Here is a 43,323-nt window from a genome sequence, read left to right as displayed (position 1 = left end):
GAGTTCTCAAGGAACGGACGCTTCCTTCGGACCGCCTTCCAGCGGGCCCTCCGGGCGCTTCGTTCTTTCGTGTTTCAAGCTTATCAGATGTTTTCTGCTCCGTTTTCCGGAGTTTCATTCATCCGATTCGGCTTTTGCCTTTCGGCGCTCCCGGACTCTATCAGAGTCTCTCGGTCCGTTTTCCCGGCCGTTCTCGAATTTGCTTTCGCATTCGAGGACTTCCTTGGGGCTCGTCCCGTGGGGCAACCCGGAGAACATTACGCACCGGGTCGCCCCACGTCAAACCAGCCTCAGCAGGGCCGGGCGAGGCCCTGGAGCGGGGCTCAGACCTCGACGACGACCGGCAGGATCATCGGCCGGCGGCGGTAGTTGTCCGCGACCCACTTGCCGATGGTCCGACGGACGAGCTGCTGCACCTGGCGGGGCTCCAGCACGCCGTCGCTCGCCGAGCGGTCCAGGGCTTCCTGGAGCTTGGCGACGACCGGCACGAAGGCGTTGTCGTCGATACCGGAGCCGCGGGCCTGGATGGTCGGGGCACCGACCATCTTGCCGTTGGTCGAGTCGACCGCGACGAAGACCGAGATGAAGCCCTCCTCGCCCAGGATCTTGCGGTCCTTGAGCGAGGCCTCGGTGATGTCGCCGACCGAGGCGCCGTCCACGTAGACGTAGCCGGCCCGCACCTTGCCGACGATCCGGGCGACGCCCTTCTCCAGGTCGACGCAGACGCCGTCCTCGGCGATGACCACGCGGTTGCGCGGCACGCCGGTGGCGACGCCCAGTTCGGCGGCGGCCCGCAGGTGGCGCCACTCGCCGTGGACCGGCATCAGGTTGCGCGGCTTGCAGATGTTGAAGAAGTACAGCAGCTCGCCGGCCGAGGCGTGGCCGGAGACGTGCACCTTGGCGTTGCCCTTGTGCACGACCTTGGCGCCCCAGCGGGTCAGGCCGTTGATCACGCGGTAGACGGCGTTCTCGTTGCCCGGGATGAGCGAGGACGCCAGGACGACGGTGTCGCCCTCGACGATGCGGATCTGGTGGTCGCGGTTGGCCATCCGGGACAGCGCCGCCATCGGCTCGCCCTGCGAGCCGGTGCAGATGAGCACGACCTCCTTGTCCGGCAGGTCGTCGAGCTGCTTGACGTCGACGACCATGTTGCCGGGGACCTTCAGGTACCCGAGGTCACGGGCGATGCCCATGTTGCGGACCATCGAGCGGCCGACGAAGGCGACCTTGCGCTTGTACTCGTGCGCGGCGTCCAGCACCTGCTGGATGCGGTGCACGTGGCTGGCGAAGGAGGCGACGATGATGCGCTTGTCGGCGTTCGCGAAGACGTTGCGCAGCGCCGCCGAGATGTCCCGCTCGTGCGGGATGAAGCCGGGGACCTCGGCGTTGGTGGAGTCCACCAGCAGCAGGTCCATGCCCTCCTCGGCCAGCTTGGCGAAGGTCGGCAGGTCGGTGAGGCGGCCGTCCAGCGGCAGCTGGTCCATCTTGAAGTCACCGGTGGCCACGACCATGCCGGCGGGGGTGCGGACGGCCACGGCGAGGGCGTCCGGGATGGAGTGGTTGACCGCGATGAACTCGCAGTCGAAGGGGCCGATGCGCTCGCGCTCGCCCTCCTTCACCTCCAGGACGTACGGCCGGATGCGGTGCTCGGCGAGCTTGGCCTCGATCAGGGCGAGGGTCAGCTTGGAGCCGATCAGCGGGATGTCCGGGTTCTCCCGTAGGAGGAAGGGGACGGCGCCGATGTGGTCCTCGTGCCCGTGGGTGAGGACGATGCCGTCGACCTTGTCGAGGCGGTCCCGGATGTAGCTGAAGTCCGGGAGGATCAGGTCCACGCCGGGCTGCTCGTCCTCGGGGAAGAGGACGCCGCAGTCGATGATCAGGATGCGGTCGCCGTACTCGAGGACCGTCATGTTGCGGCCGATCTCGCCGAGGCCGCCGAGCGGGGTGATGCGGAGGGCGCCCTCCTTCAGGGCCGGGGGTGCGCCGAGTTCGGGGTGCGGGTGGCTCAAAAGACTCTCCTCACGACGCACGCCATATGCCTGGGGTCCTCCCCCTGGAGACATATGGCGTGTGTACTCAGTGTCGTTTTCCTACTGGGTCTGTGCTCTCGCGCCTTCGGTCCGGTCCAGCGGCGGACCCGGTCGGGTCCGGCGAGCCGGGGGCGCGCACGTCTGTGTCTGCTACAGGTGTACCCCGCCGGAGGCGAGATCCTGCTTCAATCGGTCGATCTCCTCGGGCGTCGCCCCGACCAGGGGCAGCCGCAGCGGCCCGGCCGGCAGGCCCTGGAGGTCCAGCGCGGCCTTGGTGAGGATCACGCCCTGGGTGCGGAACATACCGGTGAACACCGGCAGCAGGCTCTGGTGGACGGCGGTGGCCTTGGCCACATCGCCGGCCAGGAAGGCCTCGATCATCGCCTTCAGCTCACCGGCCACCACGTGCCCGACGACGCTGACCACGCCGACGGCCCCTACGGACAGCAGCGGCAGGTTGAGGATGTCGTCGCCGGAGTACCAGGCGAGGTCGGAGCGGGCGATCGCCCAGGCCGCCGCGCCGAGGTCGCCCTTGGCGTCCTTGTTGGCGACGATCCGCGGGTGCTCGCCGAGGCGGACCAGGGTCTCGTGGCTCAGCGCGACCCCACTGCGGCCCGGGATGTCGTAGGCCATGACCGGCAGGCCGGTGGCGTCGGCGACCTGCGTGAAGTGCCGGTACAGGCCCTCCTGCGGGGGCTTGTTGTAGTACGGGGTGACGACCAGCAGGCCGTGCGCCCCGGCCGCCTCCGCCTGGCGGGCCAGTTCGACGCTGTGGTGGGTGTCGTTGGTGCCGACCCCGGCCACCACGTGGGCACGGTCCCCGACCGCCTCCACCACGGCGCGGACGAGCTGGGCCTTCTCGGCGTCGCTGGTGGTCGGGGACTCACCGGTGGTGCCGTTGACGACGAGGCCGTCGTTCCCGGAGTCGACGAGGTGCGTGGCGAGGCGCTGGGCGCCGTCGAGGTCGAGCGCGCCGTCGGCGGTGAACGGGGTGACCATCGCGGTCAGCACCCGGCCGAACGGCGTCTGGGGGGTGGAGGTCGGAGCCATGGTCCAAAGCTACTCGTAGGCGGTGGGGCGGTACCCATGCCGGTCCAGGGTTCGGACAGGTGTGCAGGCCAGGGCGGGGAAGTGGGATCCCGGTGCTGCCCGCTCGGGGGTTCGGGCGGCACCGGGATCCGTGGTCACGAATGTAGGGAGCGGCTAGAAAAGCCGCAATCCAGACATGCCCGACACACTGCCCATATGCCTGTCGTCCCAGGTCAGGGGGCGACCCGGCCGTGCTTCTCGAAGGCCGCATGGGTGAGCGGCATGAGCCGCGCCCACTGCTCCTCCATCTGCTCCGCGACCATCTCGATCTCGCGCTGCGGGAACGACGGCACCGCCGAGTTCTCCCGCCGGGTGCGCAGCGAGAGGAAGTGCATCAGCGAGCGCGCGTTGCAGGTCGCGTACATCGAGGAGAACAGGCCGACCGGCAGCACCGCCCGGGCCACCTCGCGGGCCACGCCGGCCGCCAGCATCTCCTGGTAGCGGGCGTAGGACTCGCGGTACGCGGCCTCCATCGCCCCGGTGGTGGTCTCGTGCTGCTCCGCGGTGCCCTCGTGGAACTCGTACTTGCCCGGGCGGCCCTGCTGGACCAGCTTGCGGTCGGCGCCCGGCACGTAGAAGACCGGCTCCAGCTCGCGGTAGCGGCCGGACTCCTCGTTGTAGGACCAGCCGCTGCGGTGCCGGTGGAACTCGCGGAACACGAAGATCGGCGCGCTGATGAAGAAGGTCATCGAGTTGTGCTCGAACGGCGTACCGTGCCGGTCGCGCATCAGGAAGTTGATCAGGCCCTTGGACTTCTCCGGGTCCTCCTGGAGCGCCTCCAGGGACTGCTCCCCCGCGGTCGACACCCGGGCCGACCAGATCACGTCCGAGTCGGCGGCGGCGCTGCGGACCAGCTCCACCGTCACGTCGCTGCGGAAGCTGGGGGCCGTCGGTTCGTCGCTCACGCGTTACTCCTTGCGGGTTCGGTGCTGTGCAGCTTGATGGCGTGCTGCATGGTCTTGCGGGCGCGCGGGGTGTCGCCGGCGTCGGCGTAGGCCACGGCGAGGCGGAACCAGACCCGCCAGTCGCCCGGCTCGGCCTCCGCCTCGGCCTGGCGGCGGCTGAACACCGCGTCGGCCGAGGCCCGGTCGATCCGTCCGCCGCCGGTGCGCTTGAGCTCGTCCACCGGCAGGCCGCCCTCGGCCTCCAGCTCACGGGCGAGCTGCTCGCTGGCCCGGCCGAAGCGGACGGTCTGGCGCAGGAACCAGACGCCGATCAGCGGGATCACGAAGGCGCAGAGGCCGATGCCGATGCCGAGCGGCTTTCCGGTGGCGACCAGTTGGACGCCCTCCCCCACGCAGAGGAGGGCGACCAGCAGCAGCACGCCGGACAGGACGAAGAAACCGGTACGGGAGGTCATGTCGCGCTCCTGGAATTCGACACAGTCACAGGTCCAGGAAGTGTTCGAGGCCGAAGGTCAGCCCCGGCGTCTCGACGACCTTGCGCACGCCCAGCAGGATGCCCGGCATGAAGCTGCTGTGGTGCAGCGAGTCGTGCCGGATGGTGAGCGTCTCGCCCGTGTCGCCGAACATCACCTGCTGGTGGGCGAGCAGCCCGCGCAGCCGTACGGCATGTACCGGCACCCCGTCCACGTCGGCGCCGCGCGCGCCGGGCAGGCTGTGGGTGGTCGGGTCCTGCTGCTTCGGACGGCCGGCCTCGGCGCGGGCCGCCGCGATCAGCTGGGCGGTGCGGGTGGCGGTGCCGCTGGGGGCGTCGGCCTTGCGGTCGTGGTGCAGTTCGACCACCTCGACCGACTCGAAGTAGCGGGCGGCGATCTGGGAGAACTTCATGCCGAGGATCGCGCCGATGGAGAAGTTGGGCGCGATCAGCAGGCCGAGATCGGGGGCCTGCGCCAACCAGCCCTCGACGGTGGCCAGTCGGTCGTCGGTCCAGCCGGTGGTGCCGGTGACCACGTGGATGCCGTGGTGCAGGCAGTAGTCGAGGTTGCCCAACACCGAGTCCGGGTGGGTCAGTTCGACGACGACCTGGGCCCTGGCCGCGGTCAGCTCCTCCAGCTTCGAGCCGCGGCCGAGGGCGGCCACCAGCTCCATGTCCGGCGCGGCCTCGACGGCCTTGACGGCCTCGGAGCCGATCCGTCCCTTGGCGCCGATCACGGCGACACGCAGCGTCATAGCGAAGTTCCTCTCACACCAGCCAGTCTCAGACCAGCAGATCGGCGAGCTTGGCGGCCCGCTTGTCGTTGACCGGACCGATCAGCGCCAGCGACGGCCGGTACGCGCCCAGCACATCACGGGCGACCGCGTGGACGTCCTCCAGGGTCACCGCGGCGATCCGCTCCAGCATGTCGTCCACCGACAGGTGGTGGCCGTAGCTGAGTTCGGCCTTGCCGATCCGGTTCATCAGCGAGCCGGTGTCCTCCATGCCGAGCACGGTGGATCCGGAGATCTGGCCGATCGCGCGCTGCAGCTCCTCCTCGGTGATGCCGTCGGCGACCACCTTGGCCAGCTCCTCGCGGCAGATCCGCAGCACCTCCTCGACCCGCTTGGGCTGGCAGCCGGCGTAGATGCCGAACAGGCCGCTGTCCGCGTAGGAGGAGGAGTACGAGTAGACGGAGTACGCCAGGCCGCGCTTCTCCCGGACCTCCTGGAACAACCGGGAGCTCATCCCGCCGCCCAGGGCCGCGTTGAGCACGCCCATCGCCCAGCGGCGCTCGTCGTGCCGGGGCACGCCGGGCACGCCCAGCACCAGGTGGGCCTGCTCGGTTGAGCGGTTGAGCACCTCGACCCTGCCGGCCGTGCGCAGCGCCTTGACGCCGCGGCGGGCCTCGGCGGGCACCGCGGTGGAGCGGGCCAGGACCGGCGCGAAGGCCTCCTGGACCTGCTTGACGACCTTGCGGTGGTCGAGGTTGCCGGCCGCGGCGACGACCAGGTTCTCCGGGCGGTAGCGGCGGTGGTAGAAGCCCGCGATCTGGTCCCGGGTGAGGGACTTGATGGTCTCCTGGGTGCCGAGGATCGGGCGGCCGAGCGGGCCGCTGCCGTAGATCACCTTGGCGAACAGGTCGTGGACGACGTCGCCCGGGTCGTCCTCGGCCATCGCCATCTCCTCGAGGATGACGCCGCGTTCGGCGTCGACGTCCTCGGGGCGGATCAGCGAGCCGGTGAGCATGTCGCAGACCACGTCGATGGCCAGCGGCAGGTCGGTGTCCAGGACCCGGGCGTAGTAGCAGGTGTTCTCCTTCGCGGTGAAGGCGTTCATCTCGCCGCCGACCGCGTCCAGGGCCGCCGAGATGTCCAGCGCGCTGCGCCGCTCGGTGCCCTTGAAGAGCAGGTGCTCCAGGTAGTGGGTCGCGCCGTTGAGCTGCGGGGTCTCGTCCCGCGAGCCGACGCCGACCCAGATGCCGAAGGTCGCGGAGCGCACCGTCGGCAGGGTCTCGGTGACGACCCGCAGGCCGCCGGGCAGGACGGAGCGGCGCACCGTGCCGGCGCCGTCGACGCCCTTGAGCAGGGTCCGGGTCGAGCCGGGACGCTGCTTTACCGCCGGGGCCTGGGCCACGGTGGGTACCTCCAGAGGAAACGCACGTGGAATGGCACGTACGGACGAAAGCGTGGACAACAGGGTGCGGCCCGCACGCCGGGAGGCGTACGGGCCGCAAGGGTCAGCTAGCGGCGCTTCACTCGGAAGCGGCCTCGCCGGCTTCCTCGCCCTCGACGACCGGGATCAGGGAGAGCTTGCCGCGCGGGTCGATCTCGGCGATCTCGACCTGCACCTTGGCGCCGACGCCGAGGACGTCCTCGACGTTCTCGACGCGCTTGCCGCCGGCCAGCTTGCGGATCTGCGAGATGTGCAGCAGGCCGTCCTTGCCCGGCATGAGCGACACGAACGCGCCGAACGTCGTGGTCTTGACCACGGTGCCCAGGTAGCGCTCGCCGACCTCCGGCATGGTCGGGTTGGCGATCTGGTTGATCGTGGTGCGGGCGGCCTCGGCGGCCGGGCCGTCGGAGGCACCGATGTAGATGGTGCCGTCGTCCTCGATCGTGATCTCGGCGCCGGTGTCCTCCTGGATCTGGTTGATCATCTTGCCCTTGGGGCCGATGACCTCACCGATCTTGTCCACCGGGATCTTGATGGTGATGATGCGCGGGGCGTACTGCGACATCTCGTCCGGAGTGTCGATCGCCTCGTTCATCACGTCCAGGATGTGCAGACGCGCGTCCTTGGCCTGCTTCAGCGCGGCGGCCAGCACGGAGGCCGGGATGCCGTTCAGCTTGGTGTCGAGCTGCAGCGCGGTGATGAAGTTGCGGGTACCGGCGACCTTGAAGTCCATGTCGCCGTACGCGTCCTCGGCACCGAGGATGTCGGTCAGCGCGACGTAGTGGGTCTCGCCGTCGATCTCCTGGGAGATCAGGCCCATGGCGATACCGGCGACGGCGGCCTTCAGCGGCACACCGGCGTTCAGCAGCGACATGGTCGAGGCGCAGACCGAGCCCATCGAGGTGGAGCCGTTGGAGCTCAGCGCCTCGGAGACCTGGCGGATCGCGTAGGGGAACTCCTCGCGGGTCGGCAGGACCGGGAGGATGGCGCGCTCGGCCAGGGCGCCGTGGCCGATCTCGCGGCGCTTGGGCGAGCCCACGCGGCCGGTCTCGCCGACCGAGTACGGCGGGAAGTTGTAGTTGTGCATGTAGCGGCGACGCGTCTCCGGGGAGAGCGTGTCGAGCTGCTGCTCCATGCGGAGCATGTTCAGCGTGGTGACGCCCAGGATCTGGGTCTCGCCGCGCTCGAACAGGGCCGAGCCGTGGACGCGCGGGATGGCCTCGACCTCGGCGGCCAGGGTGCGGATGTCGGTGACACCGCGGCCGTCGATGCGGACCTTGTCCTTGATGACGCGCTCGCGGACGATCTTCTTGGTCAGCGCGTTGTAGGCGGCGCTGATCTCCTTCTCGCGACCCTCGAACTCGGGGAGCAGCTTCTCGGCGGCGACCGCCTTGACGCGGTCCAGCTCGGCGTTGCGCTCCTGCTTGCCCGGGATGGTGAGGGCCTTGGCCAGCTCGTCCTTGACGGCGGCGGTCAGCGCGGCCAGGACGTCGTCCTGGTAGTCCAGGAAGACCGGGAACTCGGCGGTCGGCTTGGCGGCCTGGGCGGCCAGCTGCGCCTGCGCGGCGCACAGCACCTTGATGAACGGCTTGGCGGCGTCGAGGCCGGAGGCCACGACCTCCTCGGTCGGCGCCTCGGCGCCGCCCTCGACCAGCTTGATGGTCTTGTCGGTGGCCTCGGCCTCGACCATCATGATCGCGACGTCGCCGTCCGGCAGGACGCGACCGGCGACGACCATGTCGAAGACGGCCGACTCCAGCTCGCTGTGGGTCGGGAAGGCGACCCACTGGCCCTTGATCAGCGCGACGCGGACGCCGCCGATCGGGCCGGAGAACGGCAGGCCCGCCAGCTGGGTGGAGGCGGAGGCGGCGTTGATCGCGACCACGTCGTACAGGTGGTCGGGGTTGAGCGCCATGATCGTGCAGACGACCTGGACCTCGTTGCGCAGGCCCTTGACGAAGGACGGGCGCAGCGGGCGGTCGATCAGGCGGCAGGTGAGGATCGCGTCCTCGGAGGGCCGGCCCTCACGACGGAAGAACGAACCGGGGATGCGCCCGGCGGCGTACATCCGCTCCTCGACGTCCACGGTCAGCGGGAAGAAGTCGAAGTGCTCCTTCGGCTGCTTGGACGCGCTGGTGGCCGACAGCACCATGGTGTCGTCGTCCAGGTAGGCCACGGCGGAGCCGGCGGCCTGACGGGCCAGACGGCCGGTCTCGAAGCGGATGGTACGGGTGCCGAAGGAACCGTTGTCGATGACGGCCTCGGCGTAGAACACGTTCTCTTCCACCTGGAAGATCTCCTCTTTCGTACGTTCTCCGGGAGAGCGTCCCCGCGCACTGCCTGGGGGGTGGCCCTGGGGCCCTCCTGCCAGGGAGGGCGACAGTCGGGCCGGTCTTCGATCGAAGCCTCCGGGGTGCCCCGCTCGGCTGCGGGGGTTCCGGGGGCCACTACCGAGGACCGGCGCCTCACGGCTGCCGGGCCGGGACGGGCGGTCCGCGTCTGGACGCTCTCTCGGATGCGGGCGGCTTCCGTTTGAAGCCTTCGTCCCGCGGGGGTTCGGGCCTGCTGCCCGGGTGGCGCGCTCGGCGCCATCACCCGGCATGCCCACAACCCTACGGTGCAATCCTCGGCCACCTGGGGAGGTGCGCGCGAGTTGTTATGTCAGGGTGCCGCGGTCGAACCGCCGCGGCATACGCGCGAGGGGCGGCTCCCCGGTGTGGGGAGCCGCCCCATGCGGCGGTCTTAGCGGGCGCCGCCGGCGGCACCGCGACGGATGCCCAGGCGGTCGACGAGCGTACGGAAGCGCTCGATGTCCTTCTTGGCCAGGTACTGCAGGAGGCGGCGACGCTGGCCGACCAGGATCAGCAGGCCACGACGCGAGTGGTGGTCGTGCTTGTGGAACTTGAGGTGCTCGGTCAGGTCCGAGATACGACGGGAGAGCATGGCCACCTGGACCTCGGGGGAACCGGTGTCGCCCTCCTTCTGGCCGAACTCGGCGAAAATCTGCTTCTTGACGTCAGAGGCGAGAGCCACTGCAACTCCTTCAAGGTCTACCGAGCGGTCCTGGTCGACAGCACAGGACTCTGCGCGAACTCGGTGTCGTGAGCGCCGTCCGCGGTCGACGGCCCACGAGGGGGTGGACACACGGCTGCGCTCGAAGGCCAAGGGTACCAGTGCTGCCCACCCGGCCGGTCGGCGGGCGGGTGGGGCGGCGACGGGCGGGTGGCGGCGGTCAGCCGGTGGCGCCGCGGACCAGCCGGTAGACGTTGAGCACGGCGAGCGCCAGCGGGACCAGCGAGATCAGCGTGAGGCTGTCCACCAGGTCCAGGATGCGGCCCCAGAACGGGGAGACGCCGAGCCGGGGCACCACCAGGGCGATCGCGGTGAGCAGCGCGGCCCCGAAGGCGATGGAGGCGGTCAGCCAGATGGTGCGCAGGTCGAGCTCGGTGCTGGAGCCGGCCGCGCGCAGGATGAACTGCGGGGTGTGCAGGGACAGCCCGACGATCAGCAGGCACAGGCCGAGCAGGCCGGCGACGGTGAGGCTGAGGACCTGCGCGGTGTAGCGGAACAGCCGGGCGCGCAGCATGGTGGCGATGCCCAGGGCGAGCGCGAGCAGCTCCGGGAAGGTCCGGTCGGTGAAGGAGAGGACGGCGCAGGCGCCGACCACCACCGCGGCGCAGCCGCCGACCAGGCCGACCAGCACCTCGTGGCCGCGGCGGGCCTGGTGGGCGATCCGCTCGTACTGGACGGCCTCGGCGCGCTCGGCCTCCTCGTCGTAGTCGCGGCTGCGGGTACGGGTCTGGCCGGGGGCGCTGAAGCCGACCGGCAGCCGGGCGAAGCGGGCGGAGAGGCTGGGCAGGAAGCCGATCGCGGCGACGGCGGCGACGCCGGTGACGGCGGCGATGTTGCCGGCCGGGGTGCCGGGCATCAGCACGGCGGCGAAGGTGGCGAGCGCGCCGGCGGTGGCGACGAAGGCGGCGGCGACGAACACCGCGTCCTTCTCCGGCAGCAGTCCGGCGAGCAGCACGGCGATCACCAGGACGGTGACGCAGCCGGTGAGGAACTGGAGCCGGCCGGGGCCGTCCCACGGGTGGGCGACGGCGATCAGTCCGCTGCCGGCGATCATGGCGTGCGGCAGGGCGCCGAGGCCGAGCGCGACGGCGGCGTGGGCGTCCTGGTAGACCCGGGCGCGCACCCCGGCGAGCGCGGTGAGCACCACGGCGGCGACGCCGGCCAGCACGCCGGGCAGGCTGTGCATGTCGTGGCGCAGGTCGGAGAACCAGAGCGCGAAGCCGAGCAGGGTGAGCAGCACCCCGGCGCCGATCAGGCCGAAGCCGCGCATGAGGTCGACGGTCCAGAACCGGCGGTCGGCCTCGACGGCGCTGGCGATGGCGTCGGCGACGTCGTCGTAGACGGCCGGCGGCAGGGACTCGGCGAAGGGGCGCAGCGCCAGCAGGTCGCCGTCGCGAACGTGCTGGGCGGCCAGCGACAGGCTGCTGTCGAGCACGGTGCCGTCGCGGCGGACCAGGTGGAAGCCGGTGGGGGTGCCGTCGGGCTGGCTCTGGTTGGCCAGCCGCAGCACCTCGGGGTAGACGTCGGCGAGGGCGACGTCCTCGGGCAGGGCGACGTCGATCCGGCGGTCCGGGGCGACGACGGTGACCCGGCAGTAGCCGGTGGCCGCTGTGGCGCTCACGACGGCACCTCGATCCTTCGACGCACTTGACGCTCCCCCTGGGTGGACGGTGCCGCGGCACGGTGGCGCGCGGTGTGGCTGTGGAACGGGCCCGGCCGGGCCGCGAGTTGGCGCGGCGTTACCCTACCCGCTCGGTTCGTGCCCGGTGCCGCGGCGGGGTGCGGCCCCGCCGTCGCGGGGGCGACCGTTAGGATCGGCGCCTGCGCGAGGTGGTACGGGGGCTGCGCTGTGTGGGGCGTCCTCAGTCACGGGAACCCCGTACCGGGCCGAGCGCAGTCGCGTGAGGGCTGATGCCGAAGTGATCGATCGACGCCGCGGGGTGGGTGACGCATGGGTGTGATCATGGTCAAGCGACCGGCCAGGGCCTACCCGCCGACGGTGCCGGAGGAGCCGGTGGAGCTGGTCAGTCCGCCCGAGCTGCCCCGGCAGGGCGGCGAGGACTGGCTGATGAGCATCCTGCCGATGCTCGGCATGGGCGGTTCGGCGGTGTTCTTCTTCTCGCCGGGTGCGGCCGCCCCGATGAAGATCATGGGCGGTCTGATGATCGTCTCGACGGTCGGCATGGTGCTGGCCCAGATCATGCGGGCCCGCCGGGGCGGTTCGACCGCGATGGCGGACGAGCGGCGCGACTACCTCAAGTACCTCCAGCAGACCCGCCGCCAGGTGCGCCGCACGGCGGAGAGCCAGCGCGGCGCGCTGCTGTTCCTGAACCCGGCGCCGGACCAGCTGTGGTCGATCGTCGAGGACGGCCGCCGGCTGTGGGAGCGGCGGACGGCGGACGGCGACTTCGCGCAGATCCGGGTGGGCCTCGGGCCGGTGCAGCTGTCCACCCCGCTGGTGGCGCCGCAGACCGCGCCGATGGACGAGCTGGAGCCGCTGTCGGCGGCCGCGATGCACTCCTTCCTGAAGGCGCACGGCACCCTCCAGGACCTGCCGCTGGCGGTCTCGCTGCGGGCCTTCTACCACATCACGGTGTGCGGGGACCCGGACTCGGTGTACGGGAACGTGCGCGCGATGATCGCCCAACTGACCACCCTGCACTCGCCGGACGACCTGCTGATCGCGGTCGCCGCGGCGCCCGGCGCGGCCGAGGAGTGGGACTGGACCAAGTGGCTCCCGCACAACCAGCACCGCAAGGAGAGCGACGGCGCGGGCTCGCGCCGGCTGAGCGCCGCCGACCTGGGCGAGCTGGAGTACCTGCTGCAGGACGAGCTGTCCGGCCGCCAGCGCTTCGTCCGGGACGCGGCGCCCGCCGCGGACCAGCCGCACCTGGTGGTGATCATGGACGGCGCCGGGGTGCCGCACGACTCGGTGCTGGCGGGCCCGGAGGGCGTGCAGGGGGTGACCGTCATCGAGGTCGTCCCCGGTGAGGTGGACGAGCCGAGCGGGCACCTGATGGTGACGGTCAACCCGCAGGAGCTGGTGCTGCGTTCGGCCTCCGGGGCGACGTACAGCGGCAAGCCGGACCTGCTCTCGCTGTGGCAGTCCGAGGCGCTGGCGCGGCAGTTGGCCCCGTACCGGGCCTCGGCCGGCGGGGACGACGAGCCGCTGCTGTCCAACCTGGACTTCACCGACATGATGAACTCGGGCGACCCTGGCTCCTTCGACGTGGCCCGCAGCTGGCGCCCGCGCGCCCAGCACGAGCGGATGCGGGTGCCGATCGGCGTCGGCGCGGGCGGCGAGCACGTCTACCTGGACATCAAGGAGGCCGCGCTGGAGGGCATGGGCCCGCACGGCCTGTGCGTGGGCGCGACCGGCTCCGGCAAGTCGGAGCTGCTGCGCACGCTGGTGCTGGCGCTGGCGATGACCCACTCCTCGGAGACGCTCAACTTCGTGCTCGCCGACTTCAAGGGCGGCGCGACCTTCCTGGGCATGGCCGACATGCCGCACACCTCCGCGGTGATCACCAACCTGGAGGGCGAGCTCACCCTGGTCGACCGCATGCGCGACGCGATCGAGGGCGAGCTGCACCGCCGCCAGGAACTGCTGCACCGCTCCGGCAACTACGCCAACATCCACGAGTACGAGCGGGCCCGGGCGGCCGGCGCGGCGCTGGACCCGCTGCCCTCGCTGGTGCTGATCATCGACGAGTTCTCCGAACTCCTCACCGCCAAGCCCGACTTCATCGAGATGTTCATCCAGATCGGCCGGATCGGCCGCTCCCTGGGCGTGCACCTGCTGCTGGCCTCGCAGCGCCTGGAGGAGGGCAAGCTGCGCGGACTGGACACCTACCTGTCGTACCGGATCGGTCTGCGCACCTTCTCGGCGGCCGAGTCCCGGGCGGCGATCGGCGTACCGGACGCGTACCACCTGCCGCCGGTCCCGGGCGTCGGCTACCTGAAGTTCGGCGAGGACGTGATGGACCGGTTCAAGGCCGCGTACGTCTCGGGCCCGTACCGGGCGCCCGGGCAGCAGCGGTCCACCGGCGGGCAGCGGGTGAACGCCCGGCCGGTGCGGTTCACCTCGGCCTTCGTGGACCTGCCGCCGGCCCCGGTGGAGGAGGAGGCACCGCAGGTCCAGGAGCAGGACGACGCGCTGGTGGACACCGTGCTGGACGTCTTCGTCCAGCGGATGTCCGGCCAGGGCCCGGCCGCCCACCAGGTGTGGCTGCCGCCGCTGGACGAGGCGCCGAGCCTGGACCACCTGCTGCCGCCGCTGCAGGTCGTCCCGGAGCGCGGGCTGACCGCGCCGGGCTACCCGGGCGGCCGGCTGCGGGCGCCGATCGGCATCGTGGACAAGCCGCGCGAGCAGAAGACCGACATCCTGGAGGTCGACTTCTCCGGGGCGGCCGGCCACGGCCTGGTCGTCGGCGGCCCGCGCTCCGGCAAGTCGACCGTGCTGCGCAGCATGACGGCCGCCTTCGGCCTCACCCACACCCCGCGCGAGGTGCAGTTCTACCTGCTGGACTTCGGCGCCGGCAGCTTCCAGTCGCTGCTCGGGCTGCCGCACGTCGGCGGGGTGGCCGGCCGGCTGGACGTGGACAAGGTCCGCCGGATGGTCTCCGAGGTGCACGCGGTGCTGAACCGGCGCGAGGAGCTGTTCCGGGCCACCGGGATCGACACCATCGCGACCTACCGGGCCCGCCGGGCGGCCGGGCAGCTGCCCGACGAGGCCTTCGGCGACGTCTTCCTGATGATCGACGGCTGGAACACCTTCAAGCAGGAGTTCGAGGGGCTGGAGCCGGTGATCGGCGACATCGCCCAGCGCGGCCTCGGCTACGGCGTCCACCTGGTGATCTCGGCGACCCGGTACGCGGAGGTGCGCCCCGCACTGAAGGACCTGCTGCAGAACCGCATCGAGCTCAAGCTCGGCGACTCGATGGAGTCCGAGGTCGACCGCCGGGTGGCGCAGAACGTCCCGCCGTCGGCCGGTCGCGGCATCACCGCGGAGCGGCTGCACTTCCTGGGCGGCCTGCCGCGACTGGACGGCTCCTCCTCGGTGGAGGACCTCCAGGACGGCGTGGCCGGGCTGGTCGGCGCGGTCGACGGGGCCTGGACCGGCCCGCGCGCCCCGCAGGTGCGGATGCTGCCGGCCGTCCTGGACGGGAACTCGCTGCCGAAGGGCTTCGAGCACCCGGAGCGCGGCGTGTGCTTCGGCGTGGACGAGGCCGAACTGGCCCCGGTGTTCGTCAACTTCGAGACGGACCCGCTGTTCATCGTGTTCGGCGACACCGAGTCCGGCAAGTCCGCGATGCTGCGGATGCTGATCAAGCAGATCACCGAGCGGTACACGCCGGACCAGGCGGGCATCGTGGTCGGCGACTACCGGCGCGCGCTGCTGGGCACCGTCCCGTCGGAGTACCTGGTGGAGTACGCGGCCGCGCAGCCGGCCATGGCGTCCATCGTGGAGATGCTGCGCGGGGCCTGCGCCCGCCGCCTGCCCGGCCCGGACGTGACCGCCGAACAGCTGCGCAACCGCAGCTGGTACACCGGCAAGGACATGTTCGTGATCGTCGACGACTACGAGCTGGTCGCCACCGGCTCGGGCAACCCGCTGGCGCCGCTGGCCGAGTTCCTGCCGTTCGCCCGGGACATCGGCCTGCGGGTGATCGTGGCCCGCAGCGCGGGCGGCGCCGGGCGTTCGCTGTACGAGCCGGTGATGCAGCGGATGCGCGAGCTGGGCGGGCAGGGCGTCATCCTGTCCGGCAACCGGGACGAGGGCGCGCTGCTGGGGACGGTCAAGCCGCAGCCGCTGCCGCCGGGCCGCGGGGTGTACGTGTCGCGCCGGGTGACCCACGGGCAGATGGTCCAGACGGGCTGGCTGCCGGCGCAGTGACCGGGGCAGGAAAACAGGCCGTCCGCTACGGACGGTGAACGAAGGGGTCGGACTCAGCGGAGTCCGACCCCTTCGGTGTCCCAGGTGCTGAAACGTTACCTAGATCTTTCCGGGCCGGGGCTGCGGTTCCCGTACCCACCTGGGCAGTTGCCGGACGGTGGAGAGGCACCTGGCGTGTCACCGTACGACCGAGCTATCGCCTTTGAATGGTGGTGCTCCACCCGCAGTTCACCTTTAATTCATGCCCGATGGAGCCAAAGTAACAAGTCGGACAAACGATGCCATGACCCTCAGTGATCATCGGATCGCATGTTTATGCCTTCCACCGCAACGGATTCCGAAGCAGTTCCGGCGTTGACGCAATCAATACGCCCAAGGTTCCATGGCGGCCCGGGAGCGACCGGACAAGACCCGAGCAACCAGCCAGCGGAGGCGATACCGCTCCCGTCCCAGGACCGAACAGAGCCGATCGGAATCCACATGACCGACACGCTTCGCCCGCCACAGAACGTAGCCGCCACGGCGGACGGCGCGGCCGCACCCCAGCAGCTCAAGCGCTCGATCGGCGTCGTGGGCGGGACCCTGCTCACGCTGTCCTGCGTCACCCCCGCGTCGACGCTCTTCGTGATCGTGCCGGGACTGTTCTCCACCATCGGCAGCGCCACCGCCCTGGCCATCGGCATCGGCTCCGTGCTCTGCGTCGCCGTCGCGTTCTGTTACTCCGAGCTCGGCACCCTGATCCCCAGCGCCGGCGGCGAGTACGCGATGGTCGGCACCCTGGCCGGCCGGCTCGCGGGCTGGCTGGTCTTCATCCAGTCGCTGATCGTGGTGATGATCGTCCCCTCGGTCATCGCCCTCGGCACCGCCGACTACCTGGCGCCCGTCATGCACGTCGACAAGCCGATCGCCGGCGCCGCCGTGATGCTCGCCGCCACCCTGGCCGGCCTGCTCGACCTGCGCGCCAACGCCTGGATCACCGGCATCTTCCTGGTCCTGGAGGTCATCGCGGCCGGCGTCGTCTCGGTGCTCGGCTTCGCCCACACCAACGCCGCCCACCCCAGCCTGCTGCACGGCCTGGTCTCCACCCACAGCGGCGCCGCCGCCCCCGTCGGCATCGGCGCCATCGTCGGCGCCCTCGGCATCGCGCTGTTCGCCACCCAGGGCTTCTCCACCGCGGTCTACCTCTCCGAGGAACTGGAGAACCCCCGCCGCACCGTCTCCCGCACCGTGCTGTGGACCCTCGGCCTCTCCAGCGCCATCATCCTGATCCCGGTCGCCGCCATCACCATGGGCGCCCCCGACCTGCAGACCCTGACCTCCGGCGACATCCCCGGCATGGTCACCGCCTGGAGCAACTCCGCCGTCGGCACCTTCATCAGCCTCTGCATCGCGCTGGCCATCATCAACGCCGGCATCGTCATGGTCATCCAGAACTCCCGGGTGCTGTTCGCCTCCGCCCGCGACAAGGCCTGGCCCGAGCCCGTCAACAAGGCCTTCGGCACCCTCGGCCGCTTCGGCTCCCCGTGGGTCGCCACCCTCGCGGTCGGCGTGCCCGGCGCCGCGCTCTGCTTCGTCAAGGGCGAGCTGCTCAGCAACATCACCGGCGTCGCCGTCACCGCGATGTACCTGCTCGTCGCCGTCGCCTCGCTGCTCTCCCGCCGCGGCCACCACAAGCACGCCGCCGCCTGGCGGATGCCGCTGTGGCCCGTCCTCCCGGCGCTGCTGATCGTCGTCCTGGTCTACGTGATGACCAAGCTGGCCGCCGAACCCCTGCTGTGGACCGGCGGCATCACCGCCGCCGCCACCCTCTACTGGCTGTTCTACCTGCGCCCCCGACAGGACACCCACTGGGTGATCAGCCTCCCCGAGGACCAGCGGGACTGATCCTCCCCGGATCCCCCGATCCCCCACCCCTCCCCCACGCGGCGGTGCCCCGGACCTCCCCCGAGGTCCGGGGCACCGCCGCGTCCGCAGGCCCTACTTCTTCAGCTTCCAGACCGGGGCCGCGGCGATCGCCTGCATCTGGTCATCGGTCAGCACCGGGGTCTTGCGGGTCGCCGGGCTCACCTGGGTGCCGCTGTTGAACGAGCTGATCACCACCCGCAGGCCGTCCGGGTGCAGGGTGTCGACGGTCCACATGCCCACACCCGGCTTGTCGCTCCCCTTGCTGACGGCCACCTTGGTGCCGTCCGGCAGCGTCCTGGCGTTGCCGAACAGCTCCTCCTTCGTCCGGTCGCTGCGGCTCCAGTCCTGCACGTTGAGCTGCACCATGGACTTGCCCCTGCCGTCGTCGAGCACGAAGTTGGCGTAGCCGGAGCCGTCGCCGCCGGGCTCCGTCTCGGTCAGCCCGCTCGGCAGCAGCCCGGCGACGATCCGCAGGATCTCCTGGGCGGTGTACTCCTTGGAGGTGTCGCGGACCGGGACCGGTCGCGGCTCCGGGATCGCGGCGACGACCGCGTCCCAGGACTTGTCGGTGACGATCGCCGTGAGCTGCTCCGGCGACAGCGGCGGGGCCGGCCGGCTGTCCGGCGAGCCCTTCTCGGCCGCGGAGTTCCACTCGGACAGCTGGATCAGACGGCCGTCCTGGCCGATCAGCCTGGCGTTCCACCACTTGGTGGTGGCCCGCCTGTCGGGGTACTCGTAGCCCTGGAGGACGGTCACCGAACCGCCGCCCGGCAGGCCGGTGCTGGTGCAGGCGTCGTACGGGACGGTCTTCCTGTCCGGGCAGGCGTTCTGCGTCCGACCCGGGTCGTTCGACGCCGTGCGGCTGAACGAGATGCCCATCGCGGCCTTGCCGTGGCCGTCGTCGAACACCAGGGTGGCACCGGCGCCGCCGGGCATGCCCGGCGTCGACTCGGTGCCGGTGCCCTTGGCGGAGGTGACCTGGCCCTTGGGCAGCAGCGCCTGGAAGGCGGCCAGCACCTCGTCGCCGCTGACCGCCTCGGGGGTGGGCGTCCCGGTCGAAGCCGGGGTCAGGGCGGCACTCGCGCTCCCGGAGGCGGACCCCGACGCGGCCCCGGACGCGGCCCCCGTGGAGGCGGCCGTCACCGTGCCCGTGCCGGACGGGGAGCCGGACCCGGTCAGGTACACCGCGCCGGTGCCCACCAAGGCCAGCGCCGCGGCGCCGCCCACCACCGCGGCGGTCGAACGGCGGCGCCAGCGGCGGCGGCCGCGCTGGTACCCGCCCGCCACCAGCCCGGCCTGGTCGGCCTGCCCGGGGCGGAAACCCTCACCGGTACGGGTGAGGGCGTAGAGAAGATCGTCTTCGAACTTGTCCGGCTCGGACATGGCGGATCACCGTCTCCTTGCGTCGCGGAAGTGCCAGGGAAAGGGGTGGTGGGCGGGGCGTTCCGGCACGCGGAACGTCTCGGTGGAACGTTTCAGCGGGCCCCGAGTTCGGCCAGCGAGTCGCCGAGCAGGCCGCGCAGCCGGGCCAGCGCCCGGGTGGTCCTGGTGCGGACCGCGCCGGAGGAGAGCCGCAGCACCTCGGCGGTCTGCTCGACGCTGCGGTCCTCCCAGTAGCGCAGCACCAGCACGGCCCGGTCCCCGGCCGACATCTGGCCGAGCGCGTCGAGCAGGGTCAGCCGCAGCGTGCTGTCCGCGTCGTGCCCCGGTGCCTCCGGCAGGGCCTCGGTCGGGCGCTCGCCGCTGGAACGGCGGCGCTGCTGGGCGATGTAGGTGCGCACCATCACGGTGTGGGTGTAGGCCGCCGGGTTCTCGATCCGGTGCCGGCCGCCGGTGAAGGCGCTGCGCCGCCAGAGCACGTACATCCGGCTGAGGGCCTCCTGCACGAGGTCCTCGGCGTAGTGGGTGTCGCCGCTGGTGAGCAGGCAGGCCGAGCGGTACAGGTGCCCGGTACGGCTGGAGACGAGTTCCAGGAACTCGGCGTCCTTGGCCTCCCGGCCTCCCCCGATCCACCCCATGTACCCGCCGCTCCCCCGCGTCCGTGTGCCCCGTCGACACTTGATGGATGCGGTGAGCCGCCGCCGGTGTTACAGGTGTCCCGCGGGTTTTTCCCGGACGCCGCGCGGACGCCGCACGGGCACCCGGCCGATCGGGTCAGTCGGGTCAGTCGGGTCGGTCGGCGGACTTGCGGCGCTGGTCGCGCAGGACGACGCCGCCGCCGATCAGCAGGGCGACCAGCAGCGCGCCGACGCCGACCACGTAGGTGGCGGTGCGGCCGTCGCGGTCCGCCTGGGTCTCGCCGAGGCCGACCGGGGCCGGGACGATCGGAGCGGCGGCCAGCTGCACCGGGGCGTCCGGGGCGGCCTCGGACGGCGGGTTCTGCGGCGCCTTGGTGACGGCCTTGACCGGGTCCACCACTCCCCAGCCGATGAACCGGTTCGGGCCGGGCTCGGTGCGCTGGGCGGTCTGCTCGATCCAGGCCCGCACCTGGGCCGGCGTCCAGTCCGGGTGCGCGCCGACCAGCAGTGCGGCCAGCCCGGAGACGTACGGGGCGGCGAAGCTCGTGCCGTTGTCCACGCACTGGCCGCCGCCGGGCACCGTGGAGAGCATGTTGACGCCCGGCGCGGCGACCTTCACGAAGGAGCCGTACTGGGAGAACGGCGCGCGCTCGTTGTTGCGGTCGGAGGCGCCGACGGACAACACCGTCGGGAAGGCGCCCGGGTAGGTGTCACCCTCCAGGCCGTCGTTGCCGCTGGAGGCGACCACCACGATCTTGTTCTGTTCGGCGAGGTCGATCGCGGCCTTCAGCTCCTGGTAGCCGCCGAAGTGGGCGTCACCGGCGCCGCGCACATCCTGGGAGATGTTGATGACCCCGACGTTGACCTTGTCCTTGGTCTTGTGTTCGACGACCGTCTGGATGGCCTTCGCCAGGGTGGTGACGTCGCCGTTGCCCTCGCTGTCGTTCTGCCGGATCGCGAAGATCCTGGCGTCGGGGGCCAGTCCGACGAAGCCGGTCCGGTCGCTGCGGCCCGCGGCGATGATGCCGGCCACCTTGGTGCCGTGGCCGACCGTGTCGTCCCGGGAGGTGCCGTCGGCCATCTTGTTGTTCTGCTTGTCGAACAGCAGGCTGGGGCCCACGTCCACCTTGCCGGCCAGCTGCGGGTTGCGGTCGTCAACCCCGGTGTCGATGACGGCGACCGTCACGTTCGCGCCGGTGGTCCTCCCGCCCTGCCAGAGCTCGTCGAGCAGTATCCGCTGCAGCGACCACGGCACGGTCGGCACGTCGGGCGCGGGCTTGGGGCAGTCACCGGCGGCGGCCAGCCCGGGCCCGCCGTCCGCGTGGGCGGGAGCGGCCAGCGGGCCGCCCAGCACCGTGAGCGCGGCCAGCGCCGCGACCGTCCTGCGGAACCCGCGTCCGGACACCCTGCCACCCCTCATGTTCGCCACCCCGTGCCGCGCCGCGCCGCGCGCCGAAGGGCGGGCGCCCGGGATCCGGGCACCCGCCCCTGTCGTCACCGCCGTTCCCGGTCCGGGAACGGCCGGTCGACCACTAGCCCCAGAGACCGGCGTTCTTCTTCTCGGTCGCGTGGTAGCTCTGCGCGGCGCTCTCCAGCGAGCTGGAGATCGTGGCGCAGGTGTCCTTCAGGTTCTGCGCGGCGCCGTCCCACTTGGCCTGCTGGGCGTTGTAGCCCTGCTGGGCCTGGCCCTGCCACCCGTGGGAGATCTTGGTGACCTCCTTCTTGAGCTCGGACAGCATGTGGTCGATCTTGTTGGCCGAGTTCTGGACGTCCTGGGACGCCTGGTGCAGGGTCTGGAAGTTGACGAGGATGTGGTCGGTCACAATGTCTCCCTTGACGAGGATGCGGAGCACCCGGCGCTCAGCCGCGGGCGCCCCGTCGAACGGACGGTCGGAACAGAGTGCTGATCAGCTCTCCGATGCTCAGCCCTGCGGGCCGAACAGCGCCTTCTGCTCCTCTTCCGCGCTCGCGTAGTGCTTGGTGGTCAGCTCGATGGCGTGCTTGATCGCGGTCAGCGATTCCTTCAGCTGCTTGACGTCATCGTTGACCTGCGTCTGCAGGGACTTGTAGGCGTCCGCCGCCTGTCCCTTCCAGCCACTGGTGATGTTGTCGACCGTCGTCTGGAGAGCGCTGCGCTCCGCCTCGATCTGGCCAATCGCCGTCTCGATCTTCCCGGCGAAGTCCATCATCTCCTGCGCGGTCACCGTGAACTGGCCGTCACTCATGCTCCACCATCCCCCATGAGACAAACATTGTGTGTACGGAGGGCCCCGGGCCCCGCCGCCGCCATCACCCGTGTGATGTCCAGCAGCACTGTAGTCGGCACACGCAACTCGCCCAACATCGAGTGTCGAGTAGTTACCAGACCATGACACTGGGGCCAATTCCGTTGCGCGGCTTGGCCGATCAGGCGTTCTGCGGCTGCGCGGCGCTCTTCGCGGTCAGCGGCGGGCCGGCCGGGACCAGGTTCGACCACTCCCTGGGCACCGGCAGCGGCTGGACGTTCTGGTAGCCCAACCGCGCCTGGTTGCCGCCGGGTTGCTCGTCCGGGGTCGGGGTCGGCTGGCCGCCGGCACCGGGGTTCGGGGCGCCCGGCGCCGGGGTCGCCGTCTTGGCCGCACCGCTCGCCGTCGGCGACGGGGTGGGGCCGCGGCCGCCGTCGCTGTTGGCCGGGACGGAGTAGCGCAGGCCGGTCTCGGTGATCAGGAAGTCGGTGCCGGAGGCGTCGGCCGCACCGGGGTTGGCACCGGCGGCGGCAGCCGCTGCGGCCGCCGCGGCCGCGTTGGCGCCGGGGGCCGCGTTGTCCACCGCCCGGTAGAACAGGCCGTGGCCGGGCGTCACGAACGCCGCGCCCGCGCCGTTGTTGTACGCCGCCGGGTAGGACGTCCCCGCCCAGACGCTGCGCTTGGGCGTGCGGCCGTCCTCGGCCATGCCGTCGAAGGTGCTGCACACCACCTGGCGGGGGTCCTGGCGCTCCGTCCAGTTGTTCACCGGCGCACCGGTCTTCAGCGGCCAGTCGTCCGGCGTCTTCGGCAGCCGCACATCGGTGTTGAACCTGGACTGGTCGTCCGGGGTCATGTCGTCGCTGCGCGGCCGCTTGTCCTGGTCGTACTTGTAGAGCACCTGGTAGGCCGGGTTCTGCCGGATCAGCTCCGCCTGGAACGGGGTGATCAGGAAGAGGCTGTCCTTGCCGACCACGTAGTTGCGGTCCTGGTAGTGCACCAGTCGGCCGATCCGGCGGTCCGCCGCGTTGCCCAGGTTCACCGAGGAGTTGGCGCCCTGGCTGTCGGCCATGTCCTTGACGTCGGGGAAGACGATCGCGCTGGCGGTCACCAGGGTGTCCAGCCACTCCCGCTTCACCCGCTGCGGCACCGCGTTGGGGCCGAAGACCGCGGTGACCAGCGCCTTGCGCTCCTTGTCGTCGGCCTGCGGCCCGATCGGGTGCTTGCGGCCCTGCGCGTCGACCAGGAACACCGCCGCGGCGCCCGCGCCCCCCTGGCCCGGCCCCGAGGTGGTCGAGACCTGCTGGTCGTCGGCCTGCTGCACCAGCATCAGCTGGTCCGGGCCGAGCATCCGGTCCTTGGCGGACAGCGCCGCCGCGTCCGCCCCGGCCGCCACGAACACCGCCTGGTTGACCGTCTCCTGCTTGTCGTCCGAGCCCGGACGGTCGCAGACCGCCCACTTCATCGGCTGGCTCGCGTTGTCCTTGCCCGGCAGCTTGTCCGGGGCGTACGGGATCCCGATGGTCGGACCGTGGTTGGGGTAGCGGTCCAGCACCCCGTCGTCCACCACCACGACCTTGGCGTCGACCGGCAGCACCAGCCGCGCCGAGGACATGTTGAGCACCTGGTGCAGCCGCTTGGTCTTGCCGTCCGGGTCGGTCAGCACCACGTAGCGGGTGGTCGACTGCTTGCCCTGGATGATGTTCTTGCCGCTGTCCCACTGCATCGGGGCGGCCGGCTTGAACACCCCCCAGAGCCCGAACCCGGCCACCACCACAGCCCCGACCAGCACGCTCGGCAGCACCGCCTTCACCGGCCGCGGCGCGTCCTCGTCACTGCCGCCGCCGGAGGGCAGCAGGAACGCCCCCACCGTGCGTTTGCGGGCGAAGGTGTACGCGTTGAGCTCGTCCCGGCGCGATGCCATCCTCGTCGTCCCCCTCTGTCAGACGTGTGCCGGCGCCGTGCCGGCGGCGGCCGGCCTCCCGTCGGCCCGGCCCGCCCCGTGGTCCGCACCCGCCGGGCGGGACCCGGCCCGAACCCTCTACGATGCGGCAGCAGACGGTGAGTACGGTACGGGTACGGTCCGCGAGCCAGCCAGCCGGGCCGCGACAACGGATCAGAGAGGGCCATCGGGGGATGCCAAGCCAGACCGCTCCAGAACGCCGCGCCGACCCGGGCGGCGGAAGGTCGCGCCGGTCCGGACGGCCCCGCCGCGCCGGTGCGCCCGCCGGGACCACGACCGGCCGGCCGCCGACGGGCGGCGACGGCGGCCCCGTCCAGGTCCGCGTCAACCCGCGGCCCGGGCTGCTCGGCGGCCGGTTGAAGCTCCAGCAGCTCGTCCTGGTCGAGGTCGCGGCCGCCCTGGTCGCGGTGGGCTGGACGATCAGCCGCCCCGTCGCGGCCGGCTTCGGCGCGGTCTCGCTGGTCCTGCTGGTGCTGGCGGTCGTGCCGCTGCGCGGCCGCACCATCCCGGAGCTGCTGCGCGTCCGCTCCGCCCTCAAGTCCCGCCGCAAGCAGGCGAAGTCGCTGCTGCCGCCGCCCGGCACCGACCCGGCCCTGGCGCCCGCGCTGGAGCTCGAACCGGCGCTGCGCACCTGCACCCACGCCACCGAAGCCGATTTCGGCGGCCGCCCCGTCCGCCGGGAGACCGGCATGGTCGGCGACGGCACCTTCCTCAGCTCGGTGCTGCTCGTCCAGGCCAAGGACCAGCCGCTGCGCCCGGTGCGCACCGCGCTGCCGCTGCCGCTGGACGTGATCTGCTCGGCGCTCACCGTGGACGACATCGCCCTGGAGTCGGTGCAGCTGGTCCAGCACACCCAGCCCGCCCCGGCCCAGCACGTGCCCGAGCAGTCGCTGGCCGCCCGCGGCTACCGCGAACTGCCCGACGGCACCGCCACCCCCGGCCTGCGGCTGACCTGGATCGCCCTCAAGCTCGACCCGGAGCGCGCGGCCACCGCCGTCCGGGCCCGCGGCGGCGGCGAGGAGGGCGCCCGCAAGGCCCTGCAACGGGTGACCGACCAGCTGGCCGGACGCCTCAACAGCGCCGGGTTCAACGCCACCGTGCTGGACGAGCGCGAGCTGATCGCCGCCCTCGCCATCGCCACCTGCGCCAACCCGATCGCGGTGGCCGGGCGCCAGGGCACCGGCAGCGGCGGCGGCACCACCCGCCGAACCCAGGAGGGCAACCGCTTCTGGCGGATCGACGACCGCTTCCACAGCACCTACTGGATCTCCCGCTGGCCGCAGCTGACCCGCCCCGGCGGCGGCGCCGGCCGGATCGGCGCCCCGGACCTGGTCAACCTGATCACCGGCTCCCCCGCGCTGGCCAGCACCTTCAGCCTCACCGCCGGGCACGGCTCCGGCGGCTCGGTGACCGTCAGCGGCCACCTGCGGGTGACCGGGCGCAGCGAGGGCGAGGTCGGCGACATCGGCCGTCAGGCGGAGGCACGGGCGCAGAGCGCCGGCCTCGGCCTGGTCCGGCTCGACCTCGAACAGGCCCCCGGCATGCTCGCCACCCTGCCCTTGGGAGGAACGTCCTGATGGCGTACCAGACCTACCCCGCCCCGGGCCCGACGCCCGGCGCCGAGCGGCGCCGGCCGCGGCCGCGGGTCCTGCCCGGCTTCGGGCTGCGCGGACCGCGCCGGGAGAAGCACGTGCTGGAGGCCGCCGACCTGGCGGCACTGGCCTTCCCGGTCGGCGACGACGGCGTGGTGATCGGCGTCGACCCGCAGGGCCTGCCCGCCGTGCTCGGCCTGTTCCGCCCCAGCGCGTACGACCTGGTGCTGGTCGGCGGCGTCTGGACGGCGCAGGTCATCGCGCTGCGGGCGGCCGCGATCGGCGCCCGGGTCGCGGTGGAGACCGCCCGCGCCCAGCTCTGGGGCCCGATGGCGCAGGCCGCCGGCGGCGGTCAGCCCTGCGTGACGGTCCACCAGGTCGGACGGCTCGGCCCGCAGGGCGCCTCGGTGGCCTCGCCCGTCCTGGTGGTGCGCGACCTCGGCGCCCGCCCGCCGCGCACCCGGCTCTCCGCCGCGCCCTGGCAGACCACCCTGACCCTGCTGCCCTACCTCGGCCCGAACGCCTCCCGGGTGCTCAACGCGGCCGACCTGGTCGGCGTGCAGCGGATCATGCCCCAGGAGGCGGAGCTGGTCGGCCGGGTGCTGTCGCTGCCGCCGGAGGACGTGGCCGCACTGCCCACCCTCGGCGACGACCTCACCCTGTGGGCCACCCGGATGCGCCGCCAGTACGTGCGGGCGGTGGCCGGCCAGGCCGAACAGCAGGTGCTCGGCGGCCCGCGCCGGATGGACTGAGGGGCGCGTCCGGGCCGGTCGATGCCGGTCCGGAACCGAAGCCGCCTTCAACAGGGGCAGCCGAACGGCCTAGTCTTTGTTGCGGCAACGGCACCGCTGAAGCAAGCGGCGGCGAACACGAGGGAGCCCTAGTGAGCAGCGATCGGGACGGCGTCTACGTCGGCGACAACGCGGCGGAGGACGACGACGACTGGTCCGACGCGCCCGATTACACTCCCCCGTCCTGGTACGTGCAGTCGGGTCCGTCGGCGGCGCCCGCCGCTCCGGTCCCGGGGACCGACGACCAGGCGGGCGGGGCTGCGGCGGGCGGGCTCCCGGCGGCCGAACCGGCCGTGCCCGGCCCGGCTCCGGTGCCGGCTCCGGTGCCGGCTCCGGTGCCGGCTCCGGTGCCGGCTCCGGTGCCGGCTCCGGTGCCGACGGCCGACCAGGCACCCGCTGCGGCACCGCCGCAGGTCCCGGCTCCCGCCCCGGCCGCGACCCCGGCGGCCGAGCCGGTGCCCGCGCCCGCGCCCGCCCCGGTGCCGCCGGTCGCGCCCGTGCAAGCCGAGGCGCAGCACGTCCCGTTCCCGCTGGCGGCCCCGCCCGTGACGCCGGAGCAGCCGCAGCCGCCGGCCGGCGCCCAGCCCTGGCCGCCGGCGGCGGAGGCACCGGCCCAGCCGAACGCGCCGCAGCCGTACAGGGCGCCGGTGCCGGCCCCGCAGCCCGTCCAGCCCGCGCAGCCGCAGCCCGGTCAGCCGGTGGCGCCGCAGCAGTTCGCGCAGCAGGCGCCGGCCCAGCCCGCTCCGGCCCAGCCGGTGCCGACCCCGGGCGTGACGGCCCCGCAGGCCCCGCAGGCCGGCTGGGATCCGCAGGCCGGTTGGGACCCGCAGGCCGCCTGGGCCGCCCAGCAGTCGGCCGCCGCCCAGCCTGCGCCGCCCGCCCAGCCGCAGCCCCAGCCCGGGCAGCCGCAGCCCGCTCCGGTGGACCCGCGCCAGGGCGGCTGGCCGCAGCCCGGCGCCTACCAGCAGCCGACCGCCGTCCAGCCCCAGCCCCAGCCGTACCCCGGCCAGCCCGGCCAGCACGGCCAGCCCGGCCAGCCCGGCCAGCCGCAGCAGCCCGTCCCCGCGCAGCCCTGGCCGCCGCAGGCCGCCACCACGCCGCCACCCGCCGCGTTCCAGCAGTCCGCCGCCCCGCAGCAGACCGCCCACGGCGCGCCGCTCGGCTACACCGCCGCCGTCGAGCTGTCCTCGGACCGGCTGCTGCGCAGCCAGCCCAAGCAGCAGCGCCAGCAGCCGCGGTTCCAGTTCGGCGGCAAGGCCGCGGCGGCCGAGAAGGCCCGCAAGCTGGAGATCATCCGCACCCCGGTGCTGAGCTGCTACCGGATCGCCGTGATCAGCCTCAAGGGCGGCGTCGGCAAGACCACGACCACCACCGCGCTCGGCGCGACCCTGGCCAGCGAGCGCCAGGACAAGGTGATCGCGATCGACGCCAACCCGGACGCCGGCACCCTGGGCCGCCGGGTCAAGCGCCAGACCGGCGCGACCATCCGGGACCTGGTGACGGCCATCCCGCACCTGCGCAGCTACATGGACATCCGTCAGTTCACCTCGCAGGACCTCAACTCGGGCCTGGAGATCCTGGCGAACGACGTCGACCCGGCCGTGTCGACGACCTTCAACGACTCGGACTACCGCCAGGTCATCGAGGTCCTGGGCCGCCAGTACCCGATCATCCTGACCGACTCCGGCACCGGCCTGCTGTACAGCGCGATGCGCGGGGTGCTGGACCTCGCCGACCAGCTGATCATCGTCTCCACCCCGAGCGTGGACGGCGCCTCCAGCGCCTCGACCACGCTGGACTGGCTCTCCGCGCACGGCTACGCGGACCTGGTGCAGCGCAGCATCACGGTGGTCTCCGGGGTGCGCGAGACCAGCAAGATGATCAAGGTCGAGGACATCGTCGCGCACTTCCAGACCCGCTGCCGCGGCGTCATCGTGGTGCCCTTCGACGAGAGCCTGGCGGCCGGGGCCGAGGTCAACCTCGACATGATGCGGCCCAAGGTCCGCGAGGCGTACTTCGAACTGGCCACCCTGGTCGGCGAGGACATCGCCCGGGCCCAGCAGGCGTCCGCCCAGCAGGCCGGCTGGCAGCAGCAGGCGCAGCAGGGCTACCCGCAGCAGGGCCAGCCGCAGCCGTACGTCGAGCCCCAGCAGCCCGGCTACCCGGGCCAGGCCGCCCAGCCCGGGCAGCCCGCCCCCGGGGCGCCGTGGGCGCCGCAGCCCGGCCAGGCCCCGCCGCCCCCGCCCGGGTACGGCTACCCCCAGCAGCCCGCCCCGGGCGCGCCCTGGCCGCAGCAGCCCGGCGCCCCGCAGCCGGGCCCCGGCTACGGCTACCCGCCGCAGGCGCCCCCGCAGTGACGACGGAAGGGCCCGCCGACTCGGCGGGCCCTTCCCCGTGCCACGGCCCCGGTCAGCCCTCGGTCAGCTCCCGGGCGCGCTTGACGTCGTCGGCCATCCGGTCCAGCAGCGCCTCGATGGAGTCGAACTTCTCCATCCCGCGCAGGTAGGCCAGGAAGTCGACGGCCACGTGCAGCCCGTACAGGTCCAGGCCGACCCGGTCGATGGCGTACGCCTCGACGGTGCGGGCGGTGCCGTCGAAGGTCGGGTTGGTGCCGACCGAGATCGCCGCCGGCATCCTCTCGCCCTGCGCGGTCAGCCAGCCCGCGTACACCCCGTCGGCCGGGACGGCGCTGTGCGGCACGGTCTCCACGTTGGCGGTCGGGTAGCCGAGCTCGCGGCCGCGCTGGGCGCCGCGCACCACCACGCCCTCGACCCGGTGCGGGCGGCCGAGCACCTCGCCGGCGCCGGCCATGTCCCCGGTCTCGACCAGGCGGCGGGTCAGGCTGGAGGAGAACGGCTCGCCGTCCCCGGCGGTGCCGCACACCTGGAGGTCCACCACCTCGACCTGGAAGTCGTCCGCCCCGCCCAGTTCGGTGAGCAGCGCGACGTCCCCGGCGGCCTTGTGCCCGAAGCGGAAGTTGGGGCCCTCGATGACGACCCGGGCGTGCAGGGCGTCCACCAGCACCTGCTGGACGAAGGTCTCCGGGGACTCCTGGGAGAACTCGGTGGTGAACGGCAGCACCAGCACCGCGTCCACGCCGAGTTCGGCGATCAGCTCGGCACGGCGCGGGTGCGGCGCGAGCAGCGGCGGGTGGCTGCCGGGGCGGATCACCTCGCGCGGGTGCGGGTCGAAGGTCACCACGACCGAGGGGAGGCCGAGTTCACGGGCCCGCTCGACGGCCCGTCCGATGATCAGCTGATGCCCGCGGTGCACCCCGTCGAACGAGCCGATGGTGACGACGCTGCGTCCCCAGTCACCGGGGATCTCCTCCAGGCCACGCCAGCGCTGCACCCGACTGCTCCTTGTTCCGTACGGTGCGTGCCCTCGGCACGCTCAAACGCTCACAACCGAACCCCTATAGCGTGCCATGCGCCTGCCCCGGCTCAGGCACCGGAATGGGGGTTGGGCGCACCTGCGCGCGGACGGCCCGCACGGGTGCCGTCCGCTCGGCCTCGGCGGCGGCGTACTGGGCGTCCCGGCCGGCCGCCGCCAGGGCCCGCATCCGGGCCAGTCGGGGCCCGTCCGGGGCGGTCGGCGCGGCGTCGCGCGGCCACCGGGCGAGCAGCCGGGCGAAGGCCGCCGAGCGCCCGGCGCAGCGCACCAGCAGCTCGTCCGCGCCCACCAGTCCCGGGACCGCCCGGGCCAGCACGGCGCGCGCCCGGGCGGGGTTCTCGGCCGCGCAGTGCTCGGCGAGGCGCTCCACGGCCGCGATGAGCACCGCCTGGTCGGTCTCGGCGGCGAGCAGGGTGTCCAGCAGCTCGCAGCGCAGCGCGTCCGCCGCCGGGTCGGCCACCGGGACGGACAGCACCTCGGCGAAGGGCCTGCGGACCGCCGCCGCCCCGGCGGCCAGGGCGCCGCCGAGCAGCACCCGCAGCTCCAGCCGGGCGGCCGGCCCGTCGATCGCGGCGTGCCGCAGCCGGCGGCCGAGGTAGTCGACAGCGACCGGCCCGGCCAGCTCCGGGTGCCGGCGCAGCAGCCGGGCGGCCAGGTCGGCGCCGCGCCGGGCGGCCACCGGGGCCCGGGCGTCGGCGAGCACCCGCAGGATCTCGACGGGGGCCGCGCCGGGCACCGCGAGGGCGTCGGCGAGCGCGGCCAGTACGGGCTCCGGGTCGCTCTCCAGGGCCGGGGCGAGGGCGCGCGCAGTGAGGAAGGCGTCACCGCCGGCGCGGTGGAGGGCGAGCGCGGCCTCCAGGTGCCCGGCCCGGGTCACCGGGTCGCCGACCAGCAGGGCCAGCGCGGCGCCGTGCAGGGCCGGTTCGTCCTCGCGGGCGAGCAGGGTCAGCGCGGTGAAGCGCAGCAGTTCGGCCCCGGCACCGGCCGCGTACGGGGCGGTCCGCAGCGCGTGCACGGCGGCCGCGACGTGCCGTTCGGGCCGCCGGTCGTGGCTCCAGCGGTCCACCGCGCGGCAGAGCGCGGAGGGCTCCTCGGCGGCGAGCACGGTGAGCAGCGCGTCCGCCCGCGGGTGCGCGGCGTCGGCCAGCGCGTCGGCCAACTCGTCCAGGGCCGACCACCGGTGGGCGTACAGCAGGTCGTGGGCGAGGTCGGCCACCCCCGCTCCCGGGCGGCCCGGCAGGCCGGCCGGGTCGTCGAACCAGGCACAGAGCAGCGGGAACACCGCGACCGGGTCGGCGCGCAGCCGCTCGGCCGCCACGCCGAGGAAGTCCTGCCTGGGGCCGTCGGCGGCCACCAGGCGGCGCAGCAGGGCGAGTTCGGCCTCGACGGGCAGGCCGAGGCCGGTCCAGAACGCCGGGCCGAAGCGGTTCAGCCCGTCGAGCGCCGCCCAACCGCCCGCAGTGGCCGCCCGTTCGGCCATCCGGCGGGCCAACTGGTCGAGCAGCAAACGGTGTTCGGCGGGGTCGGGGCTGGCGGCGAGTCCGGCGGTGAGCAACCGGGCGGCCCACCAGGCGGGTTCACTGCCGGGCGGGCGCAGGTCCAGCGCGCGCCAGATCCGGTGCAGCCACAGGTCCAGGGCGGGCGCGCCCCAGGTCTCGGCGACCCGGCGCAGCGCGGCGGCGACCGGGCCGATCCGGTGCCGGGGAACGCCCGGGCCGGGCCCCTCCGGCCCGGGCGGGGTGTCCTCGGCCTCGCCGAGCAGCATCCGCAGCGCCGCGTCCAGGTCCAGGTGCCGGCCCTGCAGCCAGTCGGCGAACTCCCCGTGGGCGAAGCGGAAGCCGGGCCCGGCGGGGACGAACAGCCCCTCGGCGAGCACCGCCGTGGCCCAGCCGCCGTCGACCGGGAACAGCTCCTCGAAGGCCTCCCGGCCCAGCGCGCCCGGCTCCTCGCCGAGCATCCGCCGGGCCGCCTCGTGCACCCGCCCGGCCACCGCCGCCGCGAGCCGGCGCACCCGGCCCCGGCGCGGTCCGGCGGGCCGGGCGGCGCCCCGGCGGTGGGCACCGGGGCGGCGCGGCCGGACGTCCTCGGCCAGCCGCTGGGCCACCCGCAGGCAGAGCAGGTCCAGGTGGGCGCCGAACAGCTCGCCGCGCGACGCCGGCCCGTCGCGCAGGCCCTGCGCCCACAGCTCCCCGGCCAGCCGGACGGCCAGCGGGTGCCGGGCGTCCTCGGCGGCGGCCGGGCGGCCCGGCGGCAGCCCGTAGCGGCGGCGCACCCGCTCGGCCGCCTCGGCGGGCAGCGGGCCCAGCCGGTGTCCGGCCAGGGTCGGGGCGCCGGGGCCGCCGCCGTCCATCCGGACGGTGGGGGCGCTGGCCAGGTCGCCGTCCGGGCCCGGTTCTGCCGACCGGGCGCCGCCGGCGGCGCCGCTCCCCCAGGGCTCGGCGGCCAGCCGTTCCCAGACCTCCTCGCCGCAGGCGGTCAGCAGCCGGGCGCCGCAGCCGGTCAGCCACTGCCCGGCGCCGCGCAGCCAGCGCGGGTCCAGCTCGGCCTGGGCCTCCTCGGGGCCGTCCAGGACGATCAGCAGCGGCCGCCCGGCCGCCGCGCACAGCGCCGCCACCGGCTCCGGCGCGGGCGCCGGGGTGCCGAGTTCGGCCGCGGCGGCGGCCAGCGCCCGTTCGACCGGTTCGGCGAGCGAGCGGTCCTCGGCGCGCAGGTCGGCGCCGCGCAGCCAGAGCGTGGGCAGCGGCCGGGCACCGTCGCAGCGGCGGACGGCCAGCGCGGCCAGTTCGGTGGTGCGGCCGCTGCCGGGGGCGCCGACCAGGGCGGTGACGGTCGCCTCGGGCTCGTCCCCGGCCAGGCCGTCCGGCCGGTCCACCCGGTCGGCGGCCAGCCCGGCCACCCGGCCGGGCCCGGCCCCGGCGGCGGCCAGCTGGGCGGCGGTCAGCCGCAGCACCCCGGCCAGGTTCAGCGCCCGGCCGTACCCGGGCACCGTCGCCGCGTTGCGCGCCAGCAGCTCGGCCAGCGCCGGCGCGACCACCGCCCCGCCACCGGCCGGCACCGCCCACAGCGCCCCGCCGCACTGCGCCTCGCCGTACTGGGCTCCGCCGTACCCCGGCCCGCGCAGGGCGGGCGCGGTCAGCGCCACCACGGCGCCGCTGCGGGCGTCCAGCACCGGCGAGCCGGCCGGCACCACGACCCCGGCCACCACCGGCACGTCCAGCACCGGCACCCCGGCCAGCAGGTGCCCGCCGTACGCCGCGCCGCTGACGCCCAGCAGCCCGCAGCGCAGCACGACCGCCCGGCCGTCCTCGCCGGTCAGGGCGGGCAGCAGCACCTCGTGCCCGGCGCCCACCGCGGCCACCGGCAGCGGCGGCACCGGGAGCCCGCCGACCGCGTCGGTGCGCAGCAGGGCGAGCCCGTGCTCGGGCAGCGGCAGCAGGGCGTCCGGGCCCAGCACCCGGGTCTGTCCGCCGGGGGTGTGCAGCACCAGCCGGTCCAGGCCGGCCACGGCCTCGTGTGCGGTGAGCACCCAGCCCTGCGGGTCGGCGGCGAACCCTAAGCCGTGCAGCCGCCCGTTGAGGTCGCGGATCCGCAGCAGGTACCGCCCCGGATCACCCTCCGCAAACCCCGGCATGACCGCCCCCTCGCCCGTCGAGCGGGCCCGTCGCCGCTCGCCGCCGGGAGCCTGCCCGCCGGAGCGGCGCCCCGACCGCGCCCGCGCCGTTCACCACGGCGTTTCACCTCGTGCGCTCCCCCGCACGGGTGATTGCCCCGGTGCGGGTGAACGCCCCGGCCGGGGGAAATCCGGGGACCGCTCGGAGGACGGGAAGACCGACACGGAACCCCCGCCGGGAGGGCTCCCGACGGGGGTTCCGGTACGACGGAAGGCTTGACTCAGCCGACGAACACCGCGACCGGCTTCGCCTGGCCGCCCTTCTCCTCGACCAGCGCGAGGAAGCGCCCGTCCGGCCCGAACACCGCGATCGGCCCGTCCACGCCCAGCCCGGGCGCCTTCAGCCGGGAGCCGTGCGACAGCTTCTCCGCGGAGTCCTCGTCCAGGTCCCAGCGCGGGAAGGCGGCGGCCGCGGCCGCCCCGATCGGCAGCACCTCCAGCCCGGTGGCGGCGTCGCCCGTGACCGACTCCTCGAGCTGCTCCAGAGTGCGTGCCGACTCCACCCCGTACGGCCCGACCTTGGTGCGCCGCAGCGCCGTCAGGTGGCCGCCGACGCCCAGCCCGGCGCCCAGGTCGCGGGCCAGCGCCCGGATGTAGGTGCCGGAGGAGCACTCCACGGTGACGTCCAGGTCGACCACCGGCGTGCCGTCCTCGGCGACCGCCGCGCGCTGCCCGTGCACGGTGAAGGAGTGGATGGTGGTGGGCCGGGCCGCGAGCTCGAAGTCCTCGCCCTCGCGCACCCGCGCGTACGAGCGCTTGCCGTCGATCTTGATCGCGCTGACCTTGGAGGGCACCTGCATGATCTCGCCGGTGAGCGCCGCGATCCCGGCGTCGATCGCCTCCCGGGTGACGCCGTCCGCCGCGGCCGAGGCGGTGACCTCGCCCTCGCGGTCGTCGGTGACGGTGGTCTGGCCGAGCCGGATGGTCGCCTCGTAGGTCTTGGCGGTCAGCATCAGGTGGCCGAGCAGCCGGGTGGCCCGCTCGACGCCGATCACCAGGACGCCGGTGGCCATCGGGTCCAGCGTGCCCGCGTGCCCGACCTTCCTGGTCCCGGCCAGCCACCGCAGCTTGGCGACGACCCCGTGGGAGGTGATGCCCTCGGGCTTGTCGACGATCACCAGGCCGTCCGGGCCGGTGCCTTTGCGCTTCATCGGGTTCTTTCTCTGGAACGTGCGGGAGTTGCTCAACTCGGGATGGTCAGTGATGGGGCCGCAGGGCGCCCCGGAACCGCTCCACCACCGCGGCCACGTCCTCCCGGGCGCTGAACCCGGCCGCGAAGACGTGCCCGCCGCCGCCCAGTTCGGCGCAGGCCGCGGCGACGTCCACGGCGCCCTTGGAGCGGGAGGAGCCGCGCAGCGTGCCGTCCGGGTCCTGCTTGAGCACCAGGGCCACCTCGGCCTCGGCCGGCCGGCGCAGGATGTCGATCAGCCCCTCGATCTCCTCGACGGTGACGCTGAACAGCGCCAGGTCCTGGTAGGGCACCCAGGTCCACACCAGGCCCAGCCCGCCGGCCGCCTCCGGCTCGTAGACGGCCCGGTCCAGGGCGGCCGCGAGCACCTTGAGGTAGCCGAAGGAGGAGGTGTCCCAGAGCTGCCGGGAGATCAGGTCGTGCCGGATGCCGGTGGCCAGCAGCCGCCCGGCGAGTTCGTGGGTGGCGGGTGTGGTGGCCCGGTACTTGAAGGAGCCGGTGTCGGTGGCGACCCCGGTGTACAGGCAGGTGGCCAGCGACTGGTCGAGCTCGACGCCGAGCCGGCGCAGCAGCTCGTCCACCAGGACGGCGGTGGCCGGCGCGGTCGGGTCGATCAGCTGGTGGGTGCCGAAGCCCGGATTGGAGGCGTGGTGGTCGAACACCACCAGGACGGGCGCGGCGAAGGCCTTGTCGTGCAGCAGCCCCAGTCGGCTCTGCGCGGCGACGTCGAAGCAGAGCACCAGCTCGGGGACGTCCGGCACCTCGGAGGCCGGCACGATCAACTCCTGGCCGGGCAGGAAGGCCAGCGACTCGGGCACGACCTGCGGGTCGTCGCCGAAGGAGACCCGCACCTGCTTGCCGAGCGCGCGCAGCGCCAGCGCCGCCGCCAGCGAGGAGCCCAGCGCGTCGCCGTCCGGGCAGATGTGGCAGATCAGGTCGATCGAGCGGGCCCGCCCGATCTCCGCCACCACCTGCTGCCAGAGCAGCTCGAAGCCGCTCTCCTCCGCGCGCGGACCGGGGAGCGCCGCGAGGGCACCCTCCACCGTGCTGGTGGAGGACGCCCCCGTGGTCGATCCGGCTCGCGAGGCGGCCTGCGCCGGCTCACCCGCCATGACTACTCGTCCTCGTCTTCACGCTCGGACGCCGGGACCTTGTACGGGTCCGCGTCGCCGGCGTAGGTCGCGCCCGCGGCGGTGGTGCGCACCGCCGCGTCGATGGCCTTGGCCCGGTCGAGCAGGTCGTCGATGTTCCGGGCGTTCTCCGGCAGCGCGTCCGCGACGAAGGTCAGCGTCGGGGTGAAGCGCACCCCGATCTTGCCGACCTCGGAGCGGATCACGCCCTTGGCGCTCTCCAGCGCGGCCGCGGTGGCCTCGCGGTCGGTGTCGTCACCGAAGACGGTGTAGAAGACGGTGGCCTCGCGCAGGTCGCCGGTCACCCGGGTGTCGGTGATGGTCACGAACCCCAGTCGCGGGTCCTTGATCCGCCGCTCCAGGGTCTGGGCGACGACCACCTGGATGCGGTCGGCGAGCTTGCGCGCCCTAGCGGTGTCGGTCACGTTGCCTCCTCGTGCAATGGGCCCGGTACCCGGGAGAGCTGCACCCGTCGGGGCCCACGCCCCAAAGTACCGGCCCGCGCCCGGCCTTGCGGGCGCTCTCGGTCCTGATCTGTGTGAGAACGGCGACTTCCGCCGACGGGCTCCACAGTTCTCATTCGTCGTCGTCGTTGTGGTAGCGCCTCCTCGCGGAGAGGAGCTGCACCTCGGGGCGGCCGGCGACCAACCGCTCACAGCTGTCCAGGACCTCGGTGACGTACCCGGCTTCGCCGGCGACCACCGCGAGGCCGATCTCGGCCCGGCGGTGCAGGTCCTGGTTCCCGGTCTCGGCAGCACACACGCTGTACTTGCGCTGCAGTTCGGCCACGATCGGCCGCACGATCGAACGCTTCTCCTTGAGCGAGTGGACGTCGCCCAGCAGCAGGTCGAAAGTGAGTGTTCCCACGAACATGTATGACAGGTCTCGCCGACCTGGAAGGCCTCGGGATGCCAGCGCGGAACCGGCTGACATCCCAGGACCCTACACAGCGAGACCGGGGCCGGTCGACGGAAATACCACCCGTCGACCGGCCCCGGTTGACACCGACTAGGCGCGCGGCTTCTCGCGCATCTCGTAGGTCTCGATGATGTCCTCGACCTTGATGTCGTTGAACGACCCCAGGGTGACACCGGCCTCGAAGCCCTCGCGGACCTCGGTCGCGTCGTCCTTGAAGCGGCGCAGACCCTCGATGGTGAGGCTCTCCGCCACGACCTTGCCGTCGCGCAGCAGGCGGGCCTTGGCGTTGCGGCGGATGATGCCGTCGCGGACCAGGACACCGGCGATGTTGCCGAACTTGGAGGAGCGGAAGACCTCGCGGATCTCCGCGGCGCCGAGGCGCACCTCCTCGTACTCCGGCTTGAGCATGCCCTTGAGGGCGTTCTCGATCTCCTCGATCGCCTGGTAGATGACCGAGTAGTACCGGACGTCCACGCCTTCCTTGTCGGCTGCGGCACGCGCACGGCCTTCGGCGCGCACGTTGAAGCCGATGATGATGGCGTCCGAGCCCATCGCCAGGTCGACGTCGGACTCGGTGATCGCACCGACGCCGCGGTGCAGCACCCGGAGCTCGACCTCCTCGCCCACGTCCAGCTTGACGAGGGCGTCCTCGAGGGCCTCGACCGAACCGGAGACGTCACCCTTGATGATGAGGTTGAGCTGCTCGATGGAGCCGGCGGCGATGGCCTTGTCCAGGTCCTCCAGGGACACCCGGACCCGACGCTGCGCGAAGGCGGCGTTGCGGTCGCGGGCCGAGCGCTTCTCGGCGATCTGGCGGGCGGTGCGGTCCTCGTCGACGACGATGAAGCTGTCGCCGGCGCGGGGCACCGAGGTCAGACCGAGCAGCAGCACCGGGCGGGACGGGCCGGCCTCGGCGAGGCTGTTGCCGTTCTCGTCCAGCATGGCGCGGACGCGGCCGTAGGCGTCGCCCACGACGATCGAGTCACCGACGCGGAGGGTACCGCGCTGGACCAGGACGGTCGCCATGGCGCCGCGGCCCTTGTCCAGGTGGGCTTCGATCGCAATACCCTGCGCGTCCTGGTGCGGGTTGGCCCGCAGGTCGAGCGAGGCGTCCGCGGTCAGGACCACGGCCTCCAGCAGCTGGTCGATGTTCAGACCCTGGCGCGCGGAGATGTCGACGAACATGGTGTCGCCGCCGTACTCCTCGGCCACCAGGCCGAACTCGGTCAGCTGACCGCGGACCTTGGTCGGGTCGGCGCCCTCGACGTCGATCTTGTTGACCGCGACCACGATCGGCACACCGGCGGCCTTGGCGTGGTTCAACGCCTCGACCGTCTGCGGCATGACACCGTCGTTGGCCGCGACCACCAGGATCGCGATGTCGGTGGACTTGGCACCACGGGCACGCATGGCGGAGAACGCCTCGTGACCCGGGGTGTCGAGGAAGGTGATCGGGCGCTCTTCGCCGTTCACCATCGTCGCCACCTGGTAGGCACCGATGTGCTGGGTGATGCCACCGGCCTCGCCGGCCACCACGTTGGACTTGCGGATCGCGTCCAGCAGTCGGGTCTTACCGTGGTCGACGTGACCCATGACGGTGACGACCGGCGGGCGCGGGGCCAGCTGGTCCTCGTCGCCCTCGTTGGCACCGAAGTCGATGTCGAACGACTCCAGCAGCTCGCGGTCCTCGTCGTCCCGGCTGACGATCTCCAGCTGGAAGCCCATCTCGTCCGCCAGCAGCTGCAGCGTGGCGTCGGAGACCGACTGGGTCGCGGTGACCATCTCACCGAGGTTGAACATGACGGAGACGAGCGCGGCCGGGTTGGCGTTGATCTTCTCCGCGAAGTCCATCAGCGAGGCGCCGCTCGACAGGCGAACGGTCTGGCCGTTGCCGCGAGGCAGCATCACACCGCCGACGGACGGGGCCTGCATGGCCTCGTACTCCTGGCGCTTCGCCCGCTTCGACTTGCGACCGCGAGCCGGGCGACCGCCCGGGCCACGACCGAAGGCACCCTGCGTGCCACCACGGGCACCCGGGCCACCGGGACGACCGCCGAAGCCGCCGGGACGGGGGCCGAAGCCGCCGCCACCACCGGGGGCGCCGCCACCCGGACGCGGACCGCCGAAGCCGCCGCCACCGGCCGGACGCGAGCCCGGACCGGCCGGACGACCCTGGAAGCCCGGACGGGCGCCACCGGCACCCGGACCACCCGGACGGCCACCGGGGCCACCGGGGCCACGGCCGCCGGGGCCCGGACGCGGGCCCGGAGCCGGACGCTGCGGCATCATGCCCGGGTTCGGACGCGGCATGCCGGACGGGGACGGGGCGCCGGGGCGCGGACCGGCCGGACGCGGCATACCGTCGGGGCGCGGAGCGCCACCGGGACGCGGCGCACCGGCACCCGGGGCACCGGCGGGACGCGGACGGTCGCCACCGGGACGCGGGGCGCCACGGTCGGCACCGGGAGCACCGGCGGGACGCGGACGGTCGCCGCCCGGACGCGGGGCGCCACGGTCAGCGCCGGGAGCACCGGCGGGACGCGGACGGTCGCCACCGGGACGCGGACGGTCGCCGCCCTGCGCACCCGGAGCACCCGGACGGGCACCCGGCGCGCCCGGACGGCGGTCGCCGGGGCGGGCCATGCCGGTCGCACTGCCCGAGGTGAACGGGTTGTTGCCCGGACGCGGGCCGGCCGGACGCGGGCCCGGACGGGCGCCGCCGGAGGCCTGGCCGCTCGGCCGCGGGGCCTGGGCGGCCGGACGCGGGGCGTCGGCACCGGCCGGAGCCGGGGAGGAGAACTCGGCCGCGGGCGCGGCCGGGGCCGCCGGAGCGGCGGGACGCGCGGCCGGGCGCGGGCCCGGAGTCGGCGCACCCGGACGCGAGGCGGCGGGGGCGGCCGGAGCCGCGGGGGCGGCCGGGGCGGCGGGAGCCGCGGCGGCCGGGGTCGGACGGGGACCAGGGGTCGCGGCAGGCCGCGGACCCGGGGTCGGGGCACCCGGCTTGGGTGCACCCGCGGCGCCTGCCGCGGGCTGGGGCGCCGCGGGCTTCCGCGGGCCAGGCTTGGCAGCGCCACCACCGGTGGGGGCCACGCCAAGCGCGTCAGTCAGCTTGCGCACGACCGGCGCCTCGATCGTCGAGGACGCCGAACGGACGAACTCGCCGAGCTCGGTGAGCTTGGCCATGACGGCCTTGCTCTCCAAGCCAAGCTCCTTGGCGAGTTCATAAACCCGGACCTTAGCCACTTCACTCCTGTCTATGAGTCCGGGGGTCTCGTCCGCCGGACTGTCGCTACTTCATGGGCGTACCCATCGCGTACTCATCGCGTACTCATCGAGTGCTCATCGCAATCTCGACCTACTTCCACATCGCGAGGTACCTGACTGGTGGCACGGCGCGCGGCTGCCCGAGCGCTGTGCTTGTTGCGGTAGTTCTCCGCCGCGATGAGCGGCGGCGGTCACGGGAGGCGGCCCGCCTGAGAGGCTCCGCCCGCCCGCTCCTCGATGAACCCGCGGAGCCGCTCCGTGTCGAGCGTCCCCTGGAGCCGGAAGGCCCGGGGGAACGCCCGGCGGCGGACCGCGAGGTCGAGGCAGGCCGGATCGGGGTGCAGGTGAGCGCCCCGGCCCGGCAGTGCGCCACGGGGATCAGGGACGCAGACGCCCTCGACCGCCGTGACACGCAACAGCTGGTGCTTGGCCGCTCGCTTGCGGCAGCCCACGCAGGTGCGCTCCGGGCGTGCTCGGACATGCGTCCGGCCAGACGAAGGCAAGTCTACCCCTCCGAAGGGACATGGCGCCGCCCCGAAGATCCCGGAGGACCGACGGGGACGACAGGAACAACAGTCACTACCGGTCTGCGGATTCCTCGGCCGGGGCCTCGGTGTCCGGCCGGATGTCGATCCGCCAGCCCGTCAGACGCGCGGCCAGGCGGGCGTTCTGCCCCTCCTTGCCGATCGCCAGGGACAGCTGGTAGTCCGGCACGATCACCCGGGCGGAACGCTGGGCGAGGTCCACGATCTCCACACTGGTCACCCGCGCGGGGGACAGCGCGGCCGCGACCATCTCGCGCGGGTCCTCGGACCAGTCGACGATGTCGATCTTCTCGCCGTGCAGTTCGCCCATCACGGCGCGCACCCGGGAGCCCATCGGACCGATGCAGGCGCCCTTGGCGTTCAGCCCCGCCCGGCGCGACCAGACCGCGATCTTGGTCCGGTGGCCGGCCTCACGGGCGATCGCGGCGATCTCCACGCTGCCGTCGGCGATCTCCGGGACCTCCAGCGCGAACAGCTTCTTCACCAGGCTGGGGTGGGTGCGCGACAGCGTCACCGACGGCCCGCGGACACCGCGGCGCACGGCGACGACGTAGCACTTCAGTCGGGTGCCGTGCCGGTAGTCCTCGCCCGGGACCTGCTCCTGCGGCGGCAGGATGGCCTCCAGCTTGCCGATGTCGACCAGCACGTTCTTCGGGTCGTTGCCCTGCTGGACGACACCGGTGACGATGTCGCCCTCCTTGCCCGCGTACTCGCCGAAGGTCTGGTCGTCGGCGGCGTCGCGCAGGCGCTGCATCATCACCTGGATGCCGATGCTGGACGCGATCCGGCCGAAGCCGTTCGGGGTGTCGTCGAACTCCTTCGGCTCGACGCCCTCGTCCAGCTCCGCCGGGTCCTCGGTGGCCCACACGGTGACGTGGCCGCTCTTGCGGTCCAGGTGCACCCGGGCGCGGCGGCGCGAGCCCTCGGTGCGGTGGTACGCGGTGAGGAGGGCGGACTCGATGGACTCGACCAGCAGGTCGAAGGGGATGTTCTTCTCGTTGACCAGCGTGCGCAGGGCACTCATGTCGATGTCCACGGCTACGCCTCCTCGTCTTTCGTCACGTTCATGATGGTCGTACGGCGGCCGGCTCACTCGGCGCCGTCGTCCCCCTCGTCGAAGTCGGCGGCCTCGTCCAGGAGCTCGTCGTCCTTGCGGTTGAACTCGACCTGGACCCGGGCCCGCGCGACCTCGACGTACTCCAGGCGCCGTTCCTTCGGACGGCCGCGCCCCTTCACCGGCTGCACCTCGACCAGCGCGCCGTCCTCGTCCGCCTCCAGCACCCGGGCGACCAGCTCCCCGCCGTCGACCAGGTGGATCTTGGCGAGCCGGCCCTCCGCGCGCTGCCAGTGCCGGGGCAGCTCCAGCGGACGCTCCGCACCCGGCGAACCGACCTCCAGCAGGTAGGGCTCGTCCCCCATGACGTCCGAGGCGTCCAGGGCCTCGCCGACCACCCGGCTGAACTCGGCGATCGCGTCCATGTCCACGCCGCCGTCGGTGTCGACGTCGATCTGCACCTGACGACGGTTGCCCGCCTTGGTGACCTTGACGTCCTCCAGGTCCAGTCCGGCCTGGACGGCCAGCGGCTCCAGCAACGCGCGCAGCCGGTCGGTGTGGGTGGTGCTCATCCGGGTGGACTCCTCGGCCGCGTCTGCTGTTGTCAGAGGTCGCCCCGCACCCTCGGCGCCCCTGGGGCGCGCACCGGGTCACGGCAGCTCGGCCCAAAGCCTAGCCGGTGAAGCCGCGAACCACCGATTCCGGACCTCCCCCGACCGGTCGCACGCCACCCACTGCGAGCAAGCTCACACCACCCCGCCCACCGCACCGAAACCCCCGACACCACCCGCAATCGTGGGGGTTCTGCGAAGATTCAGGCTGACGAGGGCAGGCAGGGGAGGCCGTCCTCCCGTACCCGCTCCGGAGTGACCCCGATGCAGCCGCCCAGCCGACGGACCTTCCTGGCCCTCGGACTGACCACCCTCACCGCCGCCTGCACCAGTACCACCGACGGGGGCGTGCCGCCCGGCGACAAGCCCCCGGGGCCGGACTCCGACCACCCCGTCCGGCTGCGCGCCGTCGCCGCCACCGACACCCTGCTGTCGGCCTACGACGCCCTGCTCGCCGCCCCCGGCGCCCAGACCGCCCTGCTGCAACCCCTGCGCGCGGAGACCGCCCAGCACCGCGCCGCCCTCGCCTACGGCGTCCCGGCCGCCTCCCTGCCCCCGACCCCCAGCGCCACCCCCACCCCGACCACCGCCGCCGCACTGGCCGCGCTGGAGCGCCGGACCGCCCAGGCCCGGCTGGCCGACCTGGGCGCCGCCCGGCCACCGCTCGCCCGCCTGCTCGCCTCGGTGGCCGCCGCCAACGCCGTACACGCCGCCGCCCTCGGCGCCCCCGCCGACCAGCCGGACCAAGCCACCGCAGCCCCGGGCCCCACTGCCTCCCCCGCCCCGGTCCCGGCCCTGCAGAAGGCCCTGGGCGCCGAACACGCCGCCGTCTACGGCTACGGCGTGGTCGGCGCCCACCTCCCCGACGACCAGCAACGCGCCGACGCCCGCACCGCCTACGCCGCCCACCAGTCCCAGCGCGACGCCTGGCAGCGCCTCATCACCGGCCTCGGCGCCACCCCCACCCCGGCCGCCGGCGGCTACCGGCTCCCCTTCCCCGTCACCGACGCCGCCGGCGCCACCCGCCTCGCCGCCCAACTGGAGACCAGCCTCACCACGGTCTACGCCGACCTGGTCGCCGACCTGCCCACCCAACACCGCCCCGCCGCAGCCGCAGCCCTGCGCGACTGCGCCCTACGCGCCCGCCGCTGGGCCGCCCCCGACACCGCCTTCCCAGGCGTCCCCGATCCCCTCCCCCTCCCCACCCCCACCCCCACCCCCACCCCCACCCCCACCCGCCCAAGCTGACCCCCACAGGCCCACAACCAAAACCCCCACCCCACCCCGCACCAACCCACCCACCCCCACCCCCTCCCCACCCCAAGCGAGAGGGACGCGCTGCGGGAGGGGGCGGTGGAGGGGGTGGGTGCGGAGAGGGGCGTGACGGGTGATTTTCAGACCGCCAACGGTCCCAGCCCC

The 43,323-nt window shown here is 73.3% G+C and carries 31 protein-coding genes; 6 read left to right on the top strand and 25 right to left on the bottom strand.

The window, feature by feature from the left end:
- Nucleotides 1-323 precede the first annotated feature (323 nt).
- From ABTY61_RS37140 to eccD, 9 genes are all read right to left on the bottom strand, one after another.
- Complete coding sequence (locus ABTY61_RS37140) at nt 324-2,009, bottom strand: ribonuclease J (RefSeq protein WP_350509605.1); 1,686 nt, start codon at nt 2,007-2,009, stop codon at nt 324-326.
- A 171-nt stretch (nt 2,010-2,180) separates the two neighbouring features.
- Nucleotides 2,181-3,080 carry a 4-hydroxy-tetrahydrodipicolinate synthase gene (gene dapA / locus ABTY61_RS37135; RefSeq protein ID WP_350509604.1) on the bottom strand — a complete coding sequence of 300 codons (900 nt, stop codon included), beginning with the start codon at nt 3,078-3,080 and terminating at the stop codon, nt 2,181-2,183.
- Between the two features lie 212 nt (nt 3,081-3,292).
- Nucleotides 3,293-4,024: an FAD-dependent thymidylate synthase gene (thyX, locus tag ABTY61_RS37130; protein WP_350509603.1), complete on the bottom strand. Its 732-nt coding sequence runs from the start codon at nt 4,022-4,024 to the stop codon at nt 3,293-3,295.
- Nucleotides 4,021-4,479, bottom strand: coding sequence for a tetratricopeptide repeat protein (locus ABTY61_RS37125; RefSeq protein ID WP_350509602.1), 459 nt, complete (start codon nt 4,477-4,479; stop codon nt 4,021-4,023). The genes thyX and ABTY61_RS37125 overlap by 4 nt, the downstream gene beginning before the upstream one ends.
- 25 nt (nt 4,480-4,504) lie before the next feature.
- Entirely contained in the window at nt 4,505-5,251 is a 747-nt protein-coding gene (gene dapB / locus ABTY61_RS37120; protein WP_350509601.1) for a 4-hydroxy-tetrahydrodipicolinate reductase, read from the bottom strand.
- 28 nt (nt 5,252-5,279) lie between these two features.
- A complete protein-coding gene (locus tag ABTY61_RS37115; protein ID WP_350509600.1) occupies nt 5,280-6,632 on the bottom strand; it encodes a M16 family metallopeptidase in 1,353 nt (450 codons plus the stop codon).
- Nucleotides 6,633-6,750: 118 nt separating this feature from the next.
- Nucleotides 6,751-8,958 carry a polyribonucleotide nucleotidyltransferase gene (locus ABTY61_RS37110; protein WP_350509599.1) on the bottom strand — a complete coding sequence of 736 codons (2,208 nt, stop codon included), beginning with the start codon at nt 8,956-8,958 and terminating at the stop codon, nt 6,751-6,753.
- A 455-nt stretch (nt 8,959-9,413) separates the two neighbouring features.
- Nucleotides 9,414-9,704 carry a 30S ribosomal protein S15 gene (gene rpsO / locus ABTY61_RS37105; RefSeq protein ID WP_188302791.1) on the bottom strand — a complete coding sequence of 97 codons (291 nt, stop codon included), beginning with the start codon at nt 9,702-9,704 and terminating at the stop codon, nt 9,414-9,416.
- Nucleotides 9,705-9,903: 199 nt separating this feature from the next.
- Nucleotides 9,904-11,364 (bottom strand): type VII secretion integral membrane protein EccD, encoded by a 1,461-nt coding sequence (gene eccD, locus ABTY61_RS37100; RefSeq protein ID WP_350509598.1) that lies wholly within the window; start codon nt 11,362-11,364, stop codon nt 9,904-9,906.
- Nucleotides 11,365-11,694: 330 nt separating this feature from the next.
- Between eccD and eccCa the strand changes: the two genes are divergently transcribed.
- Nucleotides 11,695-15,639, top strand: a complete 3,945-nt coding sequence (eccCa, locus tag ABTY61_RS37095) for a type VII secretion protein EccCa (RefSeq protein ID WP_350509597.1) — start codon at nt 11,695-11,697, stop codon at nt 15,637-15,639.
- 480 nt (nt 15,640-16,119) lie between these two features.
- Nucleotides 16,120-17,523: an APC family permease gene (locus tag ABTY61_RS37090; protein ID WP_350509596.1), complete on the top strand. Its 1,404-nt coding sequence runs from the start codon at nt 16,120-16,122 to the stop codon at nt 17,521-17,523.
- A gap of 93 nt (nt 17,524-17,616) precedes the next feature.
- On the opposite strand, the gene ABTY61_RS37085 is transcribed toward ABTY61_RS37090, so the two are convergent.
- The 6 genes from ABTY61_RS37085 to ABTY61_RS37060 form a co-directional block, all read right to left on the bottom strand.
- On the bottom strand, nt 17,617-18,927 hold the full coding sequence (locus ABTY61_RS37085) for a hypothetical protein (protein ID WP_350509595.1): 1,311 nt from the start codon (nt 18,925-18,927) through the stop codon (nt 17,617-17,619).
- A gap of 92 nt (nt 18,928-19,019) precedes the next feature.
- A complete protein-coding gene (locus ABTY61_RS37080; RefSeq protein WP_350509594.1) occupies nt 19,020-19,562 on the bottom strand; it encodes a SigE family RNA polymerase sigma factor in 543 nt (180 codons plus the stop codon).
- Between the two features lie 145 nt (nt 19,563-19,707).
- Nucleotides 19,708-20,967 (bottom strand): type VII secretion-associated serine protease mycosin, encoded by a 1,260-nt coding sequence (gene mycP, locus ABTY61_RS37075; RefSeq protein ID WP_350509593.1) that lies wholly within the window; start codon nt 20,965-20,967, stop codon nt 19,708-19,710.
- 127 nt (nt 20,968-21,094) lie between these two features.
- Entirely contained in the window at nt 21,095-21,385 is a 291-nt protein-coding gene (locus tag ABTY61_RS37070) for a WXG100 family type VII secretion target (RefSeq protein WP_350509592.1), read from the bottom strand.
- Nucleotides 21,386-21,484: 99 nt separating this feature from the next.
- Entirely contained in the window at nt 21,485-21,787 is a 303-nt protein-coding gene (locus ABTY61_RS37065) for a WXG100 family type VII secretion target (RefSeq protein ID WP_350509591.1), read from the bottom strand.
- Nucleotides 21,788-21,968: 181 nt separating this feature from the next.
- Nucleotides 21,969-23,708, bottom strand: coding sequence for a type VII secretion protein EccB (locus tag ABTY61_RS37060; protein ID WP_350509590.1), 1,740 nt, complete (start codon nt 23,706-23,708; stop codon nt 21,969-21,971).
- A gap of 212 nt (nt 23,709-23,920) precedes the next feature.
- Here ABTY61_RS37060 and eccE point away from each other — a divergent pair, with 212 nt between their 5' ends.
- From eccE to ABTY61_RS37045, 3 genes are all read left to right on the top strand, one after another.
- A complete protein-coding gene (eccE, locus tag ABTY61_RS37055) occupies nt 23,921-25,324 on the top strand; it encodes a type VII secretion protein EccE (protein ID WP_350509589.1) in 1,404 nt (467 codons plus the stop codon).
- Nucleotides 25,324-26,091, top strand: coding sequence for a hypothetical protein (locus ABTY61_RS37050; RefSeq protein WP_350509588.1), 768 nt, complete (start codon nt 25,324-25,326; stop codon nt 26,089-26,091). The genes eccE and ABTY61_RS37050 overlap by 1 nt, the downstream gene beginning before the upstream one ends.
- A 131-nt stretch (nt 26,092-26,222) precedes the next feature.
- On the top strand, nt 26,223-28,487 hold the full coding sequence (locus tag ABTY61_RS37045; protein WP_350509587.1) for a MinD/ParA family ATP-binding protein: 2,265 nt from the start codon (nt 26,223-26,225) through the stop codon (nt 28,485-28,487).
- Nucleotides 28,488-28,539: 52 nt separating this feature from the next.
- Here the strand turns inward: ABTY61_RS37045 and ABTY61_RS37040 are convergent, their stop codons facing one another.
- From ABTY61_RS37040 to rimP, 10 genes are all read right to left on the bottom strand, one after another.
- The gene (locus ABTY61_RS37040) at nt 28,540-29,481 is read right to left on the bottom strand and encodes a bifunctional riboflavin kinase/FAD synthetase (protein WP_350509586.1); all 942 of its coding nucleotides are present in this window, start codon (nt 29,479-29,481) and stop codon (nt 28,540-28,542) included.
- A gap of 64 nt (nt 29,482-29,545) precedes the next feature.
- Entirely contained in the window at nt 29,546-33,154 is a 3,609-nt protein-coding gene (locus tag ABTY61_RS37035; protein WP_350509585.1) for a serine protease, read from the bottom strand.
- A 260-nt stretch (nt 33,155-33,414) separates the two neighbouring features.
- Nucleotides 33,415-34,344, bottom strand: a complete 930-nt coding sequence (gene truB / locus ABTY61_RS37030; protein WP_350509584.1) for a tRNA pseudouridine(55) synthase TruB — start codon at nt 34,342-34,344, stop codon at nt 33,415-33,417.
- A gap of 46 nt (nt 34,345-34,390) precedes the next feature.
- The gene (locus ABTY61_RS37025; RefSeq protein WP_350509583.1) at nt 34,391-35,494 is read right to left on the bottom strand and encodes a DHH family phosphoesterase; all 1,104 of its coding nucleotides are present in this window, start codon (nt 35,492-35,494) and stop codon (nt 34,391-34,393) included.
- Nucleotides 35,495-35,496: 2 nt separating this feature from the next.
- On the bottom strand, nt 35,497-35,937 hold the full coding sequence (gene rbfA / locus ABTY61_RS37020) for a 30S ribosome-binding factor RbfA (RefSeq protein WP_350509582.1): 441 nt from the start codon (nt 35,935-35,937) through the stop codon (nt 35,497-35,499).
- Between the two features lie 151 nt (nt 35,938-36,088).
- Nucleotides 36,089-36,385 (bottom strand): DUF503 domain-containing protein, encoded by a 297-nt coding sequence (locus ABTY61_RS37015; RefSeq protein ID WP_030311386.1) that lies wholly within the window; start codon nt 36,383-36,385, stop codon nt 36,089-36,091.
- A gap of 135 nt (nt 36,386-36,520) precedes the next feature.
- Nucleotides 36,521-39,673, bottom strand: a complete 3,153-nt coding sequence (infB, locus tag ABTY61_RS37010) for a translation initiation factor IF-2 (protein WP_350509581.1) — start codon at nt 39,671-39,673, stop codon at nt 36,521-36,523.
- 212 nt (nt 39,674-39,885) lie between these two features.
- Nucleotides 39,886-40,146, bottom strand: coding sequence for a YlxR family protein (locus ABTY61_RS37005; RefSeq protein WP_350509580.1), 261 nt, complete (start codon nt 40,144-40,146; stop codon nt 39,886-39,888).
- A 127-nt stretch (nt 40,147-40,273) separates the two neighbouring features.
- Nucleotides 40,274-41,275 carry a transcription termination factor NusA gene (nusA, locus tag ABTY61_RS37000; protein WP_350509579.1) on the bottom strand — a complete coding sequence of 334 codons (1,002 nt, stop codon included), beginning with the start codon at nt 41,273-41,275 and terminating at the stop codon, nt 40,274-40,276.
- Nucleotides 41,276-41,328: 53 nt separating this feature from the next.
- Nucleotides 41,329-41,865: a ribosome maturation factor RimP gene (gene rimP, locus ABTY61_RS36995; protein ID WP_350509578.1), complete on the bottom strand. Its 537-nt coding sequence runs from the start codon at nt 41,863-41,865 to the stop codon at nt 41,329-41,331.
- A gap of 303 nt (nt 41,866-42,168) precedes the next feature.
- On the opposite strand from rimP, the gene ABTY61_RS36990 reads away from it, so the two are divergent.
- Complete coding sequence (locus tag ABTY61_RS36990; RefSeq protein ID WP_350509577.1) at nt 42,169-43,152, top strand: ferritin-like domain-containing protein; 984 nt, start codon at nt 42,169-42,171, stop codon at nt 43,150-43,152.
- The last annotated feature ends 171 nt before the right edge of the window (nt 43,153-43,323 follow it).

Origin of the sequence: Kitasatospora sp. NPDC096128 (genome assembly GCF_040303105.1) — a bacterium.
In the GTDB taxonomy this organism is placed as follows: domain Bacteria; phylum Actinomycetota; class Actinomycetes; order Streptomycetales; family Streptomycetaceae; genus Kitasatospora.
Note: the sequence above shows the minus strand (reverse complement) of the source record. Positions and strands in the feature narration are given on the sequence as shown.

What these genes read in the sequence shown, in the direction of transcription:
- ABTY61_RS36990 (WP_350509577.1), top strand. Translation starts at nt 42,169, where the DNA reads ATGCAGCCGCCCAGCCGACGGACCTTCCTGGCCCTCGGACTGACCACC.
- rimP (WP_350509578.1), bottom strand. Translation starts at nt 41,865, where the DNA reads ATGAGCACCACCCACACCGACCGGCTGCGCGCGTTGCTGGAGCCGCTG.
- truB (WP_350509584.1), bottom strand. Translation starts at nt 34,344, where the DNA reads ATGAAGCGCAAAGGCACCGGCCCGGACGGCCTGGTGATCGTCGACAAG.
- dapB (WP_350509601.1), bottom strand. Translation starts at nt 5,251, where the DNA reads ATGACGCTGCGTGTCGCCGTGATCGGCGCCAAGGGACGGATCGGCTCC.
- ABTY61_RS37085 (WP_350509595.1), bottom strand. Translation starts at nt 18,927, where the DNA reads ATGTCCGAGCCGGACAAGTTCGAAGACGATCTTCTCTACGCCCTCACC.
- dapA (WP_350509604.1), bottom strand. Translation starts at nt 3,080, where the DNA reads ATGGCTCCGACCTCCACCCCCCAGACGCCGTTCGGCCGGGTGCTGACC.
- eccCa (WP_350509597.1), top strand. Translation starts at nt 11,695, where the DNA reads ATGGGTGTGATCATGGTCAAGCGACCGGCCAGGGCCTACCCGCCGACG.
- ABTY61_RS37025 (WP_350509583.1), bottom strand. Translation starts at nt 35,494, where the DNA reads ATGGCGGGTGAGCCGGCGCAGGCCGCCTCGCGAGCCGGATCGACCACG.
- ABTY61_RS37015 (WP_030311386.1), bottom strand. Translation starts at nt 36,385, where the DNA reads ATGTTCGTGGGAACACTCACTTTCGACCTGCTGCTGGGCGACGTCCAC.
- ABTY61_RS37125 (WP_350509602.1), bottom strand. Translation starts at nt 4,479, where the DNA reads ATGACCTCCCGTACCGGTTTCTTCGTCCTGTCCGGCGTGCTGCTGCTG.
- ABTY61_RS37080 (WP_350509594.1), bottom strand. Translation starts at nt 19,562, where the DNA reads ATGGGGTGGATCGGGGGAGGCCGGGAGGCCAAGGACGCCGAGTTCCTG.
- eccE (WP_350509589.1), top strand. Translation starts at nt 23,921, where the DNA reads ATGCCAAGCCAGACCGCTCCAGAACGCCGCGCCGACCCGGGCGGCGGA.
- ABTY61_RS37035 (WP_350509585.1), bottom strand. Translation starts at nt 33,154, where the DNA reads ATGCCGGGGTTTGCGGAGGGTGATCCGGGGCGGTACCTGCTGCGGATC.
- ABTY61_RS37065 (WP_350509591.1), bottom strand. Translation starts at nt 21,787, where the DNA reads ATGAGTGACGGCCAGTTCACGGTGACCGCGCAGGAGATGATGGACTTC.
- ABTY61_RS37090 (WP_350509596.1), top strand. Translation starts at nt 16,120, where the DNA reads ATGACCGACACGCTTCGCCCGCCACAGAACGTAGCCGCCACGGCGGAC.
- ABTY61_RS37050 (WP_350509588.1), top strand. Translation starts at nt 25,324, where the DNA reads ATGGCGTACCAGACCTACCCCGCCCCGGGCCCGACGCCCGGCGCCGAG.
- ABTY61_RS37060 (WP_350509590.1), bottom strand. Translation starts at nt 23,708, where the DNA reads ATGGCATCGCGCCGGGACGAGCTCAACGCGTACACCTTCGCCCGCAAA.